The sequence below is a fragment of the Geodermatophilus obscurus genome (genome assembly GCF_900115395.1).
In the GTDB taxonomy this organism is placed as follows: domain Bacteria; phylum Actinomycetota; class Actinomycetes; order Mycobacteriales; family Geodermatophilaceae; genus Geodermatophilus; species Geodermatophilus obscurus_B.
The window spans coordinates 1-56,747 of record NZ_FOWE01000003.1 but is presented as its reverse complement, the minus strand read 5'-3'; the positions used below and the strand labels follow the sequence as shown (position 1 = coordinate 56,747).

Sequence of the window (56,747 nt, the reverse complement as noted above, 5' to 3'; positions counted from 1 at the left end):
CGCGGTGTTCCAGGTGGCGACCTCGGCGGCCAGGCCGTCGTCACCGGCGGCGAGGACGGGGCCGCGGACCTCCAGGCGCAGGTCGTCGACGTCGAGCAGGGTGGGCGGAGCGGGGGTGACCTCGGTGAGGGTCATGACGGCGTTCCTCGGCATCGGGGGTGGCTGCGCTGATCGGGACGGCGCAGACCCTCGCGGCGCCGTCTTGGCGGTCACTTGGAGAGGACTTGTGCGTTCCGCATGGTCAGGACGCGGTCCGGCCGCCGCGCGCGGACCCCTCCCCATCCGCCGCCGGACCTGGGAGACTCCCCCGCCGTGCGGTACCGCGTCCTCGGGCCCCTCGAGGTCACGGATCCCAGTGGCCGGCCGGTCGACGTCGGCGGCGCCAAGCCCCGCGCGCTGCTGGCCCTGCTGCTCGCCGAGGCCGGCCGCGTGGTCGCCGTCGACCGGATCGTCGAGGCGCTGTGGGGTGAGCAGCCCCCGCCCACCGTCACCGGCACCCTGCAGGCCTACGTCTCCCACCTGCGGCGGGTGCTCGAGCCCGAGCGCGGCCCGCGCGAGCCGGCGACGGTCCTGCTCACCCGGGCGCCGGGCTACCGCATCGCCGTCGACGCCGACGACCTCGACAGCCTGCGCTTCGCCCGCCTGGTGGAGGAGGGCGACCGCGCCGCCGACACCGACCCGGCCGCGGCCGTCGCGGCGCTCGACCGGGCGCTGGACCTGTGGCGGGGCGAGCCGCTGCCCGAGCTGGGCGACGGCCCGGGCGCGGCCGACCGGCACCGGCTCACCGAGCTGCACGTGCGCGCCCGCGAGCGGCGCTGCGACGCACTGCTGGCCGCCGGCCGGGCCGACGCCGCCGTCGCCGACCTGCAGCGCCTGGTCGCCGAGCACCCGCTGCGCGAGCGGCTGTGGGCCCGGCTGGTCACCGCCCTCTACTCCGCCGACCGCCAGGCCGACGCCCTCGACGCGCTGCGCCGTTGCACCGAGCTGCTGCGCGACGAGCTGGGCATCGACCCCGGCCCGGAGCTGCGCGAGCTGGAGCGCCGCGTGCTGCGCCAGGACCCCGCGCTGGCCCGCCGTGCGCCGCGCCCGGCGCTGACGGTCGTCCCGCCGCCCTCCGCGCGACCGGCGCCGCTGACGCCGCCCGCCGACGACGACACGCTGGTCGGCCGCCGTGAGGAGCTGGACCGGCTGCGCGCGGCCGCCGAGGCCGCCGCCGCGGGCCGCCCGGCCGTCGTCGTGCTCGCCGGGGAGGCCGGCATCGGCAAGACCCGCCTGGCCGAGGCGGTCGCGGCGATGGGCCGGGCCGCCGGGTGGGCGGTGGCCGAGAGCCGCTGCGCCGACGACGCCGGCGCCCCGCCGCTGTGGCCGTGGACGCAGGCGTTCGAGCAGCTGGGCCAGGAGCCGCCCGCGCCGGTCGCCGAGCACGGCGAGACCGACGCCGACGCCGCCCGGTTCCGGCTGTTCCAGGACCTGCGCTCCCGCCTGGTCGCCGCCACCGCGCAGCGGCCGGCGCTCGTCGTCCTCGACGACCTGCAGGGCGCCGACGCGACGTCGGTGCAGCTGCTGGCGCTGCTGGCCCGCCACCTGCCCCGGGTGCCGCTGCTGGTGGTGGTCACGGTGCGCAGCGTCGGGGAGGACCTGCCCGAGGCCGTCGTCGACTGCCTGGCCCGGCTGGCCCGCGAGCCGGCCGCCGTCACCCTCTCCCTCGACGGCCTGGCCCCCGAGGACGTCGGCTCGCTGCTGGCCGCCCAGCTCGGCCGCGCCGGCGACCCGGCGCTGGCCGCCACCGTGCACGACCGCACCGCCGGCAACCCGTTCTTCGTCGTCGAGCTGACCCGCTGGATGCGCGGCGCCCGCGACCTGCGGCTGGACCGGGTGCCGGTGCCGCCGTCGGTGGTCGAGGTGCTGCGCACCCGCCTGGCCCGGCTGCCCGAGGGCGCCCGGCCGGTGCTGGAGCTGGCCGCCGTCGCCGGGCGGGAGGTGACCCTCGACCTGCTGCGGGCGGCCGGGGAGCCGGCCGAGGCCGCCCTCGCCGCGCTGGACGCCGCGACCGCCGCCGGGCTGGTGGCCGAGGGCACCGCCCCGTGGAGCTGGCGGTTCACTCACGCGCTGGTGCAGGAGGTGCTGGCCGACGACCTGCCGGCGCTGCGCCGCGCCCGGCTGCACGCCCGGCTCGGCGAGGCGCTGCAGCAGCGGGTGACCGGCGGCCGCGCCGACGATTCCCTCGTGGAGCGGCTGGCGCACCACTTCGTCGAGGCCGCGCCGATCACCGGCGCCGAGCCGGGCCTGCGGTGGTCGACCGCGGCCGCCGAGGTGGCCCGCGCGCGGCTGGCCGACGGCGAGGCGGCGGCGCACACCCGGCGGGCGCTGCGGCTGCTGGACCCGGCCGCGCCCGACGCCACCCGCACCCGCCACGACCTGCTCACGGCGCTGGGCAACGACCTGCTGCGCAGCGGCCAGCGGACCGAGGCGCACGAGGTGGTCGGCGAGGCGCTGGCGCTGGCCCGCGAGCTCGGCGACCGGCGCTGCATGCTCGAGTCGGCCGCCGTCTGGGGCTCGGTCACCCTGTGGAACTGGCGGCCGCACGGCGTCGTCGACACCGAGATGGTCGGGCTGCTCGAGGACCTGCTCGACGAGCGCGACCAGATCGCGCCCGACGCCACCGAGGCCGAGCGCGACCGGCTGACCGCCCGGCTGCTGGGCACCCTGGGTGTGGAGCTGGCCTTCAGCGAGGACCTGCAGCGCGGCGTGCGGTACGCCGAGCGGGCGGTGGCACTGGCCCGCGGCGCCGGCGACCCCGAGCTGCTCGGCCGCGTGCTCAACAACTACTCGCTGGCGGTGTGGGGGCGCCCGGGCGCGGCCGAGCTGCGGCTGGCGGCCACCGACGAGGCGCTGGCGCTGGCCGGCCGCGGGCTGCCGCGGCGCACGGAGTTCTACGCCCGGCTGCACCGCGCGGCGATCCGGCTGCACATGACCGACCGGTCCGGCTTCGAGGCCGACCTGGAGGCCGGGCGGCGGCTGGCGTTCTCCCTGTCCGGGCCCGAGGTGCGCCCGCACGTGCTGTGGCAGCAGGCCGGGGCGGCCTGGCTGGCCGGCGACGCCGCCCGGGCGGAGGAGCTGACCACCGAGGCGCACGAGCTCTACCGGCGGGTGACGCCGCACTCCCGGCACGCCTACGCCGCGCACCAGTTCGCGCTGCGCCGCGCCGACGGCCGGCTGCCCGAGGCCATCGGCCTGCTGGTCGAGACCGGCGACGAGGGCAACCCGCTGCTGCAGCTGATGGCCGTGCTCGCCGCGGCGGAGTCCGGCGACCTGGCCGAGGCGCGGCGGCTGCGGGCGCGGTGGGGCCGCACCCAGATCCGCGACTGGGCCAGCGACGTCGCGGTGCTGCTGCAGGCCGAGGCCGCGCTGCACCTGGGCGACGAGCCCGAGGTCACGATGGCGACGGTGGCGCTGCTGCCCTTCCGCGGGCGGCAGGCGGTGCTGGGGACGCCGGCGTTCAGCCTCGGGGCCTACGACGAGGTGCTGGGCCGCATCGCGGAGGCGGGAGGCGACACGGTGGCCGCCCGCGACTGGTGGACCGGCGCCCGCGAGCAGGGCCGCCGGGTCGGGTCACCGCAGCAGGTGGCGCTGGCCGAGGCGCACCTGGCGCGGGTGCCGGCCGAGGAGGCCCGTCGCCCGCGCCGCCGCCGTCCCCCACCCGCGGCGCCCCGCGCCGCCGCGCCTGCCCCGGTCGAGGAGCGCCCCGCCTAACGGGTCGTGGCGCGACCGCCGTCGACGGGGATGACGGCGCCGGTCACGTAGGCGCCGGCCCGGCTGGACAGGTAGACGACGACGCCGGCCATGTCGTCGGGCCGGCCGATGCGGCCCAGCGGCGAGCTGGCGGCGATCTCGTCGCCGCGGGCGGCCAGCGTGGCGGCCATCATTTTCGACTCGAACGGCCCCGGGGCGACGGCGTTGACGGTGATCCGGCGCGGCCCGAGCTCCTTGGCGAGGTGCCGGGTGAGCTGGTGCACCGCGGCTTTGCTGGAGGAGTACGCGTAGGTGGGCAGGACCGGCACCTGGATGCCGTCGATGCTGCCGACGTTGACCACCCGCGCCGGGTCGTCGTCGGTGGCGGCGGCCGCCAGCAGCGGCACCATCGCCCGGGTGAGGAAGAAGGGCGCCTTGAGGTTGAGGTCGAGCACCTTGTCCCAGGCCGACGCGGGGAAGGTCTCGAACGGCTCGCCCCAGGTGGCGCCGGCGTTGTTGACGAGCACGTGCACCTTCTCCTCGCGCCGGCCGACCTCCTCGGCCAGCCGGACGCACTCGGCCTCGGTGCTGACGTCGGCGGGGATCGACCCGACCCGGCCGAACCCCGACAGCTCCGCGACGGCCTGCTCCCCGGCCTCGGGCTTGCGCGAGGAGACGTACACCGACGCCCCGGCCTGCAGCAGCCCGCGGGCCATCATCAGGCCGATGCCGCGGGTGCCGCCGGTGACGACGGCGATCTTGCCGGTCAGGTCGAACAGGTCCACGCGGTGCCTCCCGGTGCGACGGCGCGCCACCCCGACCGGCGGCGGCCGGGCCACTGTGCCAGCCTCGTTCCCCGTGAGCGCCCCGACCCCCTCCTCCCTCGGCGTGACCAGCGAGGTCGGCCCCCTGCGCACGGTGGTCCTGCACCGGCCCGGCGCCGAGCTGCGCCGGCTCACGCCGCGCAACAACGACCAGCTGCTCTTCGACGGCGTCCCGTGGGTGGCCCGTGCCCAGGAGGAGCACGACGCCTTCGCCGCCGCGCTCACCGACCGCGGCGTCGAGGTGCTCTACCTGGGCACGCTGCTGGCGGAGGTGCTGGCCACGCCCGCGGCGCGCGAGGACCTCGTGGCGGCCGCCGTCGACGATCCCCGGCTGGGCGCCACCCTCAAGCGCGCCGCGGCCGACCACCTCGCCGGCCTGGCGCCGGAGGACCTGGCCGGCGCCCTCATGGCCGGCCTCGCCCACGACGAGTTGCACGGCGGCCGCGGCCTGGCCTACGAGATCATGGACCGCGGCGACTTCGTCGTCCCGCCGCTGCCCAACCTGCTGTTCACCCGCGACTCCTCGGTGTGGGTGGGCGACCAGGTGGCGATCACCTCGCTGGCCATGCCCGCGCGGCACCGGGAGAGCACGATCCTGCGCGCGATCGCCACCCACCACCCGCGCTTCGCGGGCTCCGGGCAGCTCTACGACGCCTCGCTGGAGCACCTCGAGGGCGGCGACGTGCTGCTGCTGGCACCGGGCGTCCTCGCCGTCGGCGTCGGGGAGCGGACGACGCCCGGCGGTGCCGAGCGGCTGGCCCGACGGGTGTTCGCCCGCGGGCTCGCGCACACGGTGCTCGCCGTCCCGATCGCCCAGGAGCGGGCGACGATGCACCTGGACACCATCGCCACGATGGTCGACGTCGACGCCATGGTCATGTACCCCGCGGTGGCCGACTCGCTGGCGGCCTGGACGGTCACCGCCGAGGGCGGCCTCCCCGACGGCGACGACACCGTCGAGCTGTCGGTGCGCGGGCCGCAGCCGTTCGTCGTCGCGGCGGCCGAGGCGATGGGCATCGACCGGCTGCGGGTCATCGACACCGGCCTCGACCCGGTCACCGCCGAGCGCGAGCAGTGGGACGACGGCAACAACACCCTGGCGCTCGCGCCGCGGCTCGCCGTGGCGTACGAGCGCAACACGGTGACCAACGCGGCGCTGGAGGCGGCCGGCATCGAGGTGGTGCGCATCGCGGGCTCGGAGCTGGGCAGCGGCCGCGGCGGCCCCCGGTGCATGTCCTGTCCCGTGTGGCGCGACCCGGTGAGCCCCCTCCCGTAGCGGCCGCCCGGTCCGTACGGTGCCGTACCGGACCGCGCGGGAGCGGGTCCCGACGGGAGGAGCCACGTGACGGGCACCGACACCGGCCGGCGCGCCGGCCGCATCGCCGGGCTCGGCGGGGGCCTGGTCGGCTGGCTGGTCTTCGTCGAGTTCACCAGCGGCGTCCTGCAGGGCTACTACGTCCCGCTGCTCACCGACGTCGCCCGGCACCTCGACGTGAACGACGCCGACGTCAACTGGCTGGAGGCCGCCCAGCTGATGCTGTCGGCGATCGCGGTGCCGGTGCTGGCCAAGCTGGGCGACCTGTACGGGCACCGCCGGATGCTGCTGGCCTCGGCGGCCGTCGTCGCCGCGGCGACGCTCGTCCTGGCGTCCGCGGAGGACTTCGGCGTCTTCCTCGCGGCCTGGGCGGTGCAGGGCGTCTACTCGGCGTGGCTGCCGCTGCAGGTCGCGCTCATCCACTCCCGCTCCCGCGGCGGGCCGGACGCCGCCGCCCGCACCCGCCGGGCCACCGGCACGATCGTCGCCGCGCTGCAGGCCGGCGCGATCGTGGGCGCGCTGGGCGGCGGGCAGATCGGCGCGGCGCTGGCCGGGCGCTTCTGGCTGGTGCTGCTCGTGCCGGGCGTGCTGGTGGTCGGCGTCTGCGTCGTCGTGCTCACCCGGGTGCCGGAGAGCGCCGACCGCACGGGCGGGCAGGTCGACGTCAGCGGCGTCGCGCTGCTCAGCGTCGTCCTGCTGGTGATCACCGGCGGGCTGACGTTCGTGCGGGTCAACGGCCCCGCCGAGCCGTGGCCGTGGCTGGTGACCGCGCTCGGCGTGCTGCTGGTCGTGCCGTTCGTGCGCCACGAGCTGCGCCGCGAGGACCCGCTGGTCGACTTCCGGGTGCTGCGCTCCCCCAGCATGTGGCCGGTGCAGCTGACCGCCGGGCTGTTCGGGGTGAGCGTGCTGGGCGCGCAGGGGCCGCTGTCGACGTACGCCCGCACCGACCCGGAGGTCCACGGCTACGGCCTGGGCCTGTCGACGAGCGAGGTGTCGATCGTCATCGGCGGGTACGTGGTCTCGATGCTGGTCGGTGCGGGCCTGTTCTCCCGGGTCTCGCAGGCCACCACGCCGCGGGTCACGCTCATCGGCGCGGCCACGCTGACCGGCCTGGGGTACCTGCTGCTGGTGCCGCTGCACGACACGCTGCCGCAGGTGCTGGGCGCGATGGTCGTCGCGGGCCTCGGCTCGGGCGCGCTCGTCGCGGCGCTGCCGGCCGCCGCGGCCGCGGCGGCACCCCCGGGCCGCACGGGCGTCGCCACGGGGCTGACCAACACGACGAAGGTGCTGGGCGGGAGCTTCGCCTCGGCGGTGTTCGCCGTGGCGCTGGCGGCCGGGTCGGTGGGGACCGCCGGGTCGCTGTCGGGCTACGTCACCGTGTGGCTCGTCTGCGGGATCACCGCCTGGCTGGCCGCGCTGTCGCTGCTGTTCGTGCCGCGGCTGGCGTTCTCCGACCGTCCCGAGGCCGTCGGCGTGCGGGAGGTCGCGTGAGGGCCGCACCGCTCGTCGCCGGCTGCGCCGCGGCGCTCGCCGGCGCCGCCGCGCGCCGGGTGGCCCGCTTCCGGCCGGCCGAGGTCGCCGTCCCGCCGGCCGACGACGCCGGGCTCGACGCCGACGCCGCCGCGGCCCGCCTGGCCGAGCTCATCCGCATCCCCACGGTCTCCTCCCGGGACCCGGCGCAGGTCGATGCCGGGGCGTTCGAGCGGTTCCGGGAGCGCCTGGCCGAGCTGTACCCGCACACGCACCGGGTCCTCGAGCGGGAGGTGCTGCTCGGCGGCGCGCTGCTCTACCGGTGGCGCAGCGGCACCGACTCACCGCCGCTGGTGCTCATGGCCCACCACGACGTCGTCCCCGTGACCGGGCAGGCCTGGAGCCGCGACCCGTTCTCCGGCGCGATCGAGGACGGCTGCGTGCACGGCCGGGGCGCGATCGACGACAAGGGCTCGCTGGTGGCGGTCCTCGAGGCGGTGGAGTCGCTGGCCGCGGCCGGCCACACCCCCGCGCGGGACGTCTACGTGTCCTCCAGCAACGACGAGGAGGTGCTCGGCACCGGTGCCGAGCAGGCCGTGCAGGCCTTCCGTGACCGGGGCATCGAGCCGTGGGCGGTGCTCGACGAGGGCGGCGCGGTGGTGACCGGCGTCTTCCCCGGGGTGCCGGGCCAGCTCGCCGTCGTCGGACTGGCCGAGAAGGGCCTGCTCGACGTCGAGCTGGTGACCTCCGACCCCGGCGGTCACGCGTCGTCGCCGACCCCGGACGGCGCCCCCGCCCGGCTGGCGCGCGCCGTGCTGCGGCTGGACGCCGCACCGTTCCCGGCCCGGCTCGACGACGTCGTCCTCGGGATGGTCGACGTCGCCGGCCGACACGCCTCCGGGGCGTACCGGGTGCTGTTCGCGCACGCCCCGGTGCTGCGGCCGGTGCTCGCGCGGGCACTGGCCCGGGCCAGCCGGGAGGCCAACGCGCTGGTGCGGACGACGGTGGCGGTCACCGAGCTGGAGGGCAGCAGCGCGCGGAACGTGCTCGCCACGAGGGCGCGGGCGCACCTGAACATCCGGATCGCGCTGGGCGGGACGGTGGCCTCGACCGTCGAGCGGCTGCGCCGGGTGGTCGGCGACCCCTCGGTGGAGGTGCGGGTGCTGTCGGGCACCGACCCGTCACCGGTGTCGCGGACCGACAACGACGCCTATGCCGCCCTCGGCGCGGCGGTGCGCGCGGTGTACCCGGACGCGGCGGTGGCGCCGTACCTGATGGTGCAGGCCAGCGACGCGCGGCTCTTCGCGCAGATCAGCGACAGCGTCTACCGGTTCATGCCCTTCGACCTGTCCCGCGGCGAGCTCGACGCCCTGCACGCCGCCGACGAGCGGATCAGCGTGGCGGCGTTGCACCGGGGCGCGGTGTTCTTCCGGCACCTGATCCGGAGCCTCTGAGGGTCCTCCTGCGCGCAGTCGTGCTCTGAGTCCGGAGCGGACCCAGAGCACGAGGACCGGCCGGTGCAGGTCCCCGGCTCGGTCGTGCTCTGCACACACCTGCGTGCAGAGCACGACTGCCGGCGGGAGAGGTGCTCCGGGACCGGCTCGGCGGGTCAGCGCAGCGTGACCTGCCGGGAGAGCAGGCCGGCGCGGGCGCGGCGCTCGTCGGCGGTCAGCGGGCCGGTCGAGGCCAGCGCCTCCTCCAGCCGGGTGCCGAACTCCGCCGCCGGGCCGCTCCACTCCTGTGCCGGGGTGTCGGCGGGCAGGTCCCACACCGGCACGACCAGCCCGTGCGCCCGGAAGGCGCCCGCGTACCGGGTGCCCTCGCCCAGCAGCAGCTGCTCTGCGGCCGAGAGCCGGGCCAGCGCGTCGAGCAGCGGCTCCTCCGCCTCGGGCCGCACCCAGCGCAGGTGGGCGCGCTCGTGGCCGGGCCGCACCCAGTAGGCCGCGCCCAGGCCCTCGAGCCGCTCGGTGGGCAGCACCGCCTCGTTGGCCCGCTCCAGGCCGGCGCGGGCGGCGGCGCCGGCGTCGGTGCCCTCCAGCCAGAAGCCGAAGTCCTCGTGCACGGTCACCTCGAGCGGCGCGTCGAGGTCGAGCAGCTCCTGCAGGCGGGGGCCGGCCGAACCGGCGGCGCCGATGGGACCCGGGTCGACCGGCGCACCCTTCGGGGCCTCCAGGGCGGCGGCCAGCGCGGTGCCGATGTCGCGGCTGACGTCGTCGGAGGAGGCCGGGAGCTGGACGCCCAGCAGGATCTCGCCGCTGGTGCGCACCAGCGCCGGCGCCCCGCCGGGCAGCACGCTGGCCAGGGTGACGTCGCGGCCGTCGGTGGTCCTCAGCGGCGCGGTGGCGGCGGGCACCAGCTCGCGCAGCGCCACCCAGTCCGGCTCACCGGGCAGGCCCTCGAAGGGGCGGGTCACCGGCGGCGCGTAGCCCGAGCCGTGGCAGTGCTTGTACCGGCGGCCGGACCCGCACGGGCAGGGGGCCTTGGGGTTGGTCCCGCCCTCGGCGGACGCGGGTGCGGACGCGGGACGGCGGCGGGTCGCGGAACGGGCCATGGCGCCCAGCGTATGTGGGCCGGGACGGGGTCCCGCGCGGCATAGGCTCCCCGGCCGTGACCACCGCGGCGCCGCCGATCGACCTCACCGACCCCGCCGTCGTCGCCGATCCCTACCCGGCCTTCGCCGCCGCCCGCGCCGTCGCCCCGGTGCTGTGGCACGAGGGGCTGCAGCTGTGGTTGGCGTTCACCCACGCGGAGAGCAACGCCGTCCTGCGCGACCGGCGGCTGGGCCGCATCTGGCGCGACCGCACGCCCGAGGAGCGCTTCCCGTCCTTCAACCTGGTCCACCGCAACGCGATCCTGGAGATGGAGCCGCCCGAGCACACCCGGCTGCGCCGGCTGGTCAGCGCCGCCTTCGCCCGCGGCCACGTCGAGCGGCTGCGGCCGTGGGTGCAGCAGCTGGCCGACTCGATGGTCGACGGGCTGGTCGAGCGCTCCGGCGGCACGGCCGAGGTCGACGTCCTGTCCGGCATGGCCGAGGAACTGCCGGTCGCCGTCATCGCCGAGCTGCTCGGCGTCCCGGCGGCCGACCGGCCGCTGCTGCGGCCGTGGTCCAACGCGATTGTGAAGATGTACGAGTACGGCCGCACCGAGGCCGTCGAGGACGCCGCCGAGCGCGCCGCCGCGGAGTTCGTCGCCTACCTGCGCGAGCTGGCCGCCGAGCGGCGCCGCAGCCCCGGCGAGGACCTGCTCACCCACCTGGTCACGGTGCGCGACTCCGACGGCGACCGGCTGACCGAGGACGAGCTGGTCACCACCTGCGTCCTGCTGCTCAACGCCGGCCACGAGGCGACGGTCAACGTGAGCGGCAACGGCCTGCTGGCGCTGCTCGAGCACCGCGACCAGCTGGTGCGGCTGCGCGCCGACCCCGCGCTCCTGCCGACGGCGATCGAGGAGCTCATGCGCTTCGACTCGCCGCTGCAGCTGTTCGAGCGCACCGCCACCGAGGACGTCGAGGTCGGCGGCGTGACGGTCCGCGAGGGGCAGAAGGTCGCCGCACTGCTCGGCGCGGCCAACCGCGACCCCGCCGTCTTCGCCGACCCCGACACCCTCGACGTCGGCCGCACCGACAACCCGCACGTCTCCTTCGGCGCCGGGGTGCACTTCTGCATCGGGGCACCGCTGGCCCGCGTGGAGCTGCAGGCCTCCTTCGGCGCGCTGCTCGGCCGCACGGCCGACCTGCAGCTGGCCCGCCCGGCGCGGCGGCGGCCGGAGTTCGTCATCCGGGGTCTGGCCGAGCTGCCCGTCGTCCTGACCGCGCGGTGACCGCCGCCGCCGACGTCCTCGGCCGGCTGCGCGGGCTGGCCGACCCGGCGCGGCTGGCCGGGATGGCGCGCGTCGGCGCCGGCGGCGCGGACACCCTGGGCGTCACGGTCGCCGAGCTGCGCACGCTGGCCCGCGAGCTGGGCCGCGACCACGAGCTGGCCGCGGGGCTGTGGGCCTCCGGCGTCCACGAGGCCCGCATCCTGGCCAGCATGGTCGAGGACCCGGCCGCGGTGGACGAGGAGCAGCTCGACGCGTGGGCCGCCGGGCTCGACTCGTGGGACGTCTGCGACCAGGTCTGCCAGAACCTGGTCCGGCACACCCCCCACGCCTGGTCGCGGGCGCCGGCGTGGAGCGCGCGGCCGGAGCCGTTCGTCAAGCGGGCCGGGTTCGCCGTCATGGCGGGGCTCGCCGTGGCGGACGGGCGGTCCGGCGACGAGCGGTTCGAGCCGTTCCTGCGCGCCGTCGCGGAGCACGCCGACGACGACCGGCCGGTCGTGCGCAAGGGCGCGAGCTGGGCGCTGCGGCAGATCGGCAAGCGCAGCCCCGGCCTGCGGGAGCGCGCGGTCGGGGTGGCGCAGGAGCTGCGGTCGGGCGGGCGCGGCGCGCGCTGGGTGGCCACCGACGTCCTCCGGGAGCTGCAGCGGCGCGCTCCCCGCTGACGCGGTCGCACACTGGGACCGGGCGGCCCCGCGGGAGGGTCCGGTGACGGAGGGCGGATGGGCACCGACCGCGACGACGGCTCCGGCGACCTGGTCCGCGCGGTCGCGCCCCGGTTGCTGCGCACCGCCGTCCTGCTCACCGGGGACCGGCGGACCGGCGAGGACCTGCTGGTGGCGGCCCTGGTCCGCGCCCGCGGCCGGTGGCGCGCGGTGCGGACGTCCGACGACCCGGTGGCGCTCGTGCGCGGGGTGCTTGTCGAGCGCCACCTGCGACGGCCGTTCCTCGGTGGCGAGCAGGTCCTCGAGAGCCTCCCGGACCCCGACGCGCCGACCGCCGCCCTGCGGGAGGCACTGCAGCGCCTGGACCCGGTGCCGCGCACCGCCCTCGTCCTGCGCCACCTCGACGGGCTGGACGAGCAGGAGGTCGCGCGGCTCCTGGACCGCTCCGTCGCCGCGGTCCGCGACGACCTCGCCGGGGCCCGGGCCGTCCTGCCGCCCGGCGAGGACGACGTCGGGGAGCAGCTGGCCGTCCTCGCCGACGAGCTGACCTGGCCCGACCCCACGGTGCCGCCCGAGGCGGTGGCCGACCGGCGCCGCCGGCAGCGGCGCACCCGGGGAGGGCTCGCCGTCGCGGCGGTCGCGCTCGCCGGGGTCCTCGCGGCAGGGGTCCCGGCCGCCTCCGCATGGCTGGGCCCGCCACCGGCCGAGCGGGCGGTCGAGGAGCCGGCCGACGAGACGGCTGTCCCGACCCTCTCGGCGGCCGAGGCGGAGGAGGCCCGGCAGGCCGCCCTCCCCCGGCTGCAGGCCGCCGTCGCCGGACTGGGCGAGCCGCTCGTCCTGACCTCCCCGGCCGAGTGGGACCAGTGGCTGCCCGAGGGCAGGCCGGCCCAGGGCGACACCGGGCAGGAGGACGAGTACACCTGCCCGCCGCTGGCGGAGCGGCTCAGCGCCGACCTCGGGATCCCGATGGGCTACTGGACCGGCGCCCTCCCCCGCGGCCCGGTCGGCTGCACCTGGGTGCCGGGACCTGTGCCGCTGTCGCAGGGTGGGCCCTACGACTACGCGCAGGTGGTGAGCGTCGGCTTCGTCGCCGGCGACGGGACCGCCGTCGAGGAGCTGCGGACCGTCCTGCTGCCCGGTGCCGGCCGCGGCCCGGTCCCCTGCCCCGCGGCCGACGTCCCCGGCGGCGGGGCGCTCATCAGCTGCACGGGTCCGACGGGCGGCTACGAGGCGCCGCTGGTGCTGGCCGTCCCCGACGCACGGGGAGCGGGTTCCTGGGTGCTGTCGGCGACGGTGCAGTGGGGAGCGGAGCGCTCGACGGCCGAGGTGCTGGCGGTGCTCGTCGAGGCCGTGCGGCCGTTCTACCGCTGACCGGACTCCCCGCCGCTGGAAGGTGAGCCCCGTCACTGGCACGATGCGGCCATGCGCGGGCTCATGCAGCACTTCCCCCTCACGGTCGACGCGATCTTCCGGCACGTCGAGCAGCACTACGGCGACGGGACGATCGCGACCAACAGCCCCACCGGGGTCACGAAGGTGACCTACGCGGAGTGGGCCGATCGCACCCGCCGCCTGGGCGGGGTCCTCGACACGCTGGGGATCAGCGCCGACGGCCGGGTGGGCACCTTCGGCTGGAACAGCCAGCGGCACCTCGAGCTGTACTTCGCCGCGCCGTCCACCGGCCGCGTCCTGCACACCCTCAACGTCCGGCTCTTCCCCGAGCAGCTGACCTACATCGCCAACCACGCCGAGGACGAGGTCGTCTTCGTCGACCGCTCGGTGCTGCCGCTGTTCTGGCCGCTCGTCGACACGATGAAGACCGTCCGGCACGTCGTCGTCATGGACGACGGCGGGGACAACGAGATCCCCGACGACCCGCGGGTGGCGGACTACGAGGCGCTGCTGGCCGAGGCCTCCCCGGTCGAGTTCCACGTCGAGGACGAGGACTCCGCCGCCTCGATGTGCTACACGTCCGGCACCACCGGCAACCCCAAGGGCGTCGTCTACTCGCACCGCTCGACGTTCCTGCACACCATGGGCGTGCTCATGCCCAACGCCTTCGGCCTGGGCATCCGCGACGTCGCCATGCCGGTCGTGCCGATGTTCCACGCCAACGCCTGGGGCATCGCGCAGGCCGCCCCGGCCGCCGGCGCCTCCCTGGTCATGCCCGGCCCGATGATGCAGCCCGAGGCGCTGGCCAAGCTCATCGTCGACGAGGGCGTCACGTTCACCGCCGGCGTCCCGACCATCTGGCAGGGCGTCCTCCCCCACCTGGCCGGCAAGCCGCACAAGCTGCGCGACATCGGCTGCGGCGGGTCGGCGGTGCCCAGGGCGCTGTCGGAGGCCTACCGCGAGCAGGTCGGCCTGCCGATCCTGCAGGCCTGGGGCATGACCGAGACCCACCCGGTCGCCTCGTCGGGCATCCTGCCGCCCCGCTTCGACGACCTCGACGACGAGGCCAAGGCCGCCCAGCGCGCCCGTGCCGGCATCCCGTTCCTCGGCGTCGAGGCGCGGATCGTCGACGCCGAGACCCTCGAGCCGCAGGCGTGGGACGACAAGGCCACCGGTGAGCTGCAGGTCCGCGGCCCGTGGTGCGCGCAGGACTACTACAACCCCGACGCCGGCGTCGAGCTGACCACCGAGGACGGCTGGATGCGCACCGGCGACGTCGCGGCCATGGACTCCTTCGGCTCGATCCGCATCGCCGACCGCACCAAGGACCTCATCAAGTCCGGCGGCGAGTGGATCAGCTCGGTCGACCTCGAGAACGCGATCATGAGCCACCCGGCGGTCAAGGAGGCGGCCGTCGTCGGCATCCCGCACCCGAAGTGGGACGAGCGGCCGCTGGCGTGCGTCGTCCTCAAGGAGGGCCAGACGGCGACCGAGCAGGAGATCCTCGACCACCTGCAGCCGCTGGTGGCCAAGTGGTGGATGCCCGACGCCGTCGAGTTCATCGACGAGGTGCCCAAGACCAGCGTCGGCAAGTTCTCCAAGAAGGACCTGCGCAGCCGCTTCGCGGAGTACCAGGCCAAGAGCTGACCGACGGCGCCCCGGCCCCGGCCCCGGCCCCGGCCCCGGCCCCGTCCGCGCACCGCGGGCGGGGCCGGGGCGCACGCCCGGGTCCCCTGCTGCACCTGTGACTCGCGCTCCCTCACGCCGGGGAGCCGGTCGCCTACGGTGCGCGCATGGACACGTCCCTGCCCGACCCCGCCGGGACCCCGCGCGGGCACCGGGCGGGCCGGCGCCGCCGCCGGCTGTGGACCGGGGGACTCGCCGCCGCGACGATCACCGCCGGCCTCGTCGCGCCCTGGCTGACCCCCGCCGGCACGTCCTCGGCCGCCCAGCCCGCCGCCGGCCCGGCCGCCGAGCAGGTTGCCCAGGGGCCCGCCGAGGAGGCCGAGGACACCCGCCGGGCGCCGGCCGCCGCCACACCGGCGCCCGTCCCGGCACCGGCCCCGACTCCCCCGGCGGTCACCTCCCCGGCCGTTGCCCCGTCGGCCGCTGGCTCGTCGGACAACCCGCTGGCCGGGATGACGTTCCACGGCCCGAACACCGGCGCCGCCCGGGCGGCGGCCCAGCCCGGCCGGACCCCGGCCGCGACCGCGGCCCTCGCCGCGCTGGCGCGCGTGCCGACGGCGACCTGGCTCGGCGCGTGGAGCGGCGACGTCACGGCCGTGGTGCGGCGTGAGGTCGCCGCCGCCCGGACCGCCGGCGCCGTCCCCGTCCTCGTCACCTACGACGTCCCGGGCCGCGACTGCGGCGGGTACTCCGCCGGCGGGGTGGACTCCCCCGCCGCCTACCTGGAGTGGGTGCGGGCGGTCGCGGCCGGCATCGGGACGGCGCAGGCGGTCGTGGTCGTCGAGCCCGACGCGCTGGCGCAGCTGTGCGGCGACCCGGCGGAGCGGACGGCGCTGCTGCGGTCGGCCGTCGGGCTGCTCGAGGCCAACCCCGGCACCGTCACCTACCTCGACGCCGGCAACCCCACCTGGATCGACGCCGCGACGATGGCGGAGCGGCTGCGCGCCGCCGGCGTCACCGCGGCCGACGGGTTCGCCCTCAACGTCTCCAACTTCGAGACCACCGCGGACAACGTGACCTACGGGCAGCGACTGTCGGTGCTGCTGGACGGCGCGCACTTCGTCGTCGACACCAGCCGCAACGGCAACGGGCCCGGCAGCGACTGGTGCAACCCCGCGGGCCGCGAGGTCGGCGAGCTGCCGACCACGCAGACCGGTCACGCCGGGGTCGACGCCTACCTGTGGGTCAAGCGGGTCGGTGAGTCCGACGGCACGTGCAACGGCGGCCCGCCGGCCGGCACCTTCTGGGACTCCTACGCCGTCGGGCTGGTGGACGGCGCCTGACGGGTCAGCGCACGAACGGCTGCTGCCCGGTCTCGCTCACCAGCGGCCGCCCGGCCGCCTCCCAGCCGCCCATCCCGTCGCCGACGTTCACCGCGTCGTAGCCGTTGAGGTTGAGCCAGGCGGCCACCCGTGCCGAGCGGCCACCGCTGCGGCAGACGACGTAGAGCGGGTCGGCCTCGGGGACCTCGTCGAGGCGGGCGGGCACGTCGCCCATCGGGATGTGCGTGGCGCCCTCGGCGTGGCCGGCCACCCACTCGCCGTCCTCGCGGACGTCGAGGAGGACGGCGTCCTCGGGGACCTCGGCGGCGGGGACGGTCGGGATCTGCTGCGGCATCACGCACCCCATCCTCCCAGGCCGGGGCACGGGCCGTCCCGCGCCCGGCCTGGGAGGATGGGCGGCGATGTCCGCTCCCCCCGCGCCCCCGGTCCACGAGCCGGCCTGGCAGCTGTCGCGCTCGGCGATCTGGCTGTGGGTGACCGAGGGCGTGATCGGCGTCCTCGTGTACGGGGTCGTCGTGGGCGTCGGGGTGCTCCTGGTGCCGGCGTCGGCGGGCGGGCCGGTGCCGGTGCTGCGCTGGCTGCTGCCGGTGCTGGTGGGCGTCTACGCCGTCGTGGCGATCGGCATCCGCCCGTGGGTCCGGTACCGCGTGCACCGCTGGGAGGTCACCGCCGAGACGGTGCACACCCTCACCGGCTGGCTGACCCGCACCTGGACCCTGGTGCCGGTCGCCCGGATCCAGACCGTCGACGTCACCCGCGGCGTGCTGCAGCAGCTGTACGGGCTGGCCAGCGTCGCGGTGCTCACCGCGTCGTCGCAGGGGACCGTCCGCGTGCCGCACCTGGAGCTCGCCGTCGCCGAACGGGTCGCCGAGGACCTCGCCCGACGGGCCGAGCAGGTCCGGGACGAGGCCACGTGAGCGAGCCGCACCCGGCGCCCCCGCCGCCCGTCCCGCAGCAGCTCGTCCCGGGCCCGCCGCCCCCGGACAGCGCGCCGGCCGGGGCCCGCCGCACCTCCCCGCTCGTGGTGCTGGTGCACACGGTCACGTTCAAGCAGGCCCGGCAGGTGGTGCCGGCGGCGATCCCCGTCGTCGCCGCGATCGGGATCGACGGGCCCGGCGTCATCGTGGCCATGGTGCTGGCGGTGACGGCGCTGTCGCTGCTGTTCGCCGGGCTGACGTGGTGGCGGACCACCTACGCCGACACCCCGTCGGCGGTGGTGGTCACCCGCGGGCTGCTCGCGCGGTCGGTGCGCACCGTGCCCAACGACCGCATCCGCGGCGTGGAGGTCGAGGCGCCGGCGCTGCACCGGCTCTTCGGGCTGGTCCGGGTGCGCATCGACGCCGCGGCGGGGACGGTGACCGGCGGCGACGAGGAGGTCGTCGTCGACGGCGTCCCGCGGTCCGAGGGCGACCGGCTGCGCGTCTCCGTGCTGACCCACCGCCGGACCGCCCGGCCGGTGGCGGCCGGCGGCGACCCGTCGGCGCTGCCGGAGGAGCCGCCGGAGCGGGAGCTGGCCCGCTTCGACCCGCGCTGGCTGCTCTACGCGCCGCTGGTCGCGGGCTACCTCGCGGTGCCGCTGGCCGCGGTCGGCGCGCTGTCGCGGCTGCTGCAGGAGCTCCCCCGCGACCTGCGGCCGGACTTCGACGGCCCCGACCTCACCGACGTCCGCGTCCTGGTCCTCACCGCCGTCGCCGGGCTGCTGCTGCTCGTCGTCGGCTCGGTGCTCGGGGCGGCGGTGGTCAACTGGGGGTTCCGGCTGGTGCGCCGGGGCGGGTCGCTGGTGGCCGTCCGCGGGCTGCTGACCCGCCGGCACACCGAGCTGGAGGTCGACCGGGTCCGCGGCGGCACCCTCGCCGAGGGACTGGGCATGCGGCTGGCCCGCGCCGCCCGGGTGAACGCCCTGGTCACCGGCCTCGGCGCGGCGAGCCGGCGCGGGCAGCTGTTCCCGCTGGGGCCGCGGGCGGAGGCCGTGCGGCTGCTCGGCGTGCTCGTCGACGACCCGGGCCCGCTGCGGCCCCACCCGCCGGCCGCGCGGCGGCGGGCGGTCGTGCGCGCCGTCGTCTCCGGCCTGCTGGTCGCCGCGGCGGGGGCGTGGCTGGCAGCGGGCACCGGCTCCTGGGCGCTGCTGGCCGCCGGGGTGGTCCTCACCGTGCTCGGCGTGCCGTTGGGGCTGGGCCGCTACGCCGCGCTGGGCCACACCGCGGGGCCGCGCTCGTTCAGCGTCCGCAGCGGCCTGCTGGTGCGCGAGCAGGCGGTGCTGCAGCGGCGGGCCGTCGTCGGCTGGCAGGTGAGCCAGACGTTCTTCCAGCGCCGCGCGGGCCTGGCCACGGTCGTCGCCTGCGTGGGCGCGGGCACCGGCGGCTACGCGGCGGTGGACATGGCCGCCGACGACGTCGCCGCCTTCACCGCCGCCGCCTCCGGGCCCTGGGCCACCGCTCCCGGCTCCCGCCCCGCGGGCTGACCTCTCGCGGTCGCTGGCCCGTCGGGGCCAGTTCACCGAGACGGGCGCGTGTCGATCACGGCCCCGGGTAGCCCGCGCGTGATGACGACCGCTCCGCGGCGCGTCCGCCGCTCAGCCCGCCGCTCAGCCGAGCCCGCCGGTCCCCCTGCCGAGACCGACGCGGCCGGCGAGCGCCGCCGCCTCGACACGGGTGGCCACGCCGAGGCTGCGCAGCAGGCTGGCGACCAGCCGTTTCGCGGTCCGCTCGGACACGTGCAGCGTGGTGGCGATGTCGACGGTGCTGGTGCCGTCGGCGACCAGCCGCCACAGCCGGCGCTCGTCGCTGGTCAGCCGGTCGGCGACGGTCTGCTCACCGGAGGGGGCGGCGTCGTCGAGCAGCTGGCGCAGCAGTGCCTCGGGGACGACCGACCAGCCGTCGAGCACCGCCAGCAGCGGCCGGACCAGGTGCTCGGGGTCGGCACTCTTGGGCAGGAACCCGGCCGCGCCCGCCCGCAGCGCCTCCAGGGCGGCGTCGGCCTCCGCCAGCCCGGACAGGGCCACCACCCGCACCATCGGGTCGGCGCGGCGGATCGCCGCGATCGCCCGCACACCGCCGGGCGGCGGCATGTGCAGGTCGACGACGGCGACGTCGGCGTGGTGCCGGCGCACCATCGCCGCGGCCGCGGACGCGTCGTCGGTGGTGGCCACGACGCGCACCCGCCCCTCGCTCACGCCGGGCAGCAGCAGCGACAGCCCCCGGCTGAACAACGGGTGGTCGTCGACGACCACCACGTCCACGTGGCTCTGACGCTCAGACCCGGCGTCGGTCGACCCCACGACCCTCCCGTCCGTCCCGCCGCGGCCCACCTCACCGGCCGCGAGCACTCCGGAGGTGCCCGTGACCCTCGCTCCCGACACGCCCCGTACCGCCCGGTCCGGTTCCGGACGCCTGCTCACCGACCTGGCGCGGGTGGTCCGCGACCACGTGGTCCGTGCCACCCGTGGCCCGGCCGAGGAGGCGCCCCCCTCGGCCGATAGCGCGCTGCTGCGCGCCATGTGCCACGACATGCGCAGCCCCCTCGCCTCGCTGGAGGCGCTGCTCGACGCGCTGGACCACACGCCCGCCGCGCCGTCGGAGGTCCTCCAGCTGGCCCGTGCCCAGACCGCGCACCTGTCCTCGATGCTGCGCACGGCCGACGCCAGTGGCGGGGCGACGCGGCGGACTCCCAGCGGCCGGCTGCTCGGCGACGTCGTCCGCGCGTCGATGGCCGCCTCGGGTCTGCCGGCCCGGCAGCTCTGCCTCGCCGTGCAGGACTGCGCCGTCGACGTGCGGGTCGGTGACGCCCGGGTGCAGCGGATCCTGACGAACCTGCTGGAGAACGCCCACCGGCACGGCGACGGCGCGACGGTGCTGCTCACCGTGGTCTGCCGCCGCGGGTGGGTGCGGCTGGCGCTCACCCAGGACGTCCTGCACCCGGAGCGCGTCGTGCAGTACCTGCGCCGGGACGCCCCGCCGGTCGACCTCACGGGCCTGGGCCTGTGGTCGGTGCAGCGGCACGCCCACGACCTGGGCGGCCGGGTCACCTGGGCGGTCACCGACGCGGGCCTGACGCTGTGCACGGAGCTCCCCGACCGCTGAGGAGGTTGGCACCACCGGGCCAGTGGACGGCACCGGTGGGCCACCGGGCGCGGGCAGATCCCCTGTGTCACCGCAGCAGCGGTGGTCGCGACGACGCAGTGAGGGAGCACCCGTGTTCACGCACACCCATGCCCTGCAGTACGAGGCCAAGCCCGACGGCCCCGACCCGGACTTCGCCCGCAAGATGCAGGAGATCCTCGGCGGTCAGTGGGGCGAGATGACCGTCGCCACCCAGTACCTGCTGCAGGGCTGGAACTGCCGGCTGCCCGGCAAGTACAAGGACATGCTCCTCTCGATCGGCACCGAGGAGCTGGCCCACGTCGAGATGATCATCACGATGATCGACCGGCTGCTCGACCACGCGCCGCTCAAGCCCGACGCCGCCGACCGCAGCAAGGAGGCCGCCGCCGGGTACGGGCAGCACAACCCGCAGCACCTCATCGTCAACGGGCAGGCCGCGTCCTACATGGACAGCATGGGCAACCCCTGGACCGGCGCCTACGTGACCGCCAGCGGCAACCTGATGGCCGACTTCTACTACAACGCCACCGCCGAGATGCAGGGCCGGCTGCAGGTGGCCCGGATCTACAACATGACCGACGACCCGGGCGTCAAGGACATGCTGCGGTTCCTCATCACCCGCGACCACATGCACCAGCAGCAGTGGCTGGCCGCCGTCGAGCAGCTCAAGGAGGACGGGCTCGAGGGCCTGCCGGTGCCCGAGGCGTTCCCGCTCGACGAGGAGATCGGCGACCTGGGCTACACCTTCATCCAGGCCTCCGACGGCCCCGAGGCCGCCAACGGCCGGTGGGCCTCCGGCCCGTCGATCGACGGCAAGGGCACGTTCCGCGCGGCCGCGATCGAGGCGACCGCCGACGCCCCGACCCTGCCCCCGGGCGACCCGCGGCTCTACAGCACCCCGCAGACCGAGGCCCACACGATGCTGCAGAAGGCCAAGGACCTGCTCAAGTGAGCCGCTGACCCCCGATCACCGCGCCGTCGCCGTGCCGGTGGCCGGGCTGTCCGCAGCCCGGCCGCCGGCCCGGCGGGCGCACACACCGCACATCCGGCAGTCCCGGAGGTCCCCCGTGCACCTGCCCGCCCCCGCCGTCCTGCTCACCGCGGTCTACGCCGCGGCACTCGCCGTCGCCGTCGCCACCACCGTCACCGCTCCCGGCCCGCAGACGCTGGCCGGCCTGGTGGTCCTCACCGCCCTGGTCGCCCGCTGGGCCGTGCGCCGCTCGCGCCGGACCGTCCCGACCACCGCGGCCGCCCTCACCGCCGTCGACGCCACGCTGTCCGACGCCGTCCTGCCCGACGCCGTCCTCCCCGAGGCCGCCCCGCGCGCCGCGTGACGCCGGTCCCGCCGGCCACGATCAGGGAACCTGATCGTCGGGCGTCCTCCCCCACCGCCGGACGTGCGGGAGGACGCCGTCCGGTGCGGGAGGACGCCCCCTCCCCGTCGTCTCCCGCTACCTGACAGCGCCAGGCGCGCGCCCCCGGCAGGGGACGCGCGCCTGGTGACGTGCCGGACCGGTCCGCTCCGGGAGGGAGCGGGGCCCCTCAGTGCTGGACGGCCTTCTCCGCCCCGATCCCGGTGAGGGAGCGCACCTCGAGCTCGGCGTTCTTGTCGAGGTCGGGCTTCTCCTTCGACAGCACCGTGCCGAGCCACCCCAGGAAGAACGACAGCGGGATGGACACCAGGCCCGGGTTGTTGAGCGGGAACCAGGAGAAGTCCACGTCCTGGAACAGCGACGGGGACAGCCCGGTGGCCGGGTTGACCGGGGCACCGGACACGACCGGCGAGAAGATGATCAGCACGAGGCAGGTGATCAGCCCGCCGTACATCGACCACAGCGCGCCCTGGGTGGTGAACCGCTTCCAGAACAGCGTGTAGAGGATGGTCGGCAGGTTCGCCGAGGCGGCCACCGCGAACGCCAGCGCCACGAGGAAGGCGATGTTCAGCCCGGCCTGCAGCGCCAGGATGCCCAGGCCGATCGAGATGGCGCCGATGACGACGGCGGTGATGCGGGCGACCCGCACCTCACCGTTCGGCGACACCTGCCCCTTCTTGATCACCGACGCGTAGACGTCGTGGGCGAAGGAGGCCGACGCGGTGATCGTCAGGCCGGCGACCACGGCGAGGATCGTCGCGAACGCGACACCGGCGATGATCCCGAGCAGCACCGTGCCGCCCAGCTCGAAGGCGAGCAGCGGCGCGGCCGAGTTCACCGCGCCCGGTGCCCCGAGGATCGTCTCCGGGCCGACGAGCGCGCCGGCGCCGTAGCCGATCACCAGGCTGAACAGGTAGAAGACGCCGATCAGCCAGATCGCCCAGACCACCGAGCGACGGGCGTCCTTCGCCGTCGGCACCGTGTAGAAGCGCATGAGCACGTGCGGCAGGCCGGCCGTGCCGAGCACCAGCGCCAGACCCAGCGAGACGAAGTCGAGCTTCGAGGTGCTCGAGGCGCCGTACTGCGCACCCGGCGCGGTGACGTCGCGGCCCTCGACCGCCAGCGCCTGCGCGTCACCGAGCAGCGCCGACAGGTTGAAGCCGAACTTCGTCAGCACCCACAGGGTCATCACCAGCGCGCCGGCGATGAGCAGCGTGGCCTTGATGATCTGCACGTACGTGGTGCCGCGCATGCCGCCGACCAGCACGTAGATGATCATCAGCGCGCCGACCAGGACCACGACGAGCGCCTGTGCGGCCTCACCGGTGACCCCGAGCAGCAGGGTGACCAGGCCGCCGGCGCCGGCCATCTGGGCCAGCAGGTAGAACAGCGACACCGCCAGCGTGGAGATGGCCGCGGCGGTGCGCACCGGCCCCTGCCGCATCCGGAAGGCCAGGACGTCGGCCATCGTGTACCGCGCGGTGTTGCGCATCAGCTCGGCGACCAGGAGCAGCGCCACCAGCCAGGCGACGAGGAAGCCGATCGAGTACAGGAAGCCGTCGTAGCCGTAGACGGCGATGGCGCCGGCGATGCCGAGGAACGACGCCGCCGAGAGGTAGTCCCCGGCGATGGCCAGGCCGTTCTGCGTGCCGCTGATGTTGCGGCCCGCAGCGTAGTAGTCGGCGGCGCTCGCGTTGTTCCGGCTGGCCCGGAAGGTGATGACCAGCGTGACCAGGACGAACACGCCGAAGATGCTGATGTTGACGGCCGGGCTGCCGATCGTGGCGTCGGCGGCGAGCAGGGTGTCAGGCACGCGTGGCCCCCTTCTTGCCGAGGTCGGGACCGCTCTGGCCGGCGCCGCGGGCGTACTGGTGGCTCTCGAGCCGCTCGCGCATCTCGTCGGCGATCGGGTCGGTGCGCCGGTTGGCGTGTGCGACGTAGAGGTGGGTGATCACGAACGTCGACACGAACTGGGCCAGCCCCAGCAGGATGCCGAGGTTGACGTTGCCGAACACCCGGGTGGACATGAAGTCCGTCGCGTAGGTCGACAGCAAGACGTAGAGCAGGTACCAGGCCAGGAAGGCCACCGTCATGGGGAACGCGAAGCGCCGGAAGCGGCGTCGCAGCTCGGTGAACTCCGGCGAGTCCTGGGCCTGCCGGTACTCCTCCGGCGTCAGCAACCGCCGTTCGGCGGGATCGGTCACGGGTGGGCTCCCTCGGTCAGCGGAACTGGGACGGTCTGTGACGGCGCTCACCATAGGTGGTGCTCAGCCGGGTGGCGAACGACCGGTACGGAGCCGTGACCTGAGCTTCTGCCGGCCGTAACGCCGCGGGAACCGGCGGGCGGTGCACTCGGGTGCATGAGCGGAACGGCGTGGACGGCGACCGCGCGGTCGACGGGCTGGTTCCCGGTGGCACCCGCGGGCCGGGTCGGGACGACGCCGGTGCCGGTGGGCGCCGGCGGGCGGGCCTGGGTCGTCGTCCGGCTGCGGCCCGGTGGCGAGGTGAGCGCGTTCCCCGCCCGCTGCCCGCACCGGCTGGTCCCGCTGGCGGCGGCGACGGTCGTGGACGGCCGGTTGCAGTGTCCGTACCACGGGTGGCGCTTCGACCCCGAGGGCCGCTGCGTCGACCTCCCCTCCCTCGGGCCCGACGGCACCGCGCCGCCGCGGGCGGACCTGGCGGTGCCGTGGGCGGTGGAGGAGCGGCACGGCTGGGTCTGGCTGGCCCCCGAGCGCACCCCCGTCGCCGTGCCGCCGGCGCCGTCGTCCCGCCCGGTCCCCGAGCCGGTCCCGGCACCCCTGCCGCCGTCGGGTCCGGTGCTCGGCAACCTCGACCCCGCGCTGGAGCACGCTTGGCACCCCGTCGCGCTCACCCGCGAGCTGCGGCCCGGCGGCTGGCTGCAGGTGCGGCTGCTCGGGCGGACGTGGACGCTGCACCGCGGCGACGGCGGCCTGTCGGCCGACCCGCCGGCGTGGGGGGTGCGCGAGCGCCTCGGCGTCGTGTGGCTGGCGCCGGCGCAGCCCCGCGACGTCGCGCTCGAGGTGCCCGAGGACGGCAACCGGCGCTTCGTGCGGCGCTGGCTGCCCTCGGTGCGCGCGGCGGGTCCGGCCGGGCCGCTGGCCGACCTGCTCCTCGACGCCGCGCACGCCCCGTTCGTGCACCCGGCGGCGGGCGACGACGCGGGAGAGGTGCCGGCCGCCGACGTCACCCTCGAGCCCGGCGGGTTCACCGCCGCGCGCCGGCTGCCGGGGGGCCGGCGCGCCACCGCCGTCGTCCGGGTCCCGTTCCAGCTGCGCCTGCGGGTCGACGACCCCGGTCCGGGCGCGGCGACGCCGCGGCTGGTCCTGCTGCAGCCGGAGGACGCCGACTCCACCCGCGTCCACACCTGCCTGTTCCTCGCCGCCCCGCCCGGGCGGCCGCTGCCCGCACCGGGCGACGTCGCCGCGGAGGCCGCGCGGGAGGAGCAGGTGCTCGCCGAGGACCTCGCCCTGGCGGCGGAGCTGGCCGGTGCGGGCCTGCCCCTGGCGCTGCGCGACGAGCTGCACGTACCCGCCGACCGGCCCGGTGTGGCGCTGCGCCGCGCGCTGGCCGACTTCACCGCCGCCCGCTGACGGGACGCGCACGATCAGGTGACCTGATCGTGCTGCGTCCTGGCTCGGCGCGGACGGTGAGCCAGGACGCACGGCGGTGAGCCAGGACGCGGGTCAGTCGGCGGTCCACTCCTCCCCGCACGACGCACAGCGGGTCGGCGGGTCCTCGTCGGCGACCCGGCCGCACGCCGGGCACACCCGGTGCAGCCAGCAGGCGGGGTCGCCGCCGTCGTCCGGTACGGGGTGGCGGTCCGCGGTGGTGCGCTCCACGCGGCGATGGTCCCCCTCACACCCGCGGCCGGCACCCGCGGGCGGCTGGGATGCTTGAGGGCGTGCCATCGCCCACCTCCCGCCGTCGCCGGCTCTCCCTGACCGCCGCCGTCCTCGCCCTGCCCGCCGGGTTCCTCGCCCGCGCCGCCTGGGGCCTGCCGACGGCGATCGGCGCCGGACGCCGCGAGATCCGCCCGACCGTGGCCGGCTCGCCGCAGTGGTCGGACGGGCGCTTCCACAACACGCTGCCCACGCCGTCGCTGCCGCCGCCCAACGCCCGCCGCGGCCTGCTGCGGCAGTGGCACGACGACCGGCACGTGGGCCTGCCCGCGCGCCCGGTGCCGCTGGTCCGGCCCGAGATCCCGGCCGAGGCCGGTGACCTCGCCGTCACCTGGTTCGGGCACTCGAGTGCGCTGCTGGAGGTCGACGGCACCCGGGTGCTCGTCGACCCGGTCTGGGGGCACCGCGTCTCGCCGTCGCCGGTGTTCGGGCCGACCCGGCTGCACGAGCCGCCGGCGCCGGTGGAGACCCTGCCGCGGGTCGACGCGATCCTCGTCTCGCACGACCACTACGACCACCTCGACCTGCCCACCGTGCGGGCGCTGGTGGAGCTGCAGGACGCACCCTTCGTCGTCCCGCTGGGCGTGGGCGTGCACCTGCGCCACTGGGGCGTGCCCGAGGACCGCGTGGTCGAGCTGGACTGGGACGGCGCGACGACGGTCGGCGACCTCACGATCACCTGCACCGAGGCCCGGCACTTCTCCGGCCGTTACTTCACCCGCGACACCACGCTGTGGTCCTCGTGGGTGGTCGCCGGCCCCCGGCACCGCGTCTTCTTCGGCGGCGACACCGGCTACACGCCCGCCTTCGCCGGCATCGGTGCGCGGCTGGGCCCCTTCGACCTCACGCTGGTGCCCATCGGCGCCTACAACGAGGCCTGGGCGCACATCCACATGGACCCCGAGGAGGCGGTGCGCGCGCACGGCGACCTCGGCGGCCGGGTGCTGCTGCCGGTGCACTGGGCGACGTTCAACCTGGCCTTCCACCGGTGGGCCGAGCCGGTGCAGCGGCTGCTCGTCGCCGCCGCCCGCTCGGGCGTGCAGGTGCTCGTCCCGCGGCCGGGGCAGCGGGTCGACGTCCTGGCCCCGCCGCCGCTGGAGGACTGGTGGTCCGACGTCGGCACCGCCGGCTCCGGGGCCGACGACGCCGGCGCGGGCAGCGCCGTGCTCACCCGGGTGCTCTCCCGGCTGTCCTCGCTGCGGGCCGGCTGACCGCGCAGGCGCTGGGCCGGCCGGCGCTCTTCAGCGCAGCAGCTTGCTCATCCGCCGGTCGGCCAGCGGCTTGCCGCCGGTCTGGCAGGTGGGGCAGTACTGCAGCGAGGTGTCGGCGAAGCTGACCTCGCGGACGGTGTCGCCGCAGACCGGGCACGGCAGGCCGGTCCGGGCGTGCACACGCAGCCCCGAGCGCTTCTCCCCCTTGAGCGTGGCCGCCTTCTGCCCGACCTGGCGCCCGAGGGCGTCGCCGAGCGTGGCCCGCATCGCGTCGGAGAGCCGGACCACCTCGTCGTCGGTGAGCCGGTCGGCCATCTTGAACGGCGAGAGCCGGGCGGCGTGCAGGATCTCGTCGGAGTAGGCGTTGCCGATGCCGGCCAGCAGCGTCTGGTCGGTCAGGGCCCCCTTGAGCTGCCCGGACCGGCCGGCCAGCAGCCGGGCCAGCGTGTCGCGGTCGACCTCGAGCGCGTCGGGGCCCAGCCGGGCGACGCCGGGGACCTCCGACGCCGAGCGGACGACGTACACCGCCAGGCCCTTGCGGGTGCCCTGCTCGGTGAGGTCGAACCCGTTCCCGTCATCGAGGTGGACCCGCAGCGCCAGCGGCCCCTTCCCCGGCTTGGGCGGGGCGTCGGGGAGGCCGGTGCGCCAGTGCAGCCACCCGGCGCGGGCCAGGTGCACGACCAGGTGCAGGCCCGAGACGTCGAGGTCGAGGAACTTGCCGTGCCGCGCCGCGCCGGTCACCTCCAGGCCGGCCAGCGCCGACAGCGGCGGGTCGAACGTCTTCAGCGCCTGCAGGCCGGTCAGGTCGGCGCGCGCGACCACCCGGCCGACGGCGTTCTCGCGGAGGAACGCCGCCAGGGCCTCCACCTCGGGCAACTCGGGCACCCGGCCATGATCCCCGGCCCGCACCCCCGGCGCCGCCCCCGGACGTGTGCACTTCCGCGGAAGTGCTCACCGCACATCGCCCACGTGGACGGTGCACTTCCGCGGAAGTGCACAGACTTCACAGGGCGGTGAGGGACTCCACCCCGCTCACCTCGGCGGTCGCGCCGGGCTCGGTGCGGGCCTGGTCGGCCACCGCGGCCGCGACGGCCGGCGTGACCGCCGGGTCGAAGACGCTGGGGATGATGTAGTTGGCGTTGAGCTGGTCGTCGCGCACGATCGCCGCCAGCGCGTCGGCCGCGGCCAGCAGCATGCCGTCGCTGATCTCCGTCGCCCGGGCGTCGAGGAGGCCGCGGAAGACGCCGGGGAAGGCCAGCACGTTGTTGATCTGGTTGGGCAGGTCCGACCGCCCCGAGGCGACGACGACGGCGTGCTGCCGCGCGCGGACGGGGTCGACCTCCGGGGTCGGGTTGGCCATCGGGAACACCACGGCGCCCTCGGCCATCCGGGTCAGCGCCTCGACCGGCAGCACGTTGCCCGCGCTCACCCCGATGAAGACGTCGGCGCCGTCGAGCGCGTCGGGCAGCTCGCCGCGCACCTTCCCGGTGTTGGTGCGCTCGGCCAGGGCCCGCTTCGCGGGGGTCAGCCGGTCGTCGTCGGGCGAGAGGATGCCCTCCCGGTCCCACACCAGCACGTGCTGCGCGCCGGCCTCCAGCAGCAGGTGCACGATCGCCGTCCCGGCGGCACCCGCCCCGGCGACGACGATCCGCACGTCGGGCAGGCTCTTGTCCACCACGCGCAGCGCATTGCGCAGCGCCGCGAGCGCGACGATCGCCGTCCCGTGCTGGTCGTCGTGGAAGACCGGGATGTCGAGCTTGTCGCGCAGCCGCTTCTCGATCTCGAAGCAGCGGGGGGCCGCGATGTCCTCGAGGTTGATGCCGCCGAAGCCGGGGGCGATGAGCTCGACGGTGCGCACGATCTCGTCGACGTCCTGGGTGTCGAGGCAGATCGGCCACGCGTCGATGTCGGCGAACCGCTTGAACAGCGCCGCCTTGCCCTCCATCACCGGCATGGCCGCGCCCGGCCCGAGGTCGCCGAGGCCGAGGACGGCCGACCCGTCGGTGACGACGGCGACGGTGTTGCCCTTGATGGTCAGCCGCCGCACGTCCTCGGGGTGCTCGGCCAGCGCCAGGCAGACCCGCGCCACGCCGGGGGTGTAGGCCATCGACAGGTCGTCGCGGGTGCGCAGCGGGACCTTCGAGGCCACCTCCAGCTTGCCGCCGAGGTGCAGCAGGAAGGTGCGGTCGCTGACCTTGCGCACGGTCACCCCGGGGACGGCGCGCAGCGCGGCGACCATCTCCTCGGAGTGCGCGGCGTCGGCGGCCGAGCAGGTGACGTCGACGGTCAGCCCGTCCGACCGCGACTCGACCACGTCGATGGCCGTCACCGCCCCGCCGGCGGTCCCCACCGCGGTGGCGATCCGCCCGATCGAGGCCGGGTCGCCGTCGGCGGTGAGCCGGACGGTGATGGAGTACGACGCCGAGGTCACCGGCCCCCGCGGGGCGGTGACCGGGTCGCCCGGCGAGCTGTCGCCGGAGCCGGTGGCGGGAGCGGTGTCGGTGTCGGTGCTCACGGGGACCATCGTGGCACCCGCGCACCGGGCCGGACGGTTGCGGTCACAGTGGTCACGGGCCGCTCAGCGCAGCGGCTCCAGCACCACCTCGAGGCCGCCGTCGGCCGCGGCGGCGACCAGGGCGGCGCCGTCCAGGGGCGGGGGGCCGAGCAGCGCGGCCAGCGTCCGCTCGGGGCCGGAGGGGGCGCCGACGGCGACCACGCGCGCCGGCTCTCCCCCGCCGGCCACCGACCACGGCACGCCCCGCGGGCAGACGACGACCGATCCGGCCGGACACCGGCCCGGGGGCTCGGCCCCGACGCCCAGGCACGGGTCGCCCGCGAGCACGACCAGCACGAGGTCGGCCCGGCGGGCCACGTAGCGGTGCGGCGGCGTGCCCGCCGGCAGGGACAGCACCTGCGCACCGGGGCGGCCGGGGAGGACGGCGTCGAGCGGCTCCATGCCCCGCACGGTGCGCCCGCGCGCTGGTGGCCGGCTGGCGGACCGCCGACCAGCGGCGGACCAGCGCCCGACCAGGCAGGGGACGGACCGTCCGTGCCGTCGCAGACCCCGTCCGGATCCGGAGCCGCCCGCCATGACCGCCACCCCGTCCCTGTCCGCCCCCGCGCCGGCCGCGCCCGCGGCCCGCCCGTCGCCGTGGCGGGAGATCGGCGTCTTCCTCGCCACGGTCGCCGGCCTGCTCACGGTGACCACGTCGGTCGCCGCGGCCGCCGGCGCCGACGTCACCCGGGTCGACCAGGCCCCGCCGCTGGTCCAGGCGCTGCTGTTCGGCCAGGCGCTCATCCCGCTGCTGGCCGCCGTCGTCGCCCGCCTGGTCACCGCCCGGACCCTGCGCCGGCCCGGCTGGGGCTTCCGCCGCCCGTCCTGGCGCAGCCTCGGCACCGCCTGGCTCTGGGCCCTGCTGCCCACCCTCGCGGCCGCCGGGCTGCTGTGGGCCACCGGTCTGGCCGGCTTCGCCGGCGGCGGGCTGACGCCGACGGTCGCGCTCGGCCTGACCGTGCTCGTGCTGCCCTACGTCGTGCTCGCCCTCGCCGAGGACGTCGGCTGGCGGGGCCTGCTCGTGCAGCGGCTGGCCGAGGTCGCCGGGCCGCGGGCCGTCGTGCTGGTCAGCGGGCTGGCCTGGGCGCTGTTCCACTGGCCGCTGGTGCTCTTCCTGGGCGGTGCGCCCGCGGGCGTCCCGGTCTGGTTCGCCCTCGCCTGCCTGACGCTGGGCAGCACGTCGCTGGGCGCGGTGCTCGCCTCCATGCAGCTGCGCTGGGGCATCTGGCCGGGCGTGCTGGCCCACGCGGTGCTCAACGCGCTGCTCTACCACGTGCTCGCGCCGCTGACCGCCGACTCCGGCCCCACCGAGTGGCTGTCCACCGAGACCGGCGCCATGGGCGCGGTCACCCTGCTGCTGGCGGCGCTCGCCTGGTGGCGGGTCGCCCCGCTCGTCCGCACGCCGGCCGGCGGCACGGCCGCGCGCTGACACCCCAGGACGCGGCCGACCGCCTACCCTCCGTCGCCGTGGACCTGCGGCTGGACGTCCTCGGGCCGACGCGGCTGATCCGCGACGGCACCGAGCTGGACCTCGGCGGGCGCCGGCCCGCCGAGGTCCTGGCGCTGCTCGCGGCCGCCGAGGGGCGGGCGGTGCCGGCGGCGGCGCTCGCCGACCGGCTGTGGCGCGGCGCCCCGCCCGCCACGGCGACGACGACGCTGCAGGGACACGTCAGCCGGCTGCGGCGGCTGGTCGACCCCGGCCGCACCGCCCGCGACGCCGCGGTGCTGGTGACCCGCGGCGACGGGTACGCCCTCGTCCTGCCCCGCGCCGCCGTCGACGCGCACGCCTTCGCCGACCTGGTGACCGCCGGCACCGCCGGGGACGACCGGGAGGCCGCACGGGTCCTCCCCGAGGCGCTGGCCCGCTGGCAGGACCGGCCCTACGCCGACGTCGCGGACGTCGACGACGTCGTCCCGGTGGTCGCCCGGCTGGAGGAGCTGCGGCGGGTCGCCGTCGAGCGGCTGGCCGAGGCGCGGCTCGCCCTCGGCGCCGGTGCCGAGCTGGTGCCCGACCTGACCGAGGCGGCGGCGGTCGCGCCGCTGCGGGAGCGCACCGCCGGCCTGCTCGCCCGGGCGCTGTACCGGGCCGGCCGCCAGGCCGACGCGCTGGACGTGCTGCGCCGCACCCGCGAGCGGATCGCCGACGAGCTGGGGCTGGACCCCTCCGCCGAGCTGCGCGACCTCGAGGCCGCCGTGCTGCGCCAGGACCCCTCGCTCGGTGCCGCGACGTCCGCACCGGCCGCGCCCGCCCCTGCCCCGGCCGCGCCCGGCGACGGGTTCGTGGGCCGGCCGGCCGAGCTGGCGGCCCTCGCCGGCGCCTGGTCGGCGGCCGCGGCCGGCCGCGGCACCGCCGTCGTGGTGACCGGCGAGCCGGGGATCGGCAAGACGCGGCTGGTCGAGGCGTTCGCCGAGCGTGCCGGCGCCGCGGCGCGCTGGGGCCGCTGCGCCGAGATCGGCGGCGCGCCGCCGTACTGGCCCTGGCAGCAGGTCCTCGGCGGCCTGCCGGAGGCCGCGCTCGGCACCGACACCGGCGCCCGTTTCGCCCTCGGCCTCGACACCGCCCGCCGGCTGCGCGCGCTGGCCGCCGACGAGCCGCTGCTGGTGGTCCTCGACGACCTGCAGTGGGCCGACCGGGACTCGCTGCACGTGCTGGAGGTCGTCCTCTCCCAGCTGCACGGCAGCCGGGTGCTGCTGGCGGTCACCTGCCGCGAGGAGGCCACCGCCGACCCCGTCCTCGGCCGCGTCCTCGGCCTGGCCGCGCGGCTCGCCGGCGCGCGCCGCCTGCGGCTGGGCGGGCTGGCCGCCGGGGAGGTCGCCGACCTGGTGGGCGGGCTGCGCGGCGGGCCCGCGGAGGACGCCGCGGCGCTGACCGCGCGCACCGGCGGCAACCCGTTCTTCGTCACCGAGCTGGCCGCGCTGCCGGCGGCCTCCGGCGAGGCCGTCCCGGCGGGCGTGCGCGACGTCGTCCGCCTCCGGGTGGGCGCGCTGACCGCCGGCGCCCAGGAGGTGCTGGCGACGGCGGCGGTCGCGGGGCGCGAGGTGTCGCTGGCGCTGCTCGGGGCCGCCCTCGGCGGCGGGCACGACGGCGGGGACGCCGGCGGGGTGACCGAGGCACTCCGCACCGCCCTGCTGCTCGAGCCCTCCCCCGGCCGGGTGCGGGTGGCCCACGACCTGGTGCGCGAGGTGCTGCTCGCCGACCTCGGCCCGGTCGCCCGGGCCCGCGCGCACGGCCGGCTCGCCGACGCGCTGGAGGCCGGCGCGGCCGCGGCCACCTCGGCCGGCGCCATCGCCGTCCACCGCAGCGAGGCCGCCGCCGGCGGGCCCGACGAGGCGGCGGCCCGGGCGTGCCTGCGGGCCGCCACGGAGGCACTGGACCGGGCCGGCGTCGACGAGGCGGCAGCCCTGGCCGCGCGCGGGCTCGCGCACGTCCCCGCCGGGTCGGCCGCCCTGGCCACCGACCTGCACCTGGTCCGCGGCGAGGGGCTGCGCCGGCTCGGGCTCCTGGAGGACAGCGGCGCCGCCCTGCGCACCGCCGCCGACCTCGCCCGCGCCGCCGACGACCCCGCCCGCCTCGCGCGCGCCGCCGTCGCCTCGGCCGGCGGAGGGCTCGGGGGCTACTGGGCGTCGGTCGGCGCGCCGGCCGCGACCGACGTCGCCCTGCTCGAGGAGGCCGCCACCCGCACCGGCGCGCTGCCGCCGGGCCTGGCCTCGGCGGTGCTCGCCGCCCTGGCGGTGCAGCGCTCGTCGTCGGGCGAGGCGGGCGGCCGGGAGCTCGCCGACCGCGCCCTCGCCGCCGCCGGGGACTCCCCCGCCGCCCGCCCGCGCGCCCGGGTGGCGCGGTTCGTGGCCGACTGGACGCCGGCCCACGCGCACGCGCGGGTGGAGTTGGCCCGCACGATGCTGCGCGAGTCGGCGGGCGTCCCGGCCGCCGAGGCGACCGCGCTGCACCTGCTGCGCTGCGCCCTCACCGAGACCGTGCAGGTGGAGGAGGCGGCCGCGGTCGGCCGGCGGTTCACCGAGCTGGCCACCCGCCGCGGCGACGGCGACCTGCTGCAGCTGGACGCCTGGTGGTCGGCGGGCCTGGCGCTGGCCCGCGGGGACGCCGACGGGGCCCGCCGGCTGGCCGACGCCGCCGTCGCCGACGCCCCGACCAGCTCACCGGCCGCCGCCGACGTCACCCGGATGTCGCGCCAGACGATCGAGGGCATCGCCGCCTGGCACGAGCACCGGATGCCCGGCCTGGTGCCGGAGGTGGTCGACCTCGCCGCCACCGTCGACCCCGGCTGGCTGGCCGTGCTGGCCCAGGCGCACGCCCAGGCGGGACGGCACGCGCAGGCGCACGCCGCCGTCGAGCGGTGGCTGACGTTCCCCGCGCACGGCGCCCGCGAGCCCGTGCGCGCCGTGCTGCTCGCCGACGTCGCCCTCGAGCTGCGCGACCCCGCCCTGGCCGCCACCGTGCTGCCGGCGCTGCGCTCCTACGGCGACACGGTGGTCGTGCTCTGGGCGGGGACGACGGTGCTCGGGCCCACCGCGCTCTACCGCGGCGGCGTCCTGGGCCTCACCGGGCAGCCGGGTGCGGAGGCCGAGCTGCGGCGGGCGCTGGAGATCTGCGGGCTGTTCGGCTTCGCCCCGTTCGCCGCCCGCGCCCGCGCCCTGCTCGCCGAGTTCTGCTGACCGGGTACTGCTGACCCTGCGCACTTCCGCGGAAGTGCACACGGGCGCTCAACTCGAGCGCTGCGCCGTCCGCTCGGCGCGGGTCCGGAGCCCGGCGCAGAACTGGCGGAACGAGGGGTTCAGGTCCGGCGTCGACCGCTCGGTCACCCACGCCAGCGGGCCGGTCTGGTCCTCGCGGACGGTCAGCACCGTGCCCCCGTCGTCCTGGCGGTCGAGCAGGTAGGTGCGCTCGATGACCGCCAGCCCGAACGGCAGCCCGCCCCGCCAGCGCATGGCCTCCCCGGGCCGCAGCTCGGTGACGGTGACGGTGAACGGCCGGCTGCGGATCATGGTCGCGTACAGGGTCAGCTGCTCCCCCAGCGCGACCCGGCCCTCGACCCGGTCGACGCCGGAGTCCCAGTCCCGCCAGGCACCGACGTCGACCAGGTGCGGCCACACCTCGTCGGGCGCCGCGTCGATGCGCGTGGTCGCCTCGTAGCTCCTCATCGGGTCCCCTTCCGCCGCCCGCAGTCTGCCCGGGGTCAGCCGGGCGGACCAGGGGCGCGCAGGCGGAACGGCCGGTCCGCCCGGAGCGGCCCGGCCGCCCACCCGAGCAGCCCGGTGACGTCGAGGCCGTGCGGCGGCGCCGGCGCGTAGGGCGCGACGTTGCCCGCTCCCCGCGCGACCAGCCGCGCCGCGCCGCCGGCGTTGCCGCGGGCGGCGTGGGTGAGGCCGACGGCGAGCTGCGCCAGGCCGCGCCACAGCTGCCGCTCGGCGTCCGGCGCGGCCTTCCACGCGTCCTCGAGGACCTCGTGGGCGTGGAAGGGCCGGCCGTCGTCGAGCAGCGCCTGCGCCTCGGTGATCGCCTCGTCCGGCGTCCGCGGCACCCCCTCCGGAGCGCGCTCGACGCCCTCGGCCCCGTACGGCAGGGGCCGGCCCAGGGCGTCGCGGGGGCGGGCACTGCGGGCCCGTCCCCCGGCGTCGCGGTCGCGCACGGGGTCCACGGGGACATCCTCCCGCGGGCCCGGTCACCCCGTCAGCCGGTCGACTGCATCCGGACCTGCGCAGACGCCGGAAGGAGAGGTGTCAGCACCCCCAGACACCGGAGGACCCCCGTGACCCGCACCCGCACCCTCGGCATCGCCACCGTCGCCGGAACCGGCGCGCTGCTCGCGCTCGGCGTCGCTCCCGCCTCGGCGGCCGACACCGCCACCGTCTCCGTCCTGCACGCCGTACCGGACCTCCCGGTGGACGTCTACGCCAACGGCGAGCGGCTGATCGACGACTTCCAGCCGGGCACCCTCACCGACCCGCTGCAGCTGCCGGCCGGCTCCTACGACCTGGCGCTGTTCCCGGCCGACGCCGCCGACGGCTCCGGCACGCCGCTGCTGTCGGCGAACGGCGTCGCGGTGCCCGCCGGCGCCGACGCCACCGTGGTCGCGCACCTGACGGCCGAGGGCCAGCCGGCGCTCACCCCGTTCGTCAACGACACCTCCGAGGTCCCCGCGGGCCAGGGCCGCGTCGTCGTCCGGCACACCGCGGCCGCGCCGGGGGTCGACGTCCGCGCCGGCGGCCAGGTGGTCGCGCCGAACCTGACCAACCCGAACGAGGCCGCCCTCGAGGTCCCGGCCGGCACGGTCAGCGCCGACGTCGTCCTCGCCGGCACCTCCACCGTCGCGATCGGCCCGGCCGACCTCGACGTCACCGAGGGCGCGACGACGATCGTCTACGCGTGGGGCTCGCAGGACGCGGGCTACGAGCTGGCCGTCCAGACGATCGGCGGCGGCCACTCGGCGCCGTCCGGCGTCCCCGGCGGCAGCGCGGGCCTCGTCGACTCCGCTGGTGACGACGGCCTGCCGCTGCCGCTGGTCGGTCTGTCCGCGCTCGGCCTGGTCGGCGCCGGCCTGGCCGCCCGCCGGCTCGCCACCACGCGGGTCTGACCCCCGGACCGACAGGAGGACCGACGTGCGACCCGCTGCCGCCGGCGTGGTGCTGGGCGTGGCCCTCGCCGTGGGCGTGCCCACGGCCTGGGCCGTGACCCGGCCGCCGGCGGCGGCGGGCGCGCCCGTCGAGCAGGTGCTCGGTGCCCCCGGGGAGCAGGTGCTCAGTGCCCCTGGGGAACCGTCGGCGCCCGCACCCGCCCCCGCGACCCCGGGCGTGACCGTGCGGGACGCCGCTCCCACCGCCGCACCGCAGGTGGTGGCCCCGGCGCGCGTCGCCGTCCCGGCCCACGGGCTCGACGTCCCCGTCGAGCCCGTGGGCACCCGGCCCGACGGGCAGATGGCCATCCCCGACGACGTCGACCGGGCCGGCTGGTACCGCTTCGGCCCGGTGCCCGGTGCGCCCGGCTCCGCGGTGGTCGCCGGGCACGTCGACGACGTCGAGCAGGGCCTGGGCGCCATGGCGGCGCTGCGGGCGACCGAGCCCGGCGACGAGGTGGTCGTGACCGACGCGGCCGGCACGCTGACCACCTGGCGGGTGGTCTCGCGGGAGTCGCTGGCCAAGCAGGCGCTGCCGCTCGACGCGCTCTTCCGCCGCGACGGCCCGCCCCGGCTGACGCTGGTCACCTGTGGCGGACCGTTCCTCCCCGAGGTGGGCGGCTACCGCGACAACGTCGTCGTCGTGGCGGAGCCGGCGCCGTGACCCATCTCCTGGAGCCCCGTACCGGCCGGTGGTCGCCTAGTGTCGGGCGGGTGACGACGGAGGCTGAGCCAGTGCCTGCCGGCGCGGCCGAGCCCGACGACGACGAGGTCGGCCGCCGGTTCGCCGCGGGCGACGAGCAGGCGCTGGCCTGGGCCTACGAGCGCTACGCCGCCCGGGTGCACGGCATGGCGGTGCGCGCGTTCGGTCCCGGCCCCGACGCCGAGGACGTCACCCAGCAGGTCTTCGTCTCCGCCTGGACCGGGCGGGCGGGCTTCCGCCCCGAGCAGGGACCGCTGCCGGCGTGGCTGACCGGCGTCTGCCGCCACAAGATCGCCGACACCTGGGCCCGGCGGGACAAGCAGCGCCGCGCGACCGAGGCCGCGATCGCCGATGCGCAGGCGGGGCCCGCGCGCGGCTCCGCCCCGGTCGACGCCGCCGTCGCCGACCGCGTGCTGCTGCTCGGCGAGCTGGACCGCCTGGGCCAGCCGCAGCGGGGCATCATCGAGCTGGCCTTCTTCGCCGACCTCACGCACACGCAGATCGCCGAGCGCACCGGCCTGCCGCTGGGGACGGTCAAGAGCCACATCCGGCGCACCCTCGAGCGCCTGCGCGACCGGTTGGAGGTGGACGGTGCCGCACTGCACGCCTGAGGACCTCGGGCTGGCCGCCCTCCGGGAGCCGCTCGACCGCGACTCCGCCGCGCACCTCGCCGGCTGCGCCACCTGCCGGACCGACGTGGCCCGGTTGCGCCGCGCCGTCGACGTGCTCGCCGTCCCCGAGCTGGCCGACCCCGGTCCGCCGGTCGCTCCCCCGCCGGGGCTGTGGGCGGGCATCGCCGGGGCCACCGGCGTCGTCACCGCACCCCGCCCGGACGTCGTCGCCGCGTCGGCCCCGCCGGCCGGCCCGGTGCCCGACGCCCTGCCCGTGCCGATGACCGCCCCGCCCGACGCCAGTGCGCCGGACGCACCGCTCGCCCCCGTGGTGCCGCTCCGGCCGCGCCGGAGCCGGCTGCTGCCCGCCGCCGCGGCGGCGCTGGTCGGGCTCGGCATCGGCGCCGGTGGCGTCCTGCTGACCGACCGCGGCGACGGCGACGGCGGCGTCCCCGTGGCCGCCGCCGCGCTCGACCCCCTGGAGGGCAGCGACGCCTCCGGCAGCGCGGAGGTCGTCGAGCGGGAGGACGGCACGCGGGTGCTGCGCGTCGAGCTGTCCGCCGACGCCCCGGCGGAGGGCTACTACGAGGCGTGGCTGCTCGACGAGTCGGTGTCCGGGCTGATCCCGCTCGGCGTCGTCCGTGCCGGCACCGAGGACTTCGAGCTGCCCGAGGGGCTCGACCTCGGCGAGTACCCCGTGGTCGACGTGTCGGTGGAGCCGCTCGACGGCGACCCGGCGCACTCCGGCGTCTCGGTCGCCCGGGGGCTGCTCGACACCTGAGTAGCGTCGGCCGCGTGACCGCGCTCGACCAGGGGCTCCTCCCGCACGACGACCTCGCCGACGCCTGGCGGGCCGCCCGCCCCCGCCCGGCCGGCCGGCACCTCGACAGCGCCGCCTGCAGCCGGCAGAGCAACCGGGTGCTGGAGGCGGTCGCCCACCACGCGCGGCACGAGGCCGAGCTCGGCGGCTACGTCGCCGAGGCGACCGCCGGCGACCTGCTGCAGCAGGGCCGCAGCGTCCTCGGCGGCCTGGTCGGCATGGCCGCGGCCGACGTCGCCTTCGTCGAGTCGGCGCAGGCCGCGCTGGCGACGCTGCTCGCCGCCTGGCGGCTGCCCGCCGGGTCACGGGTGACCTGCCTGCCCGGTGAGTACGCGCCCAACGCGGCGATGCTGCGCGCCGCCGGCCTGGTCCCCGAGCCGGTGGCCGTCGACGGCGACGGCCGGGCCGACGTCGAGGCGCTCGAGCGGTCGCTGGCCGCCGACCCGCCGCGCTTGGTGCACCTCACCCACGTCGCCAGCCACCGCGGCGTGGTCCAGCCGGCGGCCGACGTCGTCGCGCTGTGCCGGGCGTCCGAGGTGCCGCTGGTGCTCGACGCCGCCCAGTCGCTGGGCCACGTCGACGTCGACCTCGGCGCCGACGTCGTCTACTCGACCTCCCGCAAGTGGCTGGCCGGGCCGCGCGGGGTCGGCGTGCTGTGCGTGCGCCCGGCGGTGGCCGCGCAGCTGGTGCCCGCGCTGGCCGCCCCGGCCGGTCTGCCGCCGCTGCGGGCGCTGGAGAGTGGGGAGGCGCACGTGGCCGGCCGGGTCGGGCTGGTGCTCGCCGTCGGGGAGCACCTGGCCGCCGGCCCGCAGCGGGTGCGCGAGCGGCTGTCCGCGCTGGGCCGGGCGGGGCGGGAGGTGCTCGACGGCGCCGCGGGCTGGCGGGTGGTGGAGCCGGTCGGCGAGCCCACGGCCACCACGACCCTGCGCCCGCCCGACGGTGTCGACGTCGTGGCCACCCGCGCCCGGCTGCTCACCGAGCACGGCATCGTCACCACCGCGGCCGGCCCCGAGCGGGCGCCGGGCGAGATGACCGGGCCGGTGCTGCGGGTGTCACCGCACGTCGACGGCACCGTCGAGGAGCTGGAGGCCCTCGCCGCCGCCCTCTGAGGCAGGCACAGGAAGCTCTCCGCACGTATCCGCCGCCGGTACGTGCGCATCGCCTCCTATGCCTCGACCAGCGCCGCCTGCACGCGCTGCGACACCCGCCGGTGGACGGCGAGCTGCTCGTCGAGGCCGGGGTGCACCGGCACGCCGTCCTCCACCACGAACCGCCCGCCGACGACGGTGTGCCGCGCCGCCACCGGCCCGCAGCGCAGCCACGCCTCCACCGGGTCCGACAGCGCGCCGGCGAACGCGGGCCCGGTCAGCGGCCAGACGGCCAGGTCGCCGCACGCCCCCACCGACAGCTGCCCGATCTCGCCGGTGCGCCCGAGGCAGGCCGCGCCACCGCGGGTGGCGATCTCCAGGGCGTCGCGGGCGGAGAACGAGCCGGCGCCGTGGCGCAGCTTGCCCTGCAGCATCGCCGTGCGGGCCTCCAGCCACAGCGACGCCGAGTCCGCCGACGCCGACCCGTCCACGCCCAGCCCCACCGGCGCCCCGGCGGCGCGCAGCTCGGCCACCGGCGCCAGCCCGCTGCCGAGCACCATGTTCGACGACGGGCAGTGCGCCGCCCCGACCCGCGCGGCGCCCAGGCGCGTGACCTCCTCGGGCGAGGGCCACACCACGTGCGCCAGCCACACCCGGTCGCTCATCCAGCCGACGTCGGCGAGGTAGTCGACCGGGCGGCGGCCGAAGCGCTCGAGGCAGAAGGCGTCCTCGTCCTGCGTCTCGGCGAGGTGGGTGTGCAGCCGGACGTCGAGCCGCTCGGCGAGTTCCGCGGTGCGGGTCATCAGCTCGGTCGACACGCTGAACGGCGAGCACGGGGCCAGCGCCAGGCGGGTCAGCGCGTGCGGCGAGCGGTCGTGGTGGGCGTCCACCAGGCGCTGCGACTCGGCCAGGATCTCGTCGTCGTCCTGGACGACGGAGTCCGGCGGCAGCCCGCCGTCCTTGACCGACAGCGACATCGAGCCGCGCGTGACGTGCGACCGCACCCCGAGGTCCTGCGCCGCCCGCACCTCGGCGCCGACGAGGTCACCGGCGCCGCGCGGGTGCACGTAGAGGTGGTCGGTGGAGGTGGTGCAGCCGGCCAGCGCGAGCTCGGTGAGCCCGACGTAGGCCGACACGTACGCCGCCTCCTCGTCCAGCCGCGCCCACAGCGGGTAGAGGGTGACCAGCCACTCGAACAGCCCGCCGGTCAGCGCCGGGGCGAAGGAGCGGGTCAGGTTCTGGTACAGGTGGTGGTGGGTGTTGACCAGCCCCGGCGTCACCAGGCAGCCGCGGGCGTCGACCGTCCGGGCGGCGGCCGGCCGCGGGTCGCCGGGCCCGCCGACCCCGCTCACCACCCCGCCGGTGACGGCGACCCACCCGCCGGTGATCTCGCGCCGGTCCTTGTCGACGGTGGCGAGCAGGTCGGCCGAGTGCACGAGCAGGTCCGCGGTCTCCACCCCCGCATCCTGCCCACCGCCGGCCCGACGCGGCGTGCAACCCCCCTGTGACGAACCGGGGATACCGTGACCGTCCCGCACACCGACGAGGAGTGACCATGCAGTTCCTGCAGCCCGCGACCTGGGCGGAGGCGCTGGAGGCGAAGGCCGCCCACCGCGACGCCGTCCCGATCGCCGGGGGCACCGACGTCATGGTCGGGATCAACTTCGGCCGCCTGCGCCCGGCCCTGCTGCTCGACCTCACCCGGGTCGCCGACCTGCGGCAGTGGGACACCGACGACGGCGCGGTGCGGCTGGGCGCCGGCGTGCCGTACGCGCGGGTGATCACCGAGCTCGGCGACCGGCTGCCCGGGCTGGCGATGGCCGCCCGCACCATCGGTTCCCCGCAGATCCGCAACCGCGGCACCGTCGGCGGCAACCTGGCCACCGCCTCCCCCGCCGGCGACGCGCACCCCGCGCTGCTGGCGGCCGGCGCCGAGGTGGAGGTGGCCTCGGTCCGCGGCACCCGCACCATCCCGGTGACCGAGTTCTACCGGGGCGTCAAGCGCTCCGCCCTGGCCGACGACGAGCTGATCGCCGCCGTCCGGATCACCCCGCCCAGCGGGCCGCAGCAGTACAGCAAGATCGGCACCCGCAACGCGATGGTCATCGCCGTCGCGGCGTTCGGGCTGGCGCTGCACCCGGCCCGCCGCGCCGTCGGCACCGGCATCGGGTCGGCCGCGCCCACGCCGCGCCGTGCCCCCGCCGCCGAGGAGTTCCTCGCCGGAGAGCTCGACGGGCTGTGGGACAGCCGCGCCGAGCTGCCCGCCGCCACCGCGGCCCGCTTCGGCGAGCTGGTCGCCGCGGCGGCCGCCCCCATCGACGACGTCCGCGGCACCGCCCGCTACCGCGTCCACGCGCTGTCGGTGATGGCCCGCCGCGCGCTGACCTGGGCCTGGCTCGACTACCGGAAGGGAGACCCGACGTGCGCCTGACCTGCACCGTCAACGGCACGACCCGGCAGGTGGACGACGTGTGGGAGGGCGAGAGCCTGCTCTACGTCCTCCGCGAGCGCATGGGCCTGCCCGGCTCGAAGAACGCCTGCGAGCAGGGCGAGTGCGGCTCGTGCACCGTCTACCTCGACGACGTCCCGGTGTGCGCCTGCCTGGTCGCCGCCGGCCAGGCCGAGGGCCGCGAGATCGGCACCGTGGAGGGACTGGCGCCGCCGGGCGAGCTGCACCCGGTGCAGGAGGCCTTCCTCGAGGCCGGCGCCGTCCAGTGCGGCTTCTGCACGCCGGGCCTGCTGGTGGCCACCGACGACCTGGTCAGCCGCTCGCTCGCCGAGGGCCGCACGCCCACCGACCCCGAGATCCGCGAGGCGCTGGCCGGCAACCTCTGCCGGTGCACCGGCTACGAGAAGATCCTCGACGCCGTCCGGCTGGCCGCCGACCGCATGGCGGGGGACGCCCGGCAGCCGGGGGGCACGCGGTGAGCGCGCCCACCCGCACGCCCGCCGGCGCGCCGTCAGCCGTGGGCGGCCCCGGCGGCCGCATCGGCGACGACGCGCGGCGCCCCGACGGCGTCCTCAAGGTCCGCGGCGAGTTCGCCTACGGCAGCGACCTGTGGATGGACGACATGCTGTGGGGCGTCACGCTGCGCAGCCCGCACCCCTACGCCCGCATCCGCTCGATCGACGTCGGCCCCGCGCTGGCGGTCCCGGGCGTGCACGCCGTCCTCACCTCCGACGACGTCCCCGGCGAGAAGGTCTACGGCCTCGAGCTCGCCGACCAGCCGGTGCTGGCGTTCGACGTCGTCCGCTACCAGGGCGAGCCGGTGGCGCTGGTAGCCGCCGACCACCCCGACACGGCCCGCCGGGCCGCGGCGCGGATCGTCGTCGACTACGACGTCTGGGAGCCGGTCACCGACGCCCGCGTCGCGCTCGGCCACCCCACCTGGAACCAGGTGCACGACTCCCCCGCCGAGGTCACGGAGCTGAGCCGGGAGAGCGCCGACCTGCACCCGCACGGCAACCTGGTGCGCCACCTCAAGGTCCGCCGGGGCGCCCCCGCGCCCACCGCCGACGTCGTGGTCGTCGGCGAGTACGAGGTCGGCATGCAGGACCAGGCCTTCCTCGGCCCGGAGTCCGGCCTCGCCGTCCCGGGTGAGGACGGCGGCGTCGACCTCTACGTCGCCACCCAGTGGCTGCACGTCGACCAGCGGCAGATCTGCGCGGCGCTGGCCCTCCCACCCGAGCGGGTGCGGCTGACCCTCGCCGGCGTGGGCGGGGCCTTCGGCGGCCGCGAGGACCTGTCGATGCACGTGCACGCCTGCCTGCTGGCGCTGCACACCGGCAAGCCGGTGAAGATGTCCTACAACCGCGAGGAGTCCTTCTTCGGCCACGTGCACCGCCACCCGGCGACCATGCGCTACGAGCACGGCGCAACCCGCGACGGCGACCTCGTGTACGTGAAGGCCGAGATCTACTTCGACGGCGGCGCCTACGCCTCCTCCACCCCGGCGGTCGTGGGCAACGGCGGCACGATGGGCATCGGCCCCTACGTCGTCCCGAACGTGCACGTCGACTGCTACGGCGCGTACACCAACAACCCCCCGTGCGGCGCCATGCGCGGGTTCGGGTCGGTGCAGACGGCGTTCGCCTACGAGGCGCAGATGGACGCCCTCGCCGCGGAGCTGGGCATGGACCCGGTCGAGCTGCGCTGCCGCAACGCCATGGAGCAGGGCTCGACCACACCCACCGGTCAGGTCGTCGACAGCCCGGCGCCGGTCGTGGAGCTGCTCCGCCGGCTCGAGGCGATGCCGATGCCCCCGGCGGTGCCCACCGGCGACGACGTCGACCTGCGGGACATGCCCGGCGGCGTCTCCAACACCACCCACGGCGAGGGCGTGCGGCGCGGCGTCGGGTACGCCGTCGCGTACAAGAACGTCGCCTTCTCGGAGGGCTTCGACGACTACTCGACCGCCCGGGTGCGCCTGGAGGTCGTCGGCGGCGAGGCCGTGGCGACCGTGCACACCGCGGCCGCCGAGGTCGGGCAGGGCCTGGTCACCGTCGAGCAGCAGATCGCGCGCACCGAGCTCGGCGTCGAGCAGGTCGTCGTCCACCCGAAGGACACCGCCGTCGGCTCGGCCGGCTCCACGTCGGCGTCCCGGCAGACCTACGTCACCGGCGGGGCGGTCAAGGCCGCCTGCGAGGCGGTCCGCGGGCAGGTGCTCGAGCTCGCGCAGCGCGGCGTCGGCCGGCCGGTCGCCGACCTGAGGCTCGACGGCGGCAAGGTCGTCTCCGACGTCGAGGGCATCGCACTGCCGCTGGCCGACGTCCTGGGCGAGGAGGTCGTCGAGGAGACCGTCGAGTGGCGGCACCGGCCCACCGAGTCGATCGACCCCGAGACCGGGCAGGGCTTCGCGCACGTGCAGTACGCGTTCTCCGCGCACCGGGCGGTGGTCGACGTCGACGTCGAGCTGGGGCTGGTCAAGGTCGTGGAGATGGCCTGCACCCAGGACGTCGGCAAGGCGATCAACCCGCAGGCCGTGATCGGGCAGATCCAGGGCGGCACCGCGCAGGGGCTCGGGCTGGCGGTGATGGAGGAGATCCTGGTCCGCGACGGCCGGGTGCAGAACCCGTCGTTCACCGACTACCTCATCCCGACGGTGCTGGACATGCCGCCGATGCGGGTGGAGATCCTGGAGTACGCCGACCCGCACGCCCCCTACGGGCTGCGCGGGGTCGGCGAGGCGCCCAACATCTCCTCCGGCCCGGCGGTGCTGGCCGCCATCCGGCAGGCGACCGGCCTGCCGCTCACCCGCGTGCCCGTCCGCCCGGAGCACGTCACGGGGACGTAGCCGCGACCCCGGCCAAGCGGTCCATCGCGGTCAGGACCCGGTCCTGCAGGCCGGGGTCCTCCAGCGCGCGCGGCGTCCGCGCCGGACGGCTGCCCGCGGTGTAGCCGCCGGTCCAGTCGCCGGCCGCCGCGTGCGCGACCCGCCTGCCGCCGTCCTCGACGTCGCCCGGTGCGCCCGGGGAGGCCAGCTTGGTGCGCACCCAGCCCGGGTCGACCGCGCCGACGCGCAGGTGCGGCAGGCGGCGGGCCCAGCCGAGGGCCAGGACGACGTCGAGTGCCTTGGAGTCGGCGTACGCGCGCCGCGACGGCCGTGGGGTGCCGAGGTCGTCGGGGTCGACACGTCCCGAGCCGACCATGCCGCTGCCGAGGAAGACCAGGCGCTCGCGGACCCGTCCGTGCAGCAGCGCGGTGAGCAGGTGCGGGGCGAGGGCGTTGACGGCGAACGCGAGCTCGTGACCCTGCCGGCTGGGCGGCGCCCCCTCCGGCGGCCACACGCCCGCGTTGTGCACCAGGACGTCCGGCTCCCCCAGCCGGTCGGCCAGGGACCGGACCTCGTCGAGGTCGGCCAGGTCGCCGGTGACCAGCCGGACGTCGCCCAGCCGGCCGAGCTCCTCGGCGACCGGCGCGCCGCGGGCCTCGCTGCGGGCGTGCAGGACGACGGTGTGCCCGCCGGCCAGCAGCTGCCGCGCGGCCGCGCGGCCGATGCCGTCGGTGGAGCCGGTGATCGCGATCGTCGCCATGCGCGGGGCCTACCCGCTGCTCAGCGGGTCACCCCGGGCGTTCCCGCGGGAACGTCTCCCCGGCGTGCAGCGCGGCGTCGAGGTCGCGGACGAGCTCGCCGACCCGGCCCCCGCCCGTCGGAGCCGCGGGGAGCCGGCGGAGCACCGCGGCGACCGCCGGCGGCGCGTGTCCCCGCGCCCACTCCGGCGTTCCCGCGGGAACGCCCGCCAGCTCCTCCGCCCGGGCGGCATGCGCGGCCGCACCCAGCACGTGCCGCACCTGGTGGGCGCTGGCCAGCGGGTGCAGGAAGGCGGCCGCCGCCGCGAGGCTCGCCGCCCGTGCCGCCTCGGCCGCGGCCGGGCCGGGGGTCTCGCGCGCCGCCCGGAAGGCCGCCCACGAGCTCTGCCGGAGCGCGGCCGTCCGCCGTCCGCCCGCGGCGTAGGCCCGGGCCGCGGCGACGGCGTCGCGCGGCCGCGGGTCCGTGGGCGCGGCCGCCTCGAACACCGGGAGCACCCGCGCCGCGCACGCGGCCGACCAGCCCGCGATCTCCCGCAGCTCGTCCGCGCCCAGCTCGATCGCGTCCGGCACGCTCAGGCGGTCCCCTCCCAGCGGCGGTGCAGCCCGGCGCGGCCGGCCTCGGTGGGGCGTCCCCACAGCCGCAGCCGGGCCATGCCGCCGTCGGGGAAGACGTCCAGCCGCACCCGGGTGACGGCGGCGTCCCCGGCCAGCACGAACCGGTGCCGCGTGTCGGGCTGCAGCGGCGTGCGGGCCAGCAGCTCCACCTCGTCGCCGTCCGCCGTCGTCCCGGTCAGCGACGCCGCACCGGGGGCGTTGCCGAGGAACCACGAGGTGTCGAGCTCGGCGAGGGTCACGGTCCCCTCGCAGGCCAGCGCGACGTCGACCCAGTCGTTGCCGTCGTCACGGCGGCGGGCGTTCTCCCAGCCCTCGCCCATCGAGCGGGCCTCCCCGCGACCGATGAGCTGGTGCGGACTGCCGTAGAAGGCGTTGCTCACGCCGGTGATCCGGCCGCCGTTCTCCAGCGCGGCGAGGTCGCAGGGGCCGGCGTCGAGCAGCCGCGGGTCGGGCACCACCTCGCCGTGCACCCGCAGCCGGGCCACACCGCCGTCGGGGTGGATGGACAGCCGCACGTGGGTCACCCGCGGCCCCGGCTCGACGGGGAAGCGGTTCGCCGTGCCGCCGACCAGGTCCGACAGCGGCAGCAGCGGCACCCAGTCGGCGTCGGGCAGCGCGGGCGCCGGCGGGTGGCCCTCCACCACCGCCCCCTCCAGCGACGCGCGCGGCGGGTAGTTGCCGAGGAAGAACGCGGTGTCGACGACGACCGCGTGCACGACGCCCGGCATCCCGAGCCGCACGACCGCCCAGTCGGAGCCGGGCTCGCGGCGGCGCCGGGTCTCCCAGCCGTCGTACTCCTTGCCGCGCGCGCCGAAGTCGTCCCGCGCCCGCGCCGGCCCCGGCAGGACCAGGTTCTCCTTGCCGGCGAAGAACTCGTCGTTGGCCGCCACCACCGCACCGCCCTGGGTACGGACGGCGAGGTCGGGCAGGTCGAACGGGTCGGTCACGGGTCTCCTCCGGAGTCGGCGGGGGTCACTCTCGCACGCCCGGGGTAGGGGCCCCACGTCTCACGCCGCACCCGAGGAGGACCCGTGTCCGAACCGACCGACGACCTGCGCGAGCGCGCCCGCCAGCACATCCAGCAGATGCCCGCCGAGACCGCGCTGGGCAACGCCGACCCCGCCGGCGGCTCCATGGACGACCCGAAGATCATGGACGAGGCAGCCCGGGAAGAGGGCGAGCAGTAGGAGGACCCGCCTGCCCCCACCGCTCGCAGGCTCGCGGCGGGCTCCTGCAGGCGGGCCGTTCCAGCCGGTCACCGGCCCCCTCGGTCGAGCAGCCGGCCGAGGGGGCTGCCGTCGGCCTCCCGCCCGCGCAGCCACGTCCGCCGGACGACGCCGGTCAGCTCCCGTCCCGCGTAGGGCGTCACCGGGTTGCGGTGCTCGAGCCGGCCGACGGTGAACCGCTCGTCGGGCGCGAAGGCCACCAGGTCGGCGTCCCGCCCGACGGCGATCGCCCCCTTGCCCGGCAGCCCCGCCAGCAGTGCCGGGGCCGCCGACATCCACCCCATCACCTGCGCCAGCGGCAGCCCGCGCGCCCGCGCGCCCGTCCACACCGCGGGCAGCGCCACCTGCAGCCCCGCGATCCCGCCCCAGGCCAGGCCGAAGTCGCCGACGTCGAGCCGCTTGAGCTCCGGCGTGCACGGCGAGTGGTCGCTGACCACCAGGTCGACGTCGCCGACCCGCAGCGCCTCCCACAGCGCCTCCCGATGCACCGCTTCCCGGATCGGCGGGCAGCACTTGAACGCGGTGTCGCCGTCGGGCACGTCCTCGGCGGCGAAGGTCAGGTAGTGCGGGCAGGTCTCGACGGTCACGCGCACGCCGGACGCCCGCGCGGCCCGCAGCAGCGGCAGCGCGTCGCCGTCGGCCAGGTGGACGACGTGGCTGCGCGCGCCGGTGTCCCGGGTGGCGGCCACCAGCCGGCCGATCGCCGTCTCCTCCGCCGCCGGCGGCCGCGAGGCGAGGAACGCCGCGTAGCTCGCGCCCGACGGCTCCGGCGCCGCGTCGATGACCTGCTCGTCCTCGGCGTGCGCGATGAGCAGCCCGTCGAACGTCGCCAGCTCCGCCAGCGCGGCCCGCAGCCCGGCGTCGTCGAGCGGCGGGAACTCCGGGACGCCGGAGTCGAGCAGGAAGCACTTGAACCCGACGACACCGGCCTCGTGCATCGGCCGCAGCTGGCCGGCGTTGCCGGGCACCGCGCCGCCCCAGAACGCCACGTCGACGGCGACCTGCCCGGCGGCGGCCTCCCGCTTGACCCGCAGCGCCTCGACCGTGGTCGTGGCCGGCACCGAGTTCAGCGGCATGTCCACGATGGTGGTGATCCCTCCGGCGGCCGCGGCCCGCGTGGCGGTGGCGAAGCCCTCCCACTCGGTGCGTCCCGGCTCGTTGACGTGCACGTGGCTGTCGACCAGGCCGGGCAGCAGCACCTCGTCGTCGGCGAGGGTGACCGCGCTGGCCGGGACGTCGTCGAAGCCGGTGACCGCGGTGACGACGCCGCCGGCGGTGTGCACGGCCGCGGCGCGCTCGCCGTCGGGCAGCACCACCCGCCGGGCGCGGACGACGAGGGTCACGCGACCGCCTCGACCGCTCGCACGACGGAGTGCAGCTCGGTCCCCCACGCGGTGGCCACCCAGCCGTTCTCCAGCGGCAGGCGGACGGCGTCGTCGGCGGTCAGCACCCCCGCAGCCTGCCCGACGTGCACCGTGGACGCGTAGGCGCGCGGCGCGACCGGCGGCAGCCAGGCCGGCGCACCCGGGCCGAGACCGACGGTCGTGTGCAGCAGCGGGCGGCCGTCGACGACCACCCGCGTGGTGCCGGTCCAGCGCCCGGGCTCCTCGCCGCTGCGGCCGAGCAGCACCTGCTCGGCGGCGGTGAGGACGGCGCCGGGCGCGAGGACCGCGGTGACCGAGACCCGGTGGTGCGCGCCGCGTACCACCACGGTGGGCTCCGGGCGCAGGTCCAGCGACCCCGCCACCTCGGCGAGGACCCGCTGCACCGACGGGCGGTCGCCGTCCCGGGCGGGCAGCGCCACGGCGGCGGCCACCGACCGCACCGCCAGCACGGCGCCCTCCTCGACCACGAGCCGGACCTCGGCGTCGTCACCGCCCAGCGGGCCGAACGCCGTCGCCACCAGGTGCACCGACGCCGGGCCCGTGCGCCGCACCGCCAGCTGCCCGCTCGCGCGGACCACCGGCAGCACGGTGCGGCCGCCGGGCCCCCGTCGCGCGACGACCTCGACCCGCGTCCTCACGCCTGCTGCAGCCGGCGCGCCCGCACCTGCGCGCGGACCCACTCGGCCACCTCGGTGGCGGCCGGGTCCTCGCGCAGCGAGATCAGCAGGGTCGGCTTCTCCCCGCGGACCGTGGCGGAGTCCCGCCGCATGACGTCGAGGTCGGCGCCCACCAGCGGCGCGAGGTCGGTCTTGTTCACCACCAGCAGGTCCGACGCGGTCACCCCCGGCCCGCCCTTGCGCGGCACCTTGTCCCCGCCGGCGACGTCGACGACGAACACCTGCACGTCGACCAGCCCGTAGCTGAAGCTCGCCGTCAGGTTGTCCCCGCCGGACTCGACGAACACCAGCTCCAGGCCGGGATGGCGCGCCTCGAGCAGCTCGACGGCGTCGAGGTTGGCGGTGATGTCGTCGCGGATGGCGGTGTGCGGGCAGCAGCCGGTCTGCACCGCCTCGATCCGGTCGTCGGGGAGGATGGCGTTGCGGCGCAGGAAGTCGGCGTCCTCGGTCGTGTAGATGTCGTTGGTGACGACGGCGAGGTCGTACTCGGTGCCGAGCGTGCGGCACAGCGCCGCGGCCAGGGCCGTCTTCCCCGAGCCGACGGGACCACCGAGGCCCACGCGCAGCGGCCCGCCGTGCCGGTGCCCGTGCTCGTAGGGGTCCACGTAGTCGTCGAGGTCGTGGTCAGGCGGCATGGGGACTCCCGGTGGTGGTCATGAGGCGAAGAAGCGGTCCTTCCGTGCGGAGTGCACCTCGGCGAGGAGGTCGAGGAGCGGGTCGGTGTCGGCGGGGAGGGAGCCATCAGCGCTACGAGTGCTGTTCCCGGCGACGGCGTCGATGTCGGGTGCCAGGCGCGCGGTCACGGCGGCGACCGTGAGCGGGTCCATCGCCAGCAGCCGCTGGGCCGCCGTCGCCGGGCCGCTGACCGACAGGTAGGCGGCCGCCGCGGCGGCGTCCCGGGGCGTCAGCCCACCCGCCGCCGCGGCGACGCCGAGCGCGACCGGGTGGTGCGGCGCGGCCGGCAGCGCGTCCCACAGCGGCGAGGGCCAGGCGCGGCGGCCCACCCGGACCAGCCCGCGCCCCTGCTGCCGCGACGCCGCCCGCAGCGCCGGAGACGGCGTCCGCGCGTCGGCCTCCGCGTCGAGGCGGGCCAGGTCATCCCCCTGGCACGCAGCCGAGGCCAACCCGGCCGCGACCGCCCCGGAGGTCGTCAGCCGGCGCAGCAGGAAGGCCGCCAGCGACCCCGGGTCGTGCACCAGGCCGGCCGCGACCGCCTGCTCCACGCCGCCGGAGTGCGCGTGCCCGCCGGCCGGCAGCCGCGAGTCGGCCAGGGTCAGCAGCGCTGAAGACATCGGAAGAGGTGCCCTCTAGAAGAGGAAGTAGCGCTGGGCCATGGGCAGCTCGCGCACCGGCTCGGGCTCCCACACCTCGCCGTCCACCCGCACGGTGAAGGTGTCGGGGTCGACGCGGATGTCCGGCAGCGCGGTGTTCTCCGGCATGTCGGCCTTGGTCAGCCGGCTGGTGTCGGTGACCGCGGCGAGTCGCCGGTCGACGGCGACCCGGTCGCCCAGCCCGCCCTCGAGCGCGGCGGGCGCGACGAAGTGCAGCGACGTCCGCGCGGGGACGCGACCGTACGCGCCGAACATCGGCCGCGGCAGCTGCGGCTGCGGCGTCGGGATGGAGGCGTTGGCGTCGCCCATCTGCGCCCAGGCGATGACCCCTCCCTTGAGCACCGCGTGCGGGCGGACGCCGAAGAACCGCGGGTCCCACAGCACCAGGTCGGCGAGCTTGCCCGGCTCCACCGACCCGACCTCGCCGTCGATCCCGTGCGCCACCGCGGGGCAGATCGTGTACTTCGCGACGTATCGGCGGGCGCGGGCGTTGTCCGCGGCCCCGTCGCCGGCCAGCGACCCGCGCTTGCGCTTCATCACGTGCGCCGTCTGCCAGGTCCGCAGGACGACCTCGCCCACGCGGCCCATCGCCTGCGCGTCCGAGCCGATCATCGAGATGGCGCCGATGTCGTGCAGCAGGTCCTCGGCGGCGATCGTCGTCGGCCGGATGCGGCTCTCGGCGAAGGCGAGGTCCTCGGGCACGGAGCTGTCGAGGTGGTGGCAGACCATGAGCATGTCGAGGTGCTCGTCGAGGGTGTTCACCGTGTGCGGCCGGGTCGGGTTCGTGCTGCTGGGCAGCACGTTCGGGTGCCCGGCGACGGTGATGATGTCCGGCGCGTGACCGCCCCCGGCACCCTCGGTGTGGTACGCGTGGATGCTCCGCCCGGCGATCGCGGCCAGGGTGTCCTCGACGAAGCCGGTCTCGTTGAGGGTGTCGGAGTGCAGGGCCACCGGGACGCCGTGGCGCCCCGCCACGGTGAGGCAGGCGTCGATCGCCGCGGGCGTGGAGCCCCAGTCCTCGTGCAGCTTGAAGCCGCTGGCCCCGCCGCGGAGCTGCTCCTCCATCGACTCGTGCGAGACGGTGTTGCCTTTGCCCAACAGCGCGACGTTCACCGGCCACGGGTCCATCGCCTCGAGCATCCGGGCCAGGTACCAGTCGCCGGGGGTGATCGTGGTGGCCTTCGACCCCTCGGCCGGGCCGGTGCCGCCGCCGATGAGCGTGGTGACCCCCGACCCGAGCGCCGTCGGCACGATCTGCGGGCAGATGAAGTGGACGTGGCAGTCGACGCCGCCGGCGGTGAGGATCCTGCCGTTGCCGGCCATCACCTCGGTGCCGGGACCGATGACCAGGTCCGGGTGGACGCCGTCCATCGTGTCGGGGTTGCCGGCCTTGCCCAGGGCCACGATCCGCCCGTCGCGGACGCCGACGTCGGCCTTGACGACCCCCCAGTGGTCGAGGACGACGGCACCGGTGATCACCAGGTCGGGCGCACCCTCGGCGCGGGTGGCCCGCCCCTGGCCCATCGACTCGCGGATCACCTTGCCGCCGCCGAACACCGCCTCCTCCCCGGCCCGGCCGGGGCCGCCGCAGCGGTCCTCCTCCACCTCGATGAGCAGGTCGGTGTCGGCCAGCCGGACGCGGTCGCCGGTGGTCGGGCCGTAGAGCTGGGCGTAGCGCTCACGGGACAGCTCGACCATCAGCCCAGCCCGCCCTCGGCCGTGAGCCCCGGGACGACGCGCGCGCCGCCCAGCGGCACCAGCGTCACGGTGCGGGTGATCCCGGGCTCGAAGCGGACGGCGGTGCCGGCGGCGACGTCGAGCCGCAGGCCGCGCGCCGCGTCCCGGTCGAAGGCCAGCGCCCCGTTGGCCTGGGCGAAGTGCAGGTGCGAGCCGACCTGCACCGGGCGGTCGCCGGTGTTGGTCACCTCGAGCTCGATCCGCGGCGCGCCGGGCAGCGTCTCGATGACGCCGTCGGCCGGGACGACCTCCCCCGGGACGATCACGGGATGGGCTGGTGGACCGTCACGAGCTTGGTCCCGTCCGGGAAGGTCGCCTCCACCTGCACCTCCTCCAGCAGCTCGGGGACGCCGTCCATCACGTCGTCGCGGGTGAGGACCGTGCGGCCCGACTGCATGAGCTCGACCACCGGGACGCCGTCGCGGGCGCCCTCCAGCACGTGGTCGGTGACGACCGCCGTCGCCTCCGGGAGGTTCAGCCGCAGTCCCCGCGCCCGCCGTCGCCGGGCCAGCTCGGCGGCGTAGGAGAGCAGCAGGCGCTCCTGCTCGTGCGGGGAGAGGTGCACGCGGTCGTCCTCCGGGGGTCGGGGTCCGGACGCTAGCCGCCGGATGTGTCGCGTCGGTTACCGCAGCGGCCGGAAGAACTCCCGGACGTCGGCCACCAGCTCGGCCGGCCGCTCCAGCGCCGCGAAGTGCCCGCCGCCGTCGTGCTCGCGCCAGGTGCGCAGATCAGTGAGTTGGCGCTCGACCCACGCGCGCGGTGGCTGGAAGATCTCGTGCGGGAACAGGGAGACGCCGGTGGGCACGTCCACCCGCGGCTCGCGCTCCTGCGGCGCCCGCGCCATCTCCCAGTACATCCGCGCCGACGAGGTCGCCGTCGCGGTGAACCAGTAGACCGAGACGTCGTCGAGCAGCCGGTCCAGGCCGATGGCGGCGACCGGGTCGCCGTCGGTCCAGGCGGCGAACTTCTCCAGGATCCACGCGGCCTGCCCGGCGGGGGAGTCAGTGAGCCCGTAGCCGAGGGTCTGCGGCCTGGTGCGGTGCTGGTGGCTGTAGGCCGAGCCGTCGGTCCGGAACTCCCGGAGCCGGTCCAGCGCCCGCTGCTCACGCCCGTCGAACTCCGTCTGCTCCTCCGGCGGGCCGGTCACCACCATGTTCAGGTGCACGCCGACCACCCGGTCGGGGTGCCGCGCGCCCAGGTTGGCCGAGACGAACGAGCCGATGTCCCCGCCCTGCGCACCGAACCGCTCGTACCCGAGCCGGCGCATCACCTCGGCCCAGGCGTCGGCGGTCCGCGCGGGCCCCCAACCGGGCGCGGCCGGCTTGCCGCTCCAGCCGTACCCCGGCAGCGACGGGACGACGACGGAGAAGGCGTCCCTCGGGTCCTCGGGGTCGGTGAGCGGGCCGAGCAGGCCGAGGAACTCGACGACCGAGCCGGGCCAGCCGTGCGTCAGCACCAGCGGGAGGGCGCCCGCGTGCGGTGAGCGGACGTGCAGCAGGTGGACGGGCAGCCCGTCGACGACCGTCGTGACCTGCGGGAAGGCGTTGAGCTCCGCCTGCACCCGGGACCAGTCGTGCTCCTCGGCCCAGTACCGGCAGACCTCCTGCAGCCATGGAAGCGGCACTCCCTGCGACCAGTCCCCGACGGTCGCCGTCTCGGGCCAGCGGGTGCCACGGAGCCGGCGGCGGAGGTCGGCCACCGCCTCCTCCGGCACGTCGACGGCGAAGGGCTCGACGGTGAAGGGCTCGACGGCGTCGTCCACGGCGCCACCGTATCGGCGGTTGACGCCCAGACGCGGTCACCTCTAGGGTTCACTACATGAGTAATGAACCCAGGAACTCGGGCCCCGCACGGTCCAGGGGCTCCGGGTGAACGAGGACGCCGGGCCGATCTTCCGGCAGGTCGCGGCCCAGATCGAGAACGCGATCGTCGACGGCTCCCTCCCCGAGGAGAGCCAGGCGCCTTCGTCGAACGAGCTCAGCGCCTTTCACCGCATCAACCCCGCGACCGCCGCCAAGGGCCTCAACCAGCTGGTCACCGACGGGGTCCTCTACAAGAGACGAGGAGTCGGGATGTTCGTCGCCACGGGCGCCCGCGAGCAGCTGCTCAAGCGCCGCCGCAGCGAGTTCGCCGACCAGTACGTCCGCCCCCTGATGGCCGAGGCGGAGAAGCTCGGCATCTCGACCAGGGAGCTGGCCACCATGATCGACCGCTGGGAGGACGAGCGATGACCGCCGCCGCCACCGTCACCGACGTGACGATGCGCTACCGCGAGCACACCGCCCTGGACGGCGTCACCACCGCCTTCGCCACCGACGCGATCACCGGCCTGCTCGGCCGCAACGGCGCCGGCAAGACGACGCTCATGCAGCTGCTCACCGGCCACCGGGTGCCCACGAGCGGCCGGGTTGAGGTCCTGGGCGCCGACCCGCACGAGGACGACGCCGTGCTGCAGCGGATCTGCTTCGTCAAGGAGGGCCAGCGCTACCCCGACCACTTCCGCGTCCGTGACGCCCTCGCCGCGGCGGCCACCCTCTTCCCCTCCTGGGACGAGGACCTGGCGCGCTCGCTGGTCGCCGACTTCGACCTGCCCGCCCGTCGCCAGGTGAACAAGCTCTCCCGCGGCATGGTCTCCGCCGTCGGCATCACGATCGGCCTGGCGTCCCGGGCACCGGTGACGCTGTTCGACGAGCCCTACCTGGGTCTCGACGCCGTCGCCCGGCAGTTGTTCTACGACCGGCTGATCGCCGACTACGCCGAGGAGCCCCGGACGGTCATCCTGTCCACGCACCTCATCGAGGAGATCAGCGGGCTGCTCGAGCACGTCGTGCTCCTCGACGCCGGCCGGGTCCTCCTCGACGACGACGCCGAGACGCTGCGCACCTCCGCCCTCACCGTCACCGGGCCGACCGACCGCATCGCGGCCCTGGGCCGGCAGCACGAGCTCCTGAGCGAGGACCGGCTCGGCGGCTCGACGCGGGCGGTGGTCCGGCTCCGGCAGCCGGTCGACGCGGCCGACCTGGCGGCCGCGGGTCTCGCGGTGGAGCGGACCCCCCTCCAACAGCTCGTCGTGGCCCTGAGCACCCGCTCGGCCGCCAGCCCCGCGGCGGCCGCTGCCGCCCGCACCGCCCGCCGGTCCGCCGACTACGAGGGAGCCATCCGATGAACCGAGTCCTGGCGGCGGCCCGCCTGCACGGCATGCACCCGCTGATGATCGTCGGCATCCCCTGGGGGATCGTCACGCTCAGCTTCGTCATCAACCTGGCCATCTGGGCCACCGTCGGGGTCGGCGAGGAGAGCCCGGGAGCGTTCACCGGTGGCCTCCTCTCGCTCTACATCACCGTCCTCGTCGTCTTCATCCAGTCGGTGACCGGCCTGATGCCCTTCGCCATGGGGATGAGCCTCAGCCGGCGCACCTTCTACCTGGGGACCGCGCTGGCCGCGCTGCTGACGTCACTCGCCTACGGCGCCGCCCTGTCCGTCCTCACGTCCGTCGAGGACGCCACCGGGGGCTGGGGGGTCCGGCTCGACTTCTGGGCACCCGGGTCCTTCGACGTCGACAACGCCGCCCTGCAGGTGCTGGTGTCCGGCGCCCCCATGCTCGCGGCCACGTTCCTCGGCGTGGCCATCGGCGTGGTGATGAAGCGCTGGGGTCCGACCGGGGTGTGGAGCCTGGCCGTGGCGACCCTCGTCGTCACCGGCGGGCTGGCGATCCTCGTGTCCTGGCGCCGCGCCTGGGGCGACGTCGGTTCCTGGCTGGTCGACCAGTCGATGGTCACCCTCGCCGTGACGATCCCCGTGGCGCTCGCGCTCACGACGGCGGCGCTCTCCTTCGCCGGCCTGCGCCGCGTCGTCCCCTGACGGGTGCCACTCCCCGGTCGACGGAACCGGGGACCCGCACAGGTCCCGCGAGGACAATGCAGAAGGGCCCTCACCGGGGAGTGAGGGCCCTTCTGGGAATGGTTGTCCGGCGGCGTCCTACTCTCCCACCCCGTCTCCAGGGCAGTACCATCGGCGCTGAGAGGCTTAGCTTCCGGGTTCGGAATGGTACCGGGCGTTTCCCTCTCGCCATGGCCGCCGTAACACTGTGAACAGAACCCCGGCCGGCCCCCACCCCGGCGCCCGCACGTGTGCGGGTGGGGTGGGGGGGGGGGGTTGGGTGCGTTCAGAGCTGCACAGTGGACGCGTGGTCGTACTCACGAGCACATCTTCGGCCTGCGTGTTGGCAGGATAAGTGTGTGTGGTCAAGCCCTCGGCCTGTTAGTACCGGTCAGCTCACACACCTTGCGGTGCTTCCACTTCCGGCCTATCAACCCGCTGGTCTGGGCGGGGGCCTTACCCCATTGACTGGGTGAGAGACCTCATCTCGAAGCGAGCTTCCCGCTTAGATGCTTTCAGCGGTTATCCCTGCCGAACGTAGCCAACCAGCAGTGCACCTGGCGGTACAACTGGCACACCAGAGGTTCGTCCGTCCCGGTCCTCTCGTACTAGGGACAGCTCTTCTCAAGTCTCTTACGCGCGCGGCGGATAGGGACCGAACTGTCTCACGACGT

General features: G+C 76.6%; 55 protein-coding genes and 2 rRNA genes (1 of these 57 running past the window's edge). 30 read left to right on the top strand and 27 right to left on the bottom strand.

Features of this window, described 5'->3' with window-relative positions; all coding sequences use genetic code 11:
• Nucleotides 1–135, bottom strand: the beginning of a protein-coding gene (locus tag BM165_RS06370; protein ID WP_083427123.1) for an FAD-binding oxidoreductase. It extends 1,275 nt beyond the left edge of the window; only the first 135 of its 1,410 coding nucleotides appear in the window; its start codon is at nt 133–135; its stop codon lies beyond the left edge, outside the window.
• A 177-nt stretch (nt 136–312) separates the two neighbouring features.
• Between BM165_RS06370 and BM165_RS06365 the strand changes: the two genes are divergently transcribed.
• Complete coding sequence (locus BM165_RS06365; protein ID WP_075012722.1) at nt 313–3,753, top strand: ATP-binding protein; 3,441 nt, start codon at nt 313–315, stop codon at nt 3,751–3,753.
• Here the strand turns inward: BM165_RS06365 and BM165_RS06360 are convergent.
• Complete coding sequence (locus BM165_RS06360; protein WP_075013044.1) at nt 3,750–4,517, bottom strand: SDR family oxidoreductase; 768 nt, start codon at nt 4,515–4,517, stop codon at nt 3,750–3,752. The two genes, BM165_RS06365 and BM165_RS06360, sit on opposite strands and share 4 nt — an antisense overlap.
• Before the next feature lie 73 nt (nt 4,518–4,590).
• Between BM165_RS06360 and BM165_RS06355 the strand changes: the two genes are divergently transcribed.
• From BM165_RS06355 to BM165_RS06345, 3 genes are all read left to right on the top strand, one after another.
• A complete protein-coding gene (locus BM165_RS06355) occupies nt 4,591–5,832 on the top strand; it encodes an arginine deiminase (protein ID WP_075013043.1) in 1,242 nt (413 codons plus the stop codon).
• Between the two features lie 66 nt (nt 5,833–5,898).
• Nucleotides 5,899–7,362 carry an MFS transporter gene (locus tag BM165_RS06350; protein WP_075012721.1) on the top strand — a complete coding sequence of 488 codons (1,464 nt, stop codon included), beginning with the start codon at nt 5,899–5,901 and terminating at the stop codon, nt 7,360–7,362.
• Nucleotides 7,359–8,795 carry a M20/M25/M40 family metallo-hydrolase gene (locus tag BM165_RS06345; RefSeq protein WP_208976670.1) on the top strand — a complete coding sequence of 479 codons (1,437 nt, stop codon included), beginning with the start codon at nt 7,359–7,361 and terminating at the stop codon, nt 8,793–8,795. Before BM165_RS06350 ends, BM165_RS06345 begins: the two co-directional genes overlap by 4 nt.
• Before the next feature lie 155 nt (nt 8,796–8,950).
• Here the strand turns inward: BM165_RS06345 and BM165_RS06340 are convergent, their stop codons facing one another.
• Complete coding sequence (locus BM165_RS06340) at nt 8,951–9,892, bottom strand: DUF5926 family protein (protein ID WP_075012720.1); 942 nt, start codon at nt 9,890–9,892, stop codon at nt 8,951–8,953.
• 56 nt (nt 9,893–9,948) lie between these two features.
• On the opposite strand from BM165_RS06340, the gene BM165_RS06335 reads away from it, so the two are divergent.
• From BM165_RS06335 to BM165_RS06315, 5 genes are all read left to right on the top strand, one after another.
• Nucleotides 9,949–11,160, top strand: coding sequence for a cytochrome P450 (locus BM165_RS06335; RefSeq protein WP_075012719.1), 1,212 nt, complete (start codon nt 9,949–9,951; stop codon nt 11,158–11,160).
• Nucleotides 11,157–11,819 (top strand): DNA alkylation repair protein, encoded by a 663-nt coding sequence (locus BM165_RS06330; RefSeq protein ID WP_075012718.1) that lies wholly within the window; start codon nt 11,157–11,159, stop codon nt 11,817–11,819. The genes BM165_RS06335 and BM165_RS06330 overlap by 4 nt, the downstream gene beginning before the upstream one ends.
• A gap of 57 nt (nt 11,820–11,876) precedes the next feature.
• A complete protein-coding gene (locus BM165_RS06325; protein WP_075012717.1) occupies nt 11,877–13,190 on the top strand; it encodes a sigma factor-like helix-turn-helix DNA-binding protein in 1,314 nt (437 codons plus the stop codon).
• A gap of 51 nt (nt 13,191–13,241) precedes the next feature.
• Nucleotides 13,242–14,858 (top strand): long-chain fatty acid--CoA ligase, encoded by a 1,617-nt coding sequence (locus BM165_RS06320; protein ID WP_075012716.1) that lies wholly within the window; start codon nt 13,242–13,244, stop codon nt 14,856–14,858.
• Between the two features lie 146 nt (nt 14,859–15,004).
• A complete protein-coding gene (locus tag BM165_RS06315) occupies nt 15,005–16,180 on the top strand; it encodes a glycoside hydrolase family 6 protein (RefSeq protein ID WP_208976669.1) in 1,176 nt (391 codons plus the stop codon).
• A 4-nt stretch (nt 16,181–16,184) separates the two neighbouring features.
• On the opposite strand, the gene BM165_RS06310 is transcribed toward BM165_RS06315, so the two are convergent.
• A complete protein-coding gene (locus BM165_RS06310) occupies nt 16,185–16,514 on the bottom strand; it encodes a rhodanese-like domain-containing protein (protein WP_244274129.1) in 330 nt (109 codons plus the stop codon).
• A 67-nt stretch (nt 16,515–16,581) separates the two neighbouring features.
• Between BM165_RS06310 and BM165_RS06305 the strand changes: the two genes are divergently transcribed.
• Both BM165_RS06305 and BM165_RS06300 read left to right on the top strand, forming a co-directional pair.
• Entirely contained in the window at nt 16,582–17,097 is a 516-nt protein-coding gene (locus tag BM165_RS06305; RefSeq protein WP_075012714.1) for a PH domain-containing protein, read from the top strand.
• Nucleotides 17,094–18,641: a PH domain-containing protein gene (locus tag BM165_RS06300; RefSeq protein WP_083427120.1), complete on the top strand. Its 1,548-nt coding sequence runs from the start codon at nt 17,094–17,096 to the stop codon at nt 18,639–18,641. The genes BM165_RS06305 and BM165_RS06300 overlap by 4 nt, the downstream gene beginning before the upstream one ends.
• Nucleotides 18,642–18,764: 123 nt before the next feature.
• Here the strand turns inward: BM165_RS06300 and BM165_RS06295 are convergent, their stop codons facing one another.
• Entirely contained in the window at nt 18,765–19,418 is a 654-nt protein-coding gene (locus BM165_RS06295; RefSeq protein ID WP_083427165.1) for a response regulator, read from the bottom strand.
• Between the two features lie 100 nt (nt 19,419–19,518).
• On the opposite strand from BM165_RS06295, the gene BM165_RS06290 reads away from it, so the two are divergent.
• From BM165_RS06290 to BM165_RS06280, 3 genes are all read left to right on the top strand, one after another.
• Entirely contained in the window at nt 19,519–20,259 is a 741-nt protein-coding gene (locus BM165_RS06290; RefSeq protein WP_075012713.1) for a sensor histidine kinase, read from the top strand.
• A 112-nt stretch (nt 20,260–20,371) separates the two neighbouring features.
• Nucleotides 20,372–21,232, top strand: a complete 861-nt coding sequence (locus BM165_RS06285; protein WP_075012712.1) for a manganese catalase — start codon at nt 20,372–20,374, stop codon at nt 21,230–21,232.
• A gap of 115 nt (nt 21,233–21,347) precedes the next feature.
• Nucleotides 21,348–21,614 (top strand): hypothetical protein, encoded by a 267-nt coding sequence (locus tag BM165_RS06280; RefSeq protein ID WP_075012711.1) that lies wholly within the window; start codon nt 21,348–21,350, stop codon nt 21,612–21,614.
• A 208-nt stretch (nt 21,615–21,822) separates the two neighbouring features.
• On the opposite strand, the gene BM165_RS06275 is transcribed toward BM165_RS06280, so the two are convergent.
• Complete coding sequence (locus BM165_RS06275) at nt 21,823–23,466, bottom strand: solute symporter family protein (protein WP_083427119.1); 1,644 nt, start codon at nt 23,464–23,466, stop codon at nt 21,823–21,825.
• Entirely contained in the window at nt 23,459–23,857 is a 399-nt protein-coding gene (locus tag BM165_RS06270) for a DUF485 domain-containing protein (protein WP_075012710.1), read from the bottom strand. The genes BM165_RS06275 and BM165_RS06270 overlap by 8 nt, the downstream gene beginning before the upstream one ends.
• Before the next feature lie 156 nt (nt 23,858–24,013).
• Between BM165_RS06270 and BM165_RS06265 the strand changes: the two genes are divergently transcribed.
• On the top strand, nt 24,014–25,264 hold the full coding sequence (locus tag BM165_RS06265; protein WP_075012709.1) for a Rieske 2Fe-2S domain-containing protein: 1,251 nt from the start codon (nt 24,014–24,016) through the stop codon (nt 25,262–25,264).
• A gap of 93 nt (nt 25,265–25,357) precedes the next feature.
• On the opposite strand, the gene BM165_RS24660 is transcribed toward BM165_RS06265, so the two are convergent.
• Complete coding sequence (locus tag BM165_RS24660) at nt 25,358–25,513, bottom strand: hypothetical protein (RefSeq protein ID WP_177225128.1); 156 nt, start codon at nt 25,511–25,513, stop codon at nt 25,358–25,360.
• 62 nt (nt 25,514–25,575) lie between these two features.
• Here BM165_RS24660 and BM165_RS06260 point away from each other — a divergent pair, with 62 nt between their 5' ends.
• Nucleotides 25,576–26,784, top strand: a complete 1,209-nt coding sequence (locus BM165_RS06260) for an MBL fold metallo-hydrolase (protein ID WP_244274089.1) — start codon at nt 25,576–25,578, stop codon at nt 26,782–26,784.
• A 30-nt stretch (nt 26,785–26,814) separates the two neighbouring features.
• Here the strand turns inward: BM165_RS06260 and BM165_RS06255 are convergent, their stop codons facing one another.
• From BM165_RS06255 to BM165_RS06245, 3 genes are all read right to left on the bottom strand, one after another.
• The gene (locus BM165_RS06255) at nt 26,815–27,669 is read right to left on the bottom strand and encodes an Fpg/Nei family DNA glycosylase (protein WP_075012707.1); all 855 of its coding nucleotides are present in this window, start codon (nt 27,667–27,669) and stop codon (nt 26,815–26,817) included.
• Nucleotides 27,670–27,787: 118 nt separating this feature from the next.
• Nucleotides 27,788–29,299 carry an NAD-dependent malic enzyme gene (locus BM165_RS06250; RefSeq protein ID WP_244274088.1) on the bottom strand — a complete coding sequence of 504 codons (1,512 nt, stop codon included), beginning with the start codon at nt 29,297–29,299 and terminating at the stop codon, nt 27,788–27,790.
• Between the two features lie 63 nt (nt 29,300–29,362).
• Complete coding sequence (locus tag BM165_RS06245) at nt 29,363–29,740, bottom strand: hypothetical protein (RefSeq protein ID WP_143108055.1); 378 nt, start codon at nt 29,738–29,740, stop codon at nt 29,363–29,365.
• Between the two features lie 133 nt (nt 29,741–29,873).
• On the opposite strand from BM165_RS06245, the gene BM165_RS06240 reads away from it, so the two are divergent.
• The gene (locus BM165_RS06240; RefSeq protein ID WP_075012705.1) at nt 29,874–30,767 is read left to right on the top strand and encodes a CPBP family intramembrane glutamic endopeptidase; all 894 of its coding nucleotides are present in this window, start codon (nt 29,874–29,876) and stop codon (nt 30,765–30,767) included.
• Nucleotides 30,768–30,805: 38 nt separating this feature from the next.
• Nucleotides 30,806–34,012, top strand: a complete 3,207-nt coding sequence (locus BM165_RS06235) for an ATP-binding protein (protein ID WP_177225127.1) — start codon at nt 30,806–30,808, stop codon at nt 34,010–34,012.
• A 48-nt stretch (nt 34,013–34,060) separates the two neighbouring features.
• On the opposite strand, the gene BM165_RS06230 is transcribed toward BM165_RS06235, so the two are convergent.
• Together BM165_RS06230 and BM165_RS06225 are read right to left on the bottom strand one after the other, a co-directional pair.
• A complete protein-coding gene (locus tag BM165_RS06230) occupies nt 34,061–34,498 on the bottom strand; it encodes an SRPBCC domain-containing protein (protein WP_075012703.1) in 438 nt (145 codons plus the stop codon).
• Between the two features lie 35 nt (nt 34,499–34,533).
• Nucleotides 34,534–34,995 carry a DUF309 domain-containing protein gene (locus tag BM165_RS06225; protein ID WP_075012702.1) on the bottom strand — a complete coding sequence of 154 codons (462 nt, stop codon included), beginning with the start codon at nt 34,993–34,995 and terminating at the stop codon, nt 34,534–34,536.
• Nucleotides 34,996–35,106: 111 nt separating this feature from the next.
• Here BM165_RS06225 and BM165_RS06220 point away from each other — a divergent pair, with 111 nt between their 5' ends.
• The 5 genes from BM165_RS06220 (at nt 35,107) to egtE (ending at nt 39,213) form a co-directional block, all read left to right on the top strand.
• The gene (locus BM165_RS06220; protein WP_075012701.1) at nt 35,107–35,931 is read left to right on the top strand and encodes a DUF4397 domain-containing protein; all 825 of its coding nucleotides are present in this window, start codon (nt 35,107–35,109) and stop codon (nt 35,929–35,931) included.
• A gap of 25 nt (nt 35,932–35,956) precedes the next feature.
• Complete coding sequence (locus BM165_RS06215; RefSeq protein WP_075012700.1) at nt 35,957–36,634, top strand: class F sortase; 678 nt, start codon at nt 35,957–35,959, stop codon at nt 36,632–36,634.
• 71 nt (nt 36,635–36,705) lie between these two features.
• Nucleotides 36,706–37,284 carry an RNA polymerase sigma factor gene (locus BM165_RS06210; protein ID WP_244274087.1) on the top strand — a complete coding sequence of 193 codons (579 nt, stop codon included), beginning with the start codon at nt 36,706–36,708 and terminating at the stop codon, nt 37,282–37,284.
• Nucleotides 37,265–38,065 (top strand): anti-sigma factor, encoded by an 801-nt coding sequence (locus tag BM165_RS06205; RefSeq protein ID WP_075012698.1) that lies wholly within the window; start codon nt 37,265–37,267, stop codon nt 38,063–38,065. The genes BM165_RS06210 and BM165_RS06205 overlap by 20 nt, the downstream gene beginning before the upstream one ends.
• 14 nt (nt 38,066–38,079) lie before the next feature.
• Complete coding sequence (gene egtE / locus BM165_RS06200; RefSeq protein ID WP_075012697.1) at nt 38,080–39,213, top strand: ergothioneine biosynthesis PLP-dependent enzyme EgtE; 1,134 nt, start codon at nt 38,080–38,082, stop codon at nt 39,211–39,213.
• 56 nt (nt 39,214–39,269) lie between these two features.
• Here the strand turns inward: egtE and BM165_RS06195 are convergent, their stop codons facing one another.
• Nucleotides 39,270–40,649, bottom strand: a complete 1,380-nt coding sequence (locus tag BM165_RS06195; RefSeq protein ID WP_075012696.1) for an 8-oxoguanine deaminase — start codon at nt 40,647–40,649, stop codon at nt 39,270–39,272.
• A 98-nt stretch (nt 40,650–40,747) separates the two neighbouring features.
• Here BM165_RS06195 and BM165_RS06190 point away from each other — a divergent pair, with 98 nt between their 5' ends.
• The 3 genes from BM165_RS06190 to pucD are packed head-to-tail and all read left to right on the top strand — an operon-like array spanning nt 40,748 to nt 44,486.
• On the top strand, nt 40,748–41,623 hold the full coding sequence (locus tag BM165_RS06190) for an FAD binding domain-containing protein (protein ID WP_075012695.1): 876 nt from the start codon (nt 40,748–40,750) through the stop codon (nt 41,621–41,623).
• Nucleotides 41,614–42,120, top strand: a complete 507-nt coding sequence (locus BM165_RS06185) for a (2Fe-2S)-binding protein (RefSeq protein ID WP_075012694.1) — start codon at nt 41,614–41,616, stop codon at nt 42,118–42,120. The genes BM165_RS06190 and BM165_RS06185 overlap by 10 nt, the downstream gene beginning before the upstream one ends.
• Complete coding sequence (pucD, locus tag BM165_RS06180) at nt 42,117–44,486, top strand: xanthine dehydrogenase subunit D (protein WP_083427113.1); 2,370 nt, start codon at nt 42,117–42,119, stop codon at nt 44,484–44,486. The genes BM165_RS06185 and pucD overlap by 4 nt, the downstream gene beginning before the upstream one ends.
• Here the strand turns inward: pucD and BM165_RS06175 are convergent.
• From BM165_RS06175 to alc, 3 genes are read right to left on the bottom strand one after another with little or no spacing between them, the layout of a single operon-like run.
• Nucleotides 44,473–45,225, bottom strand: a complete 753-nt coding sequence (locus tag BM165_RS06175) for an SDR family NAD(P)-dependent oxidoreductase (protein ID WP_075012693.1) — start codon at nt 45,223–45,225, stop codon at nt 44,473–44,475. The genes pucD and BM165_RS06175 overlap by 14 nt on opposite strands.
• A gap of 28 nt (nt 45,226–45,253) precedes the next feature.
• A complete protein-coding gene (locus BM165_RS06170; RefSeq protein WP_075012692.1) occupies nt 45,254–45,793 on the bottom strand; it encodes a putative immunity protein in 540 nt (179 codons plus the stop codon).
• Nucleotides 45,794–45,795: 2 nt separating this feature from the next.
• The gene (gene alc / locus BM165_RS06165) at nt 45,796–46,785 is read right to left on the bottom strand and encodes an allantoicase (protein WP_075012691.1); all 990 of its coding nucleotides are present in this window, start codon (nt 46,783–46,785) and stop codon (nt 45,796–45,798) included.
• 84 nt (nt 46,786–46,869) lie between these two features.
• On the opposite strand from alc, the gene BM165_RS24655 reads away from it, so the two are divergent.
• Nucleotides 46,870–47,025 carry a hypothetical protein gene (locus BM165_RS24655; RefSeq protein ID WP_177225126.1) on the top strand — a complete coding sequence of 52 codons (156 nt, stop codon included), beginning with the start codon at nt 46,870–46,872 and terminating at the stop codon, nt 47,023–47,025.
• Between the two features lie 68 nt (nt 47,026–47,093).
• Here BM165_RS24655 and allB read toward each other — a convergent pair whose 3' ends face one another.
• The 8 genes from allB to BM165_RS06125 are packed head-to-tail and all read right to left on the bottom strand — an operon-like array spanning nt 47,094 to nt 53,956.
• Nucleotides 47,094–48,407, bottom strand: a complete 1,314-nt coding sequence (gene allB, locus BM165_RS06160; RefSeq protein ID WP_075012690.1) for an allantoinase AllB — start codon at nt 48,405–48,407, stop codon at nt 47,094–47,096.
• On the bottom strand, nt 48,404–49,087 hold the full coding sequence (locus BM165_RS06155; RefSeq protein ID WP_075012689.1) for an urease accessory protein UreD: 684 nt from the start codon (nt 49,085–49,087) through the stop codon (nt 48,404–48,406). Before BM165_RS06155 ends, allB begins: the two co-directional genes overlap by 4 nt.
• Nucleotides 49,084–49,761: an urease accessory protein UreG gene (gene ureG, locus BM165_RS06150; protein ID WP_075012688.1), complete on the bottom strand. Its 678-nt coding sequence runs from the start codon at nt 49,759–49,761 to the stop codon at nt 49,084–49,086. The genes BM165_RS06155 and ureG overlap by 4 nt, the downstream gene beginning before the upstream one ends.
• Before the next feature lie 18 nt (nt 49,762–49,779).
• Nucleotides 49,780–50,418 (bottom strand): urease accessory protein UreF, encoded by a 639-nt coding sequence (locus BM165_RS06145; RefSeq protein WP_075012687.1) that lies wholly within the window; start codon nt 50,416–50,418, stop codon nt 49,780–49,782.
• Nucleotides 50,419–50,433: 15 nt separating this feature from the next.
• Nucleotides 50,434–52,155 carry an urease subunit alpha gene (locus tag BM165_RS06140; RefSeq protein ID WP_075012686.1) on the bottom strand — a complete coding sequence of 574 codons (1,722 nt, stop codon included), beginning with the start codon at nt 52,153–52,155 and terminating at the stop codon, nt 50,434–50,436.
• Nucleotides 52,155–52,460, bottom strand: coding sequence for an urease subunit beta (locus BM165_RS06135; protein WP_244274086.1), 306 nt, complete (start codon nt 52,458–52,460; stop codon nt 52,155–52,157). The genes BM165_RS06140 and BM165_RS06135 overlap by 1 nt, the downstream gene beginning before the upstream one ends.
• A complete protein-coding gene (locus BM165_RS06130) occupies nt 52,457–52,759 on the bottom strand; it encodes an urease subunit gamma (RefSeq protein ID WP_075012685.1) in 303 nt (100 codons plus the stop codon). Before BM165_RS06130 ends, BM165_RS06135 begins: the two co-directional genes overlap by 4 nt.
• Before the next feature lie 57 nt (nt 52,760–52,816).
• Nucleotides 52,817–53,956, bottom strand: a complete 1,140-nt coding sequence (locus tag BM165_RS06125; protein WP_075012684.1) for an epoxide hydrolase family protein — start codon at nt 53,954–53,956, stop codon at nt 52,817–52,819.
• 106 nt (nt 53,957–54,062) lie between these two features.
• On the opposite strand from BM165_RS06125, the gene BM165_RS06120 reads away from it, so the two are divergent.
• The 3 genes from BM165_RS06120 to BM165_RS06110 are packed head-to-tail and all read left to right on the top strand — an operon-like array spanning nt 54,063 to nt 56,055.
• Nucleotides 54,063–54,425, top strand: a complete 363-nt coding sequence (locus tag BM165_RS06120) for a GntR family transcriptional regulator (protein WP_075012683.1) — start codon at nt 54,063–54,065, stop codon at nt 54,423–54,425.
• Nucleotides 54,422–55,360, top strand: a complete 939-nt coding sequence (locus BM165_RS06115) for an ABC transporter ATP-binding protein (protein WP_075012682.1) — start codon at nt 54,422–54,424, stop codon at nt 55,358–55,360. Before BM165_RS06120 ends, BM165_RS06115 begins: the two co-directional genes overlap by 4 nt.
• Nucleotides 55,357–56,055 (top strand): hypothetical protein, encoded by a 699-nt coding sequence (locus tag BM165_RS06110; RefSeq protein ID WP_075012681.1) that lies wholly within the window; start codon nt 55,357–55,359, stop codon nt 56,053–56,055. The genes BM165_RS06115 and BM165_RS06110 overlap by 4 nt, the downstream gene beginning before the upstream one ends.
• A 104-nt stretch (nt 56,056–56,159) precedes the next feature.
• Here BM165_RS06110 and rrf read toward each other — a convergent pair.
• Together rrf and BM165_RS06100 are read right to left on the bottom strand one after the other, a co-directional pair.
• Nucleotides 56,160–56,276: ribosomal RNA gene (gene rrf / locus BM165_RS06105) — 5S ribosomal RNA — on the bottom strand.
• A 158-nt stretch (nt 56,277–56,434) separates the two neighbouring features.
• Nucleotides 56,435–56,747 (bottom strand): 23S ribosomal RNA (locus BM165_RS06100); the annotation flags it as partial.

What these genes read in the sequence shown, in the direction of transcription:
- BM165_RS06340 (WP_075012720.1), bottom strand. Translation starts at nt 9,892, where the DNA reads ATGGCCCGTTCCGCGACCCGCCGCCGTCCCGCGTCCGCACCCGCGTCC.
- BM165_RS06325 (WP_075012717.1), top strand. Translation starts at nt 11,877, where the DNA reads ATGGGCACCGACCGCGACGACGGCTCCGGCGACCTGGTCCGCGCGGTC.
- BM165_RS06320 (WP_075012716.1), top strand. Translation starts at nt 13,242, where the DNA reads ATGCGCGGGCTCATGCAGCACTTCCCCCTCACGGTCGACGCGATCTTC.
- BM165_RS06315 (WP_208976669.1), top strand. Translation starts at nt 15,005, where the DNA reads ATGGACACGTCCCTGCCCGACCCCGCCGGGACCCCGCGCGGGCACCGG.
- BM165_RS06310 (WP_244274129.1), bottom strand. Translation starts at nt 16,514, where the DNA reads ATGCCGCAGCAGATCCCGACCGTCCCCGCCGCCGAGGTCCCCGAGGAC.
- BM165_RS06305 (WP_075012714.1), top strand. Translation starts at nt 16,582, where the DNA reads ATGTCCGCTCCCCCCGCGCCCCCGGTCCACGAGCCGGCCTGGCAGCTG.
- BM165_RS06265 (WP_075012709.1), top strand. Translation starts at nt 24,014, where the DNA reads ATGAGCGGAACGGCGTGGACGGCGACCGCGCGGTCGACGGGCTGGTTC.
- BM165_RS06245 (WP_143108055.1), bottom strand. Translation starts at nt 29,740, where the DNA reads ATGGAGCCGCTCGACGCCGTCCTCCCCGGCCGCCCCGGTGCGCAGGTG.
- BM165_RS06240 (WP_075012705.1), top strand. Translation starts at nt 29,874, where the DNA reads ATGACCGCCACCCCGTCCCTGTCCGCCCCCGCGCCGGCCGCGCCCGCG.
- BM165_RS06230 (WP_075012703.1), bottom strand. Translation starts at nt 34,498, where the DNA reads ATGAGGAGCTACGAGGCGACCACGCGCATCGACGCGGCGCCCGACGAG.
- BM165_RS06190 (WP_075012695.1), top strand. Translation starts at nt 40,748, where the DNA reads ATGCAGTTCCTGCAGCCCGCGACCTGGGCGGAGGCGCTGGAGGCGAAG.
- BM165_RS06175 (WP_075012693.1), bottom strand. Translation starts at nt 45,225, where the DNA reads ATGGCGACGATCGCGATCACCGGCTCCACCGACGGCATCGGCCGCGCG.
- ureG (WP_075012688.1), bottom strand. Translation starts at nt 49,761, where the DNA reads ATGCCGCCTGACCACGACCTCGACGACTACGTGGACCCCTACGAGCAC.
- BM165_RS06145 (WP_075012687.1), bottom strand. Translation starts at nt 50,418, where the DNA reads ATGTCTTCAGCGCTGCTGACCCTGGCCGACTCGCGGCTGCCGGCCGGC.
- BM165_RS06140 (WP_075012686.1), bottom strand. Translation starts at nt 52,155, where the DNA reads ATGGTCGAGCTGTCCCGTGAGCGCTACGCCCAGCTCTACGGCCCGACC.
- BM165_RS06115 (WP_075012682.1), top strand. Translation starts at nt 54,422, where the DNA reads ATGACCGCCGCCGCCACCGTCACCGACGTGACGATGCGCTACCGCGAG.
- BM165_RS06110 (WP_075012681.1), top strand. Translation starts at nt 55,357, where the DNA reads ATGAACCGAGTCCTGGCGGCGGCCCGCCTGCACGGCATGCACCCGCTG.